56 protein-coding genes and 1 pseudogene (2 of these 57 cut by a window edge) are annotated in these 55,081 nt (G+C 65.1%); 22 read left to right on the forward strand and 35 right to left on the reverse strand.

Annotated elements, in window-relative coordinates; translation table 11 throughout:
• Positions 1-353: the 5' portion of a muconate/chloromuconate family cycloisomerase gene (locus tag HBH1_RS08005; RefSeq protein ID WP_102662358.1), read on the reverse strand. Its footprint begins 808 nt before the window's first position; the window shows 353 of its 1,161 coding nt (coding positions 1-353); it begins with the start codon at positions 351-353; its stop codon lies off the left edge, out of view.
• Between the two features lie 253 nt (positions 354-606).
• On the opposite strand from HBH1_RS08005, the gene andAc reads away from it, so the two are divergent.
• The 9 genes from andAc (at position 607) to HBH1_RS08050 (ending at position 9,040) form a co-directional block, all read left to right on the forward strand.
• A complete protein-coding gene (gene andAc, locus HBH1_RS08010; protein ID WP_102662279.1) occupies positions 607-1,887 on the forward strand; it encodes an anthranilate 1,2-dioxygenase large subunit AndAc in 1,281 nt (426 codons plus the stop codon).
• On the forward strand, positions 1,884-2,384 hold the full coding sequence (gene andAd / locus HBH1_RS08015) for an anthranilate 1,2-dioxygenase small subunit AndAd (protein ID WP_102662280.1): 501 nt from the start codon (positions 1,884-1,886) through the stop codon (positions 2,382-2,384). The genes andAc and andAd overlap by 4 nt, the downstream gene beginning before the upstream one ends.
• Positions 2,385-2,391: 7 nt before the next feature.
• Positions 2,392-3,471, forward strand: coding sequence for an anthranilate 1,2-dioxygenase ferredoxin subunit AndAb (gene andAb / locus HBH1_RS08020; RefSeq protein WP_102662281.1), 1,080 nt, complete (start codon positions 2,392-2,394; stop codon positions 3,469-3,471).
• 120 nt (positions 3,472-3,591) lie between these two features.
• Positions 3,592-4,770 (forward strand): ABC transporter substrate-binding protein, encoded by a 1,179-nt coding sequence (locus tag HBH1_RS08025; protein WP_102662282.1) that lies wholly within the window; start codon positions 3,592-3,594, stop codon positions 4,768-4,770.
• A 12-nt stretch (positions 4,771-4,782) separates the two neighbouring features.
• Positions 4,783-5,697: a branched-chain amino acid ABC transporter permease gene (locus tag HBH1_RS08030; RefSeq protein WP_102662283.1), complete on the forward strand. Its 915-nt coding sequence runs from the start codon at positions 4,783-4,785 to the stop codon at positions 5,695-5,697.
• An 8-nt stretch (positions 5,698-5,705) separates the two neighbouring features.
• Positions 5,706-6,659: a branched-chain amino acid ABC transporter permease gene (locus HBH1_RS08035; protein WP_006464265.1), complete on the forward strand. Its 954-nt coding sequence runs from the start codon at positions 5,706-5,708 to the stop codon at positions 6,657-6,659.
• Positions 6,649-7,428 (forward strand): ABC transporter ATP-binding protein, encoded by a 780-nt coding sequence (locus HBH1_RS08040; RefSeq protein ID WP_102662284.1) that lies wholly within the window; start codon positions 6,649-6,651, stop codon positions 7,426-7,428. Before HBH1_RS08035 ends, HBH1_RS08040 begins: the two co-directional genes overlap by 11 nt.
• A complete protein-coding gene (locus HBH1_RS08045) occupies positions 7,425-8,135 on the forward strand; it encodes an ABC transporter ATP-binding protein (RefSeq protein WP_102662285.1) in 711 nt (236 codons plus the stop codon). The genes HBH1_RS08040 and HBH1_RS08045 overlap by 4 nt, the downstream gene beginning before the upstream one ends.
• Positions 8,136-8,176: 41 nt before the next feature.
• Positions 8,177-9,040, forward strand: coding sequence for an alpha/beta hydrolase (locus HBH1_RS08050; protein WP_199181545.1), 864 nt, complete (start codon positions 8,177-8,179; stop codon positions 9,038-9,040).
• Positions 9,041-9,085: 45 nt separating this feature from the next.
• Here the strand turns inward: HBH1_RS08050 and HBH1_RS08055 are convergent, their stop codons facing one another.
• Positions 9,086-10,543: an efflux transporter outer membrane subunit gene (locus tag HBH1_RS08055; RefSeq protein WP_102662286.1), complete on the reverse strand. Its 1,458-nt coding sequence runs from the start codon at positions 10,541-10,543 to the stop codon at positions 9,086-9,088.
• Between the two features lie 188 nt (positions 10,544-10,731).
• Between HBH1_RS08055 and HBH1_RS08060 the strand changes: the two genes are divergently transcribed.
• The 3 genes from HBH1_RS08060 (at position 10,732) to HBH1_RS08070 (ending at position 14,029) form a co-directional block, all read left to right on the forward strand.
• On the forward strand, positions 10,732-11,820 hold the full coding sequence (locus HBH1_RS08060) for an HlyD family secretion protein (RefSeq protein WP_102662287.1): 1,089 nt from the start codon (positions 10,732-10,734) through the stop codon (positions 11,818-11,820).
• Positions 11,817-13,409, forward strand: a complete 1,593-nt coding sequence (locus HBH1_RS08065) for a DHA2 family efflux MFS transporter permease subunit (RefSeq protein ID WP_102662288.1) — start codon at positions 11,817-11,819, stop codon at positions 13,407-13,409. Before HBH1_RS08060 ends, HBH1_RS08065 begins: the two co-directional genes overlap by 4 nt.
• A gap of 113 nt (positions 13,410-13,522) precedes the next feature.
• Complete coding sequence (locus tag HBH1_RS08070) at positions 13,523-14,029, forward strand: winged helix-turn-helix transcriptional regulator (protein ID WP_102662289.1); 507 nt, start codon at positions 13,523-13,525, stop codon at positions 14,027-14,029.
• A gap of 21 nt (positions 14,030-14,050) precedes the next feature.
• Here HBH1_RS08070 and HBH1_RS08075 read toward each other — a convergent pair whose 3' ends face one another.
• The gene (locus tag HBH1_RS08075) at positions 14,051-15,319 is read right to left on the reverse strand and encodes a YbfB/YjiJ family MFS transporter (protein WP_102662360.1); all 1,269 of its coding nucleotides are present in this window, start codon (positions 15,317-15,319) and stop codon (positions 14,051-14,053) included.
• A 173-nt stretch (positions 15,320-15,492) separates the two neighbouring features.
• Here HBH1_RS08075 and HBH1_RS08080 point away from each other — a divergent pair, with 173 nt between their 5' ends.
• The gene (locus HBH1_RS08080; protein WP_102662290.1) at positions 15,493-16,086 is read left to right on the forward strand and encodes a TetR/AcrR family transcriptional regulator; all 594 of its coding nucleotides are present in this window, start codon (positions 15,493-15,495) and stop codon (positions 16,084-16,086) included.
• A gap of 23 nt (positions 16,087-16,109) precedes the next feature.
• Here HBH1_RS08080 and HBH1_RS08085 read toward each other — a convergent pair whose 3' ends face one another.
• From HBH1_RS08085 to HBH1_RS08190, 22 genes and pseudogenes are all read right to left on the reverse strand, one after another.
• Positions 16,110-16,727 carry a riboflavin synthase gene (locus HBH1_RS08085; protein ID WP_102662291.1) on the reverse strand — a complete coding sequence of 206 codons (618 nt, stop codon included), beginning with the start codon at positions 16,725-16,727 and terminating at the stop codon, positions 16,110-16,112.
• Positions 16,728-16,762: 35 nt separating this feature from the next.
• Positions 16,763-17,884 (reverse strand): bifunctional diaminohydroxyphosphoribosylaminopyrimidine deaminase/5-amino-6-(5-phosphoribosylamino)uracil reductase RibD, encoded by a 1,122-nt coding sequence (gene ribD, locus HBH1_RS08090; RefSeq protein ID WP_102662292.1) that lies wholly within the window; start codon positions 17,882-17,884, stop codon positions 16,763-16,765.
• A 93-nt stretch (positions 17,885-17,977) separates the two neighbouring features.
• Positions 17,978-18,472: a GspH/FimT family pseudopilin gene (locus HBH1_RS08095; RefSeq protein ID WP_158243283.1), complete on the reverse strand. Its 495-nt coding sequence runs from the start codon at positions 18,470-18,472 to the stop codon at positions 17,978-17,980.
• Positions 18,469-18,924 carry a type IV pilin protein gene (locus tag HBH1_RS08100; protein WP_102662293.1) on the reverse strand — a complete coding sequence of 152 codons (456 nt, stop codon included), beginning with the start codon at positions 18,922-18,924 and terminating at the stop codon, positions 18,469-18,471. Before HBH1_RS08100 ends, HBH1_RS08095 begins: the two co-directional genes overlap by 4 nt.
• A gap of 1 nt (position 18,925) precedes the next feature.
• On the reverse strand, positions 18,926-19,591 hold the full coding sequence (locus HBH1_RS08105) for a pilus assembly PilX family protein (RefSeq protein WP_102662294.1): 666 nt from the start codon (positions 19,589-19,591) through the stop codon (positions 18,926-18,928).
• Positions 19,588-20,484 carry a PilW family protein gene (locus HBH1_RS08110; RefSeq protein ID WP_102662295.1) on the reverse strand — a complete coding sequence of 299 codons (897 nt, stop codon included), beginning with the start codon at positions 20,482-20,484 and terminating at the stop codon, positions 19,588-19,590. Before HBH1_RS08110 ends, HBH1_RS08105 begins: the two co-directional genes overlap by 4 nt.
• Before the next feature lie 2 nt (positions 20,485-20,486).
• Positions 20,487-21,020, reverse strand: coding sequence for a type IV pilus modification protein PilV (pilV, locus tag HBH1_RS08115; protein WP_146012830.1), 534 nt, complete (start codon positions 21,018-21,020; stop codon positions 20,487-20,489).
• Between the two features lie 90 nt (positions 21,021-21,110).
• A pseudogene (locus HBH1_RS08120) lies at positions 21,111-21,728 on the reverse strand (DUF924 family protein).
• Positions 21,725-21,946 carry an RNA-binding S4 domain-containing protein gene (locus tag HBH1_RS08125; protein WP_006464284.1) on the reverse strand — a complete coding sequence of 74 codons (222 nt, stop codon included), beginning with the start codon at positions 21,944-21,946 and terminating at the stop codon, positions 21,725-21,727. Before HBH1_RS08125 ends, HBH1_RS08120 begins: the two are co-directional and overlap by 4 nt.
• A 121-nt stretch (positions 21,947-22,067) precedes the next feature.
• Positions 22,068-22,730, reverse strand: a complete 663-nt coding sequence (locus HBH1_RS08130; protein ID WP_102662297.1) for a response regulator — start codon at positions 22,728-22,730, stop codon at positions 22,068-22,070.
• 36 nt (positions 22,731-22,766) lie between these two features.
• Positions 22,767-24,707: a type IV pili methyl-accepting chemotaxis transducer N-terminal domain-containing protein gene (locus HBH1_RS08135; protein WP_102662298.1), complete on the reverse strand. Its 1,941-nt coding sequence runs from the start codon at positions 24,705-24,707 to the stop codon at positions 22,767-22,769.
• A gap of 126 nt (positions 24,708-24,833) precedes the next feature.
• Complete coding sequence (gene moaA / locus HBH1_RS08140; RefSeq protein WP_102662299.1) at positions 24,834-25,853, reverse strand: GTP 3',8-cyclase MoaA; 1,020 nt, start codon at positions 25,851-25,853, stop codon at positions 24,834-24,836.
• Positions 25,854-25,862: 9 nt separating this feature from the next.
• Positions 25,863-26,609, reverse strand: a complete 747-nt coding sequence (locus tag HBH1_RS08145) for a peptidylprolyl isomerase (protein ID WP_102662300.1) — start codon at positions 26,607-26,609, stop codon at positions 25,863-25,865.
• A gap of 15 nt (positions 26,610-26,624) precedes the next feature.
• On the reverse strand, positions 26,625-27,308 hold the full coding sequence (narI, locus tag HBH1_RS08150; RefSeq protein WP_102662301.1) for a respiratory nitrate reductase subunit gamma: 684 nt from the start codon (positions 27,306-27,308) through the stop codon (positions 26,625-26,627).
• Positions 27,305-28,033: a nitrate reductase molybdenum cofactor assembly chaperone gene (gene narJ / locus HBH1_RS08155; RefSeq protein ID WP_102662302.1), complete on the reverse strand. Its 729-nt coding sequence runs from the start codon at positions 28,031-28,033 to the stop codon at positions 27,305-27,307. The genes narI and narJ overlap by 4 nt, the downstream gene beginning before the upstream one ends.
• Positions 28,034-28,047: 14 nt before the next feature.
• The gene (gene narH, locus HBH1_RS08160; protein ID WP_102662303.1) at positions 28,048-29,601 is read right to left on the reverse strand and encodes a nitrate reductase subunit beta; all 1,554 of its coding nucleotides are present in this window, start codon (positions 29,599-29,601) and stop codon (positions 28,048-28,050) included.
• Entirely contained in the window at positions 29,598-33,326 is a 3,729-nt protein-coding gene (locus HBH1_RS08165; RefSeq protein ID WP_102662304.1) for a nitrate reductase subunit alpha, read from the reverse strand. The genes narH and HBH1_RS08165 overlap by 4 nt, the downstream gene beginning before the upstream one ends.
• A 168-nt stretch (positions 33,327-33,494) precedes the next feature.
• Positions 33,495-34,877 (reverse strand): NarK family nitrate/nitrite MFS transporter, encoded by a 1,383-nt coding sequence (locus HBH1_RS08170; RefSeq protein ID WP_102662305.1) that lies wholly within the window; start codon positions 34,875-34,877, stop codon positions 33,495-33,497.
• Between the two features lie 25 nt (positions 34,878-34,902).
• Positions 34,903-36,150: an MFS transporter gene (locus tag HBH1_RS08175; protein ID WP_102662306.1), complete on the reverse strand. Its 1,248-nt coding sequence runs from the start codon at positions 36,148-36,150 to the stop codon at positions 34,903-34,905.
• Between the two features lie 162 nt (positions 36,151-36,312).
• Positions 36,313-36,597 carry a hypothetical protein gene (locus HBH1_RS08180; protein ID WP_102662307.1) on the reverse strand — a complete coding sequence of 95 codons (285 nt, stop codon included), beginning with the start codon at positions 36,595-36,597 and terminating at the stop codon, positions 36,313-36,315.
• Positions 36,598-36,610: 13 nt separating this feature from the next.
• Positions 36,611-36,991: an MAPEG family protein gene (locus HBH1_RS08185; RefSeq protein ID WP_006464296.1), complete on the reverse strand. Its 381-nt coding sequence runs from the start codon at positions 36,989-36,991 to the stop codon at positions 36,611-36,613.
• Between the two features lie 85 nt (positions 36,992-37,076).
• Complete coding sequence (locus tag HBH1_RS08190; RefSeq protein WP_102662308.1) at positions 37,077-37,958, reverse strand: KPN_02809 family neutral zinc metallopeptidase; 882 nt, start codon at positions 37,956-37,958, stop codon at positions 37,077-37,079.
• Between the two features lie 356 nt (positions 37,959-38,314).
• Here HBH1_RS08190 and HBH1_RS08195 point away from each other — a divergent pair, with 356 nt between their 5' ends.
• Together HBH1_RS08195 and HBH1_RS08200 are read left to right on the forward strand one after the other, a co-directional pair.
• Positions 38,315-40,777 (forward strand): acyl-CoA dehydrogenase, encoded by a 2,463-nt coding sequence (locus HBH1_RS08195; protein ID WP_102662309.1) that lies wholly within the window; start codon positions 38,315-38,317, stop codon positions 40,775-40,777.
• Between the two features lie 43 nt (positions 40,778-40,820).
• Positions 40,821-41,321 carry a nucleoside 2-deoxyribosyltransferase gene (locus HBH1_RS08200; RefSeq protein WP_102662310.1) on the forward strand — a complete coding sequence of 167 codons (501 nt, stop codon included), beginning with the start codon at positions 40,821-40,823 and terminating at the stop codon, positions 41,319-41,321.
• Positions 41,322-41,337: 16 nt separating this feature from the next.
• Here HBH1_RS08200 and HBH1_RS08205 read toward each other — a convergent pair whose 3' ends face one another.
• Positions 41,338-41,922: a peroxidase-related enzyme gene (locus tag HBH1_RS08205; protein WP_102662311.1), complete on the reverse strand. Its 585-nt coding sequence runs from the start codon at positions 41,920-41,922 to the stop codon at positions 41,338-41,340.
• Positions 41,923-42,170: 248 nt separating this feature from the next.
• Here HBH1_RS08205 and HBH1_RS08210 point away from each other — a divergent pair, with 248 nt between their 5' ends.
• Positions 42,171-42,797 (forward strand): PadR family transcriptional regulator, encoded by a 627-nt coding sequence (locus HBH1_RS08210; protein WP_102662312.1) that lies wholly within the window; start codon positions 42,171-42,173, stop codon positions 42,795-42,797.
• Positions 42,798-42,826: 29 nt separating this feature from the next.
• A complete protein-coding gene (locus HBH1_RS08215; protein WP_102662313.1) occupies positions 42,827-43,129 on the forward strand; it encodes a DUF3861 domain-containing protein in 303 nt (100 codons plus the stop codon).
• Positions 43,130-43,150: 21 nt separating this feature from the next.
• Here HBH1_RS08215 and sbcB read toward each other — a convergent pair whose 3' ends face one another.
• The 4 genes from sbcB to HBH1_RS08235 form a co-directional block, all read right to left on the reverse strand.
• Positions 43,151-44,587 carry an exodeoxyribonuclease I gene (gene sbcB / locus HBH1_RS08220; protein ID WP_102662314.1) on the reverse strand — a complete coding sequence of 479 codons (1,437 nt, stop codon included), beginning with the start codon at positions 44,585-44,587 and terminating at the stop codon, positions 43,151-43,153.
• A 125-nt stretch (positions 44,588-44,712) separates the two neighbouring features.
• Complete coding sequence (locus HBH1_RS08225; protein ID WP_102662315.1) at positions 44,713-45,291, reverse strand: YqhG/Tai3 family protein; 579 nt, start codon at positions 45,289-45,291, stop codon at positions 44,713-44,715.
• Between the two features lie 286 nt (positions 45,292-45,577).
• Positions 45,578-46,117: a DUF3828 domain-containing protein gene (locus tag HBH1_RS08230; protein ID WP_077235568.1), complete on the reverse strand. Its 540-nt coding sequence runs from the start codon at positions 46,115-46,117 to the stop codon at positions 45,578-45,580.
• A gap of 334 nt (positions 46,118-46,451) precedes the next feature.
• A complete protein-coding gene (locus HBH1_RS08235) occupies positions 46,452-46,754 on the reverse strand; it encodes an antibiotic biosynthesis monooxygenase family protein (protein WP_102662316.1) in 303 nt (100 codons plus the stop codon).
• Between HBH1_RS08235 and HBH1_RS24870 the strand changes: the two genes are divergently transcribed.
• The 4 genes from HBH1_RS24870 to HBH1_RS08250 all read left to right on the forward strand — a co-directional run bounded on the left by HBH1_RS24870 (position 46,753) and on the right by HBH1_RS08250 (position 50,066).
• Complete coding sequence (locus HBH1_RS24870) at positions 46,753-47,028, forward strand: hypothetical protein (RefSeq protein WP_146012831.1); 276 nt, start codon at positions 46,753-46,755, stop codon at positions 47,026-47,028. The genes HBH1_RS08235 and HBH1_RS24870 overlap by 2 nt on opposite strands.
• A 74-nt stretch (positions 47,029-47,102) precedes the next feature.
• Entirely contained in the window at positions 47,103-48,398 is a 1,296-nt protein-coding gene (locus HBH1_RS08240) for a solute carrier family 23 protein (RefSeq protein ID WP_102662317.1), read from the forward strand.
• A 283-nt stretch (positions 48,399-48,681) separates the two neighbouring features.
• Positions 48,682-48,915, forward strand: coding sequence for a hypothetical protein (locus tag HBH1_RS08245; RefSeq protein WP_102662318.1), 234 nt, complete (start codon positions 48,682-48,684; stop codon positions 48,913-48,915).
• Between the two features lie 137 nt (positions 48,916-49,052).
• The gene (locus tag HBH1_RS08250) at positions 49,053-50,066 is read left to right on the forward strand and encodes a transporter (protein WP_102662319.1); all 1,014 of its coding nucleotides are present in this window, start codon (positions 49,053-49,055) and stop codon (positions 50,064-50,066) included.
• 94 nt (positions 50,067-50,160) lie between these two features.
• Here the strand turns inward: HBH1_RS08250 and HBH1_RS08255 are convergent, their stop codons facing one another.
• Together HBH1_RS08255 and HBH1_RS08260 are read right to left on the reverse strand one after the other, a co-directional pair.
• On the reverse strand, positions 50,161-50,523 hold the full coding sequence (locus HBH1_RS08255; protein ID WP_006464310.1) for a hypothetical protein: 363 nt from the start codon (positions 50,521-50,523) through the stop codon (positions 50,161-50,163).
• Positions 50,524-50,644: 121 nt separating this feature from the next.
• Positions 50,645-52,396 (reverse strand): glutamine--tRNA ligase/YqeY domain fusion protein, encoded by a 1,752-nt coding sequence (locus tag HBH1_RS08260; protein ID WP_102662320.1) that lies wholly within the window; start codon positions 52,394-52,396, stop codon positions 50,645-50,647.
• A gap of 302 nt (positions 52,397-52,698) precedes the next feature.
• Here HBH1_RS08260 and HBH1_RS25200 point away from each other — a divergent pair, with 302 nt between their 5' ends.
• Positions 52,699-52,839, forward strand: a complete 141-nt coding sequence (locus HBH1_RS25200; RefSeq protein WP_166758282.1) for a hypothetical protein — start codon at positions 52,699-52,701, stop codon at positions 52,837-52,839.
• A gap of 43 nt (positions 52,840-52,882) precedes the next feature.
• Here the strand turns inward: HBH1_RS25200 and HBH1_RS08265 are convergent, their stop codons facing one another.
• The 3 genes in view from HBH1_RS08265 to HBH1_RS08275 are tightly spaced (at most 48 nt apart) and all read right to left on the reverse strand, a layout consistent with a single transcriptional unit that may run on beyond the window.
• Positions 52,883-53,689, reverse strand: coding sequence for a LytR/AlgR family response regulator transcription factor (locus HBH1_RS08265; protein ID WP_102662321.1), 807 nt, complete (start codon positions 53,687-53,689; stop codon positions 52,883-52,885).
• A 37-nt stretch (positions 53,690-53,726) separates the two neighbouring features.
• Positions 53,727-54,869 (reverse strand): sensor histidine kinase, encoded by a 1,143-nt coding sequence (locus tag HBH1_RS08270; protein WP_102662322.1) that lies wholly within the window; start codon positions 54,867-54,869, stop codon positions 53,727-53,729.
• 48 nt (positions 54,870-54,917) lie between these two features.
• Positions 54,918-55,081 carry the 3' portion of a 2TM domain-containing protein gene (locus HBH1_RS08275; RefSeq protein WP_102662323.1) on the reverse strand. The gene runs 121 nt beyond the window's last position, so the window shows 164 of its 285 coding nt (coding positions 122-285); the start codon falls outside the window, past its right edge — the gene reads right to left on this strand; the stop codon is at positions 54,918-54,920.

The raw sequence follows: 55,081 nt of genomic DNA on the forward strand, positions 1-55,081 counted from the left end.
TCGCACAGCGCGGTCTCGATGGCGCACTTGGCGAAGCGGTTGCCCTGCACGTGCTCGTCCAGCAGGTGCATGCGTGCGGCGACCTGGTTGGCATCGGCGCCGAGCAGCAGTGGCGTCATGTAGGTCTCGATGTTGACCTTGATGCTTTCCGGACTTTCTTCGCCATAGGCCAGTCCACCGATGGTGGTGGCTTCGCCCCAGCCGGCGACGCCGTCGTTGCCGGTGATGCGCACCAGGACCAGGGTCTGGCGATGCATGGTGGTCATCGACAGGCGATGCGGGCGGATGGTGGGAACGTCCAGCAGCAGGACCTCGACGGTCTCGATGGAGGTGGCGGGCAAGGATGAGCTCAAGATGAAATCCGGGTAAGTGGTGATGAGTGCTGGCAAGCGATGACTTGCCGCATCATAGGAAAAAAGCGCGCCGGGTGTCCAAGACCGTTTCGGGCATGCTGCATACCTTTTGGGTATAACGTCCTTGCCGTGCAAAAAACGGATAAGCCAGGCCGGAAAGATTGCAAATGGTGGATATCCGGGCCGGCAGGCACTACCTAAGATGCGTCCTATACCGGGCCAGACCTGGTGTCTAACGATGAGGACACGCCGCATGAACACATCCACCCAGCCTGATCAGCAAGGCTATGCACCGCTGGTGCAGTTTCCCCGCGCCGACGGCGCCCGTACCCCCTACAAGGTATTCAGCTCCAAGGAGGTCTACGACCTGGAGCAGGAGCGCATCTATCGCGGCGAGACCTGGAGCTTCCTGGCCCTGGAAGCGGAGATTCCCAACAATGGCGACTTCACGAGCACGTTCGTCGGCGATACCCCGGTGGTGGTGACCCGTACCGAAGACGGCAGCCTGGCCGCCTGGGTCAACAAGTGTTCGCACCGGGGCGCCGTGGTCTGCCGCACCCCGCGTGGCAATGCCAGTTCCCACAGCTGTGCTTATCACCAGTGGAGCTTCGATTCGCGTGGCAACCTGCTGGGCGTGCCGTTCCGTCGCGGCCAGAAGGGTGCGGCCGGCATGGCCAAGGACTTCGATCCCAAGTGCCATGGCCTGCGCCAGTTGCGCGTGGACAGCTACAAGGGCCTGGTCTTCGCCACCTTCAGCCAGACCGTGGAATCGCTGCCGGACTACATCGGCGCCGAGATGCGGCCCTGGATCGACCGCATCTTCCACAAGCCCATCGTCTACCTGGGCTGCACCCGCCAGTATTCCAAGTCCAACTGGAAGCTCTACCTGGAAAACGTCAAGGACCCGTACCACGCCAGTCTGCTACACCTGTTCCACACCACCTTCAATATCTTCCGCGTGGGCATGAAGGCGCGCTCGCTGGCCGACAAGCATCATGGCCTGCACAGCATCATCACTGCCACCAAGAACGAGGTGGAGACCGCCGATGCCTACAAGCAACAGGAGATCCGTTCCTTCGACGAGGGCTTCTCGCTGCAGGACCCGTCGGTGCTGGGCCAGATCAAGGAATACGAGGAACTGACCACCAACCACATCCAGCCCATCTTCCCGCAGCTGGTGGTGCAACAGATCCACAACACCCTGGTGGCGCGTCAACTGCTGCCCAAGGGACCCAACAACTTCGAGCTGATCTTCCACTTCTTCGGTTACGAGGACGACACTCCGGAACTGCGCGCCCTGCGCATCAAGCAGGCCAACCTGGTGGGGCCGGCCGGCTACATCTCGATGGAAGACACCGAGGCTACCGAACTGGTGCAGCGTGGCACGGCGCGTGACCCGGATCACTGCTCGGTGATCGACATGGCGCGCGACAACCCGGACCAGGAAGACACCCTGATCACCGAAAGCCTGATCCGCAAGTTCTGGATGGGCTACCAGAAACTGATGGGCTTCCCGTCCATCGAAAAGGCATGAGCGAGGCACAGCAGATGGAAAACATGGAACAGATGACATTGTGGTTCGCCCTGCACCAATTGCAGGAGCGTTACGTCCACGCCCTCGACAACGACCGCCTGGAAGAGTGGCCCGAATTCTTCACCGATGACTGCCTCTACGAGATCATCCCGCGTGAAAACGCCGATGCCGGCCTGCCCATCGGCATCATCTACTGCGACAGCAAGAAGATGCTGCATGACCGTGTGCTCTCGCTGCGCCATGCCAACATCTACGAGGCGCACACCTATCGTCACATGACGTCCGGACTGGTGTTCACCCAGAACGCCGACGGCTCGGTCGATGCCCAGTCCAGCTACGTGGTGGTACAGACCCTGCAGAACGGCGAATCCTTCGTCTACCAGGCCGGTCGTTATGAAGACCGCGTGGTCAAGACCGACGCCGGCTGGCGCTATGCCCGTCGCCGCGTGATCTACGACACGCTGCGCGTGGCGACGCTGTTGGCCACTCCCATCTGAGGTCGGTATGAGCGAGTGGTTCGATGTCGGCCATGCCGATGATTTCGCCGAGGGCGAAGTGGCTGCGGCTCGCGCGGGCAGCCAGGCGGTGGCGGTGTTCCGCCTCGGCGAGGAAATCTTTGCACTCAAGGACTTGTGCACCCACGGCAATGCCAAGCTCTCCGATGGCTATGTCGAGGATGGCTGCGTCGAATGTCCGCTGCACCAGGGCCTGTTCGATATCCGTAGCGGTGCACCGCGTTGTGCGCCGGTGACCGAGGCCGTGCGCAGCTTCCCGGTGCGGGTGGTGGCGGGGCGGGTGGAGGTCGGCGTCGGCGATGCCGCGCAGACCGGAGAAGGCGCGGCAGCTGCGCAGGACGCCGCACCGCAGTTGGTGCAGGCCAGCGTGGAGAGTATGGAGCGCGCTGCGCCGGACGTGGCGATCCTGCGCCTGCGTTGCGCCGCGCCCCTGTCCTGGCGTGCCGGACAATACATCGACCTGCTGCTGGAAGATGGTCAGCGCCGCAGCTACTCCATGGCCACCCATGCCGGTGCCGGCAGCGATTTGCTGGAGCTGCATGTGCGTCACCTGCCCGGTGGCGTGTTCACCGATCGCGTCTTCGGCGGCATGCAGCCGGGCCAGGCGCTCACGCTGGAAGGGCCGACCGGCAGCTTCTATCTGCGTGAAGGCGCGCAGCCGGTGATCCTGCTGGCCAGTGGCACAGGATTTGCTCCGGTCAAGGCATTGGTGGAAGAGGCGATCGCCGTCGGCAATACCCGGCCCATGCGCCTGTACTGGGGTGGCCGTCGCACCGCCGATCTCTACCTCGATGCGCTGTGCCGCGACTGGGCGGCGACGCTGCCCTGGTTCGAGTATGTGCCGGTGCTGTCGGAGGCGGATTCCGCTTCCGGCTGGCAGGGGCGCACCGGCTTCGTCCACCAGGCCGTGATGCAGGATGTTCCTGCGATGCAGCAATATCAGGTCTATGCCTGTGGCGCACCGGTCGTGGTAGAGTCAGCGCGGCGCGATTTCACGGCCGCCTGCGGCCTGCCCGAGACAGCCTTTTTCGCGGACTCCTTTCTCTCGAAGGCGGACCTGCGGACCTAGGGATGGCAGGCCAGCGCATGTGTTGAACCTGGCTTTCAACGACGCAGGGCGTGCCGTCTCCACAGCATTGCAGCATCACGACGATTTCAAACCATCAAGAACCTAGAGGGGAATCCAGGCATGAACCGACTGACTAAAGTGGCAGGTGCAGTAATGATGGCAATGGCCGCAGGCGCGAGCCTGTCGGCCCAGGCGGCCGACGTAGTGAAGATCGGCTTCCTGACCACCCTGAGCGGCCCGGCCAGCGCACCCGGCGTGGACGAGCGCGAAGGCTTCATGCTGGCCCTAAAGACCCTGGGCAACAAGCTCGGTGGCGTGCGCGCCGAAGTCATCGTGGTGGATGACCAGTTCAGCCCGGATGCCGCCAAGCAGGGCGCAGACCGCCTGATCAAGCGCGAGAAGGTCGACATCCTGAGCGGCTTCGTCTATTCCAACATCCTGCTGGCGGTGGCGCCGGCCGCCTTTGCCAGCAAGACCGTGGTGGTCAGCGCCAATGCCGGTCCGGCCCAGCTGGCCGGTGCCGGCTGTAATCCCTATTTCTTCAGCGCCAGCTACCAGAACGATGCGACCCACGAAGCCGCCGGCAAGCTGATGGCCGACAAGGGTTATCAGCGCGTGGCCATCATCGCCCCCAACTACCCGGCGGGCAAGGACGCCTCGGCCGGCTTCAAGCGCTTCCTGAAGAAGGAACCGGCGGTGGAGCTGTTCCCCAAGCTGGGCCAGCTTGATTTCGCCACCGAGATCGCCCAGCTGCGCGCAGCCAACATCGACGCGGTGTACTTCTTCCTGCCGGGCGGCATGGGCGTGAACTTCGTCAAGCAATATGCCGCCGCCGGCATGGACCCCAAGATCGTGCGCGTGATGCCGGCCTATGACGCCGACCAGCAGATGCTGTCCAACGGCGACCTGATCGCCGGCGTGGCCAATACCGGCCAGTGGTCGGCCGACCTGCCCAATGAGCAGAACCGCGCCTTCGTCTCCGCCTACGTCAAGGAATACGGTCGCCAGCCCTCGATGTATGCCTCCCAGGCCTATGACGCGGCCATGCTCATCGACAGCGCCGTCAAGGCCGTCGGCGGCAAGGTGGACAACCGTGAGGCCCTGATCGCCGCCATGAAGGCTGCCAATTTCAAGTCGGTGCGCGGTGGCTTCAAGTTCGCGGCCAACCACTTCCCGATCCAGAACCAGTATGCGCGGGTGGTGACCAAGGGCGCCGACGGCAAGTACGTCAACAACATGACGCAGACGCTGTTGACCGACCACGTCGACGCCTACGTCGGCGAATGCAAGATGCAATAAGGGCGGATCATCTTGGGTAATCTGATCTTCGAGCAGGTGCTCAACAGCCTGCAGTTCGGCGTCATGCTGTTCCTGATCGCTTCGGGATTGACGCTGATCTTCGGTGTGATGAACTTCGTGAACCTGGCGCACGGCAGCTTCTTCATGATCGGCGCCTACGTGGCGGCGGTGGTGGCCGGCGCCAGCGGATCGTTCTGGCTGGGCCTGCTGGTGGCCCTGCCGGTCACGGCCGCGCTGGGCTTCCTGCTGGAGTGGCTGGTGTTTCGCCGGCTCTACAAGAAGGACCACATGGTGCACGTGCTGGCCACCTTCGCCTTCATCCTGATCTTCAACGATGGCGTGCGCATGATCTGGGGGCCGCAACCGCTGCCGCTGAACATGCCGGCCGCCTTCGCCGGACCGGTCAATCTGCTGGGCCTGCCTTACTCCAGCTATCGCCTGCTGGTGATGGCGGTGGGTGTGGTGGTGGCCATCGGCCTGTACTTCCTGATCAACCGTACCCGCATCGGCATGTGGGTGCGCGCCGGGGCCAACAACCTGGAGATGGTCACGGCCATGGGCATCAACATCCGCCTGCTGTTCCGGCTGGTGTTCAGCTTCGGCCTGTTGCTGGCGGCACTGGCCGGCATCATGCTGGGACCGTTGGTGGCGGTGCAGGCCGGCATGGGTGACGATGTGCTGATCCTGGCCTTCGTGGTAGTGGTCATCGGCGGCATCGGCTCGGTGCCGGGCGCGGCCGTCGGCGCGCTCATCGTGGGCGTGGTCGATACCCTGGGGCGTGGCCTGCTGCCGTCCCTGTTCGCGCTGTTCCTGAGCGCCGACGCCGCCGCTTCGGTGGGTCCGGCGCTGGGCTCGATGATGATCTACCTGGTGATGATCGCGGTGCTGTTCTGGCGCCCCAGCGGTCTGTTCCCGGCACGTACCTGAGGAGTCTCATGCAACGTCTGTTCGTTCCCCTGCTGCTGGTCCTGGCAGTGCTGCTGCCGATACTGGCGCAGGCCACCGGGATGGAGTACTACATCGGCGTGGTCACGCGCATCCTGATCTTTTCGATGGTGGCGGCCAGCCTGAACTTCATCCTCGGCTATGGCGGCATGGTCAGCTTCGGCCATGCGGTGTTCTTCGGCCTGGGCGCCTACGTGACCGCCATTGCCAGTTTCCATGGCGTCACCAGCGCCTGGCTGATCTGGTTGCTGGCGGCGCTGGTGACGGCGCTGGTGGGCCTGGGCATCGGTGCCATCGCGCTGCGTACACGGGCGGTCTATTTCATCATGATCACCATGGCGCTGGCGCAACTGTTCTACTACTTCTTCGTCGGCCTGCGCTTCTACGGCGGCGATGACGGCCTGCAGGTCAATGCCCGCCCGGTGCTGGGCCTGGGTCTGGATATCAGTGGCGACAATGGTTTCTACTGGGTGGTGCTGGCCTGGCTGGCGCTGTCCTACCTGTTGCTGGGGCGCCTGCTGGCCTCGCGCTTCGGCCTGGCCCTCAATGCAATCCGTCAGAACGAGCGGCGCGCCCAGGCCATCGGCTACCCGGCCATGCGCTACAAGCTGGCCGCCTTCGTGATTGCGGCCGTCATCGCCGGCATCGCCGGCAGCCTGATCGGGATGAGCAACCTGTTCGCCAGCCCCAAGCTCTTGCACTGGTCGCAGTCCGGCATCCTGCTGGTGATGGTGGCCCTGGGCGGGGTGGGATATTTCTACGGCGGCCTGCTGGGGGCGGCGGCCTTCCTGCTGCTGGAAGAAGTGCTGTCCACCCATTTCGAATACTGGCAGATCTATGTCGGCCTGATCCTGTTGCTGGTGGTGATGGTGGCGCCGCGCGGCGTGAGTTCGCTGGCCACCATCGGCAAGACCTTGAAGCAGGGAGAGCAACATGGCGCATGAGCACGCCGCCGCATCGGGCGCGCAGGCGCTGTCGGTCCGGGGCCTGAAGAAGAGCTATGGCGGACTGGCCGCCACCCGCGATGTCCATCTGGAGATCGCGGCCGGCCAGGTGCACGCCATCATCGGCCCCAACGGTGCCGGCAAGACCACGCTGCTGTCGCTGCTCTCGGGCGCGCTGGCGGCCGATGCCGGCGAGATCTACCTGTTCGGCCAGGCCATGCACGGCCATGCCGAGCAGGCCAGGGTGGCGGCCGGGCTGGTGCGCTCCTTCCAGATCACCAGCGTCTTCGATGAACTGAGCGTGCTGGAAAACCTGCAGGTGGCCGTACAGCGCGGCCAGCATCGCAGCTATGGCTTCTTCCACGCCAGCGCCAGCGACCGCCTGGCACGGGAAGCCGCGCTGGAGGTGGCACGCCGGGTCGGGCTGGAGAAGGTGGCGCACCAGCTGTCGTCGCAGTTGTCGCACGCGGCGCGACGGCGCCTGGATGTCGGCCTGGCCATTGCTTGCCGACCGCGCGTGCTGTTGATGGATGAACCCATGGCCGGCATGGGCCATGAGGAATCGGGCGACATGATCGCCCTGATCCAGTCGCTCAAGCAGGAACTCACCGTCGTGCTGGTCGAGCATGACATGGACGCCGTCTTCGCCCTGGCTGACCGCATCACGGTGCTGGTACAGGGCGCGGTGCTGGCCACCGGCAGCGTGGACGAGATTCGCGCCAATGCCGAGGTCAAGCTGGCTTACCTGGGCGAGGAGGAAACACAATGAGTGCATTGCTGGAGGTGGAAGGCCTCACCGGCGGTTACGGGGCCAGCCAGGTGCTGTTCGGGATCGACCTGCGTGTCAACGAGGGCGAAGTGGTCACCCTGCTGGGCCGCAATGGCATGGGCAAGACCACCACGCTGCGCACCATCCTGGGCCTGAACCGGCCTACCGGCGGCCAGGTGCGTTTCCGTGGCGAAGCCATCCATGCCGCCAGCGCCGACGCCATTGCGCGACGCGGGATCGCCATCGTTCCCGAAGGGCGGCAGATCTTCAAGAACCTGAGCGTGGAAGAAAACCTGTCCGCCTTCGCCGCCCATCGCAACGGACGCGACAATCCGTGGACGCTGGAGAAGATCTATCAGCAGTTCCCGCGCCTGAAGGAGCGTCGCGGCAACGGGGGCGGCCAGCTCTCGGGCGGCGAGCAGCAGATGCTGGCCATCGGTCGCGCGCTGATGACCAACCCGCATCTGCTGATCCTGGATGAGGCCACCGAAGGCCTGGCGCCGCTGGTGCGCGAGGAAATCTGGTCCTGCCTGAAAGCCCTGCGCGAATACGGCCTGACCATCATCGTCATCGACAAGTACATCAAGCGCCTGATCGGCTTTGCCGACCAGCACACCATCCTGGAAAAGGGCAAGGTGGTCTGGCAGGGCGATTCTGCGCAACTGTCGGTGCAGACCGAACTGTGGGACCAGTATCTCAGCGTTTAAGCGCATTGAATGGTCTTGCGAACTGCCTTAAGGAAAAGATAATGCCCGCGCCCCAATCCTTGACCACCACCCGTCGCGTCCTCTGCCCTGAAGCCGACTGCGAAGCAGGTTACAACCTCAAGGCGGCCTTCCCGGACTTTCCGCAGGTCCTGCAGCAATGGCAGCAGGCCACCGCCGCCATTGCCGGCACGTTGCTGACCGAGGCCGATATCGCCTATGGCAGCGGGCCGCTGCAGCGTTTCGATTTCTACCGCGCCGATGGTGGCGAGCGTCCCTTGCTGGTGTTCATCCACGGTGGCTACTGGCAGGGTGGCGACAAGCAGGACATCGGCTTCATCGCCGCGCCCTATGTGCAGGCCGGCATCAGCGTGGCGGTGATCAACTATTCGCTGGCCCCGCAGGCGCGCATCGAGGACATGGTGGACGAGGTGCATGCCTGCCTGGCCTCGATCAGGGGCATGGCGCACAAGCTGCAGATCGATCCGGCGCGCATCTCGCTGATGGGGCATTCGGCCGGCGGGCATCTGGCGGCCTTAGTGGCGGCGCAACTGGCGGCACAGGTCGGCGCACAAGCGGTGCAGGCGGTGTTTGCGATCAGTGGCGTATTCGATCTGGTACCGCTGATCCCCACTTCGCTGAACCGCGCCCTGACGCTGGATGTCGCCCGTGCCGACGCATTGAGTCCGGTGCTGCAGGCTGGCCCTGCCAGTACCCGCGTGCACACCATCATCGGTGAGCAGGAGACGGTGCAATTCCATCTGCAGGCCGCGGTGATGGCCAACTGCTGGTCGCAGGTGGTGGCCCATCATGTGGTATCGCAGACCCATCACTACACGGTGCTGTTCCCGCTGGCCGATGCGGCCAGTCCGGTGTGCCAGGCGGTGATCAGGGAGATGCTCGGCTGAGGCCGACGGCTCCCTGTCACTGACTGCGACCCACCGCTCGTCACGCTACCAACCACCGCCCAGGGCCCGATACAGGCCCACGCTGGCGCGTGCCGAGTCTGCCTCGGCCACGATCAGCTGGTCCTGTGCGGCCAGCAGCTGGCGCGTCTGTTCCAGCACTTCCACGCGACTCTCGGCACCATGGTCGAAGGCCTCGGTGACCGCTCTCAAGGCTTCCTCGCTGGCCGCCTTCTGCTGTTGCAGGGCCAGGCGCCGCTGGTCGACTTCGCTCTCGTTGACCAGCGCGTTTTCCACATCCTCGGTGGCCTTCAGCATGGCCTGGCGAAAGCGCGACAGGTCTTCCGCATGGGCGCCTTTGGCCGCCGCCACTTCCGCATCCACCCGACCGAAATCAAACAGGCGCCAGCGCAGGCCCGCTACCGCTGTGGGCTGCAGGGTGCGCTCGGAGAGTTCGAAGCGCGACAGGCTCTCGAAACCCAGCAAGCCCGATAAGGATAGCTTGGGGTAGTACTCCGACATGGCCACGCCGATACGGGCGTTCGATGCCGCCAGCCGGCGCTCGGCGGCCATCACATCGGGACGCCGGCGCAGCAGTTGGGCCGGTGCCGGCAGGGCGTCCAGGGACGGTGCGGCGGCCATGGTCGGCGCATCGCTGGTCCACTGGGTCGCCAGGCTGCCGGGTGCCGCCCCCATCAGGACATCGAGCCGATTGCGCTGGACCTCGATTTCGGCGCGCACCGGCGTGACCGCGGCGCGCGCGCCGGCCAGCCGGGCCTGCGCCTGGGCCAGTTCACGACGATTGGAAAACCCGTCCTGCAGCCGCAGCGCCACCAGTTCACTCAACTGGCGCTCGGCGGCGATCTGCTGTTCCAGCACCTGGAGCCGCGCTTGCGCCCCACGCAGCCGGAAATAGGCATCGGCCGCTTCGGCGGCCAGCGATATCCGCACGCCGAGGCCATCGGCGGCGGCGGCCTCGGCGCTGGCGAGATCGGCTTCGCGCTGGCGATGCAGGCCACCGAAGAGATCGATTTCCCAACTGGCGCCGACGCCCAGGTCGTATTGCGTGTGGTTGCGCTCGTAACCCGGGAAGTTGCTGGCGATCTGGCCCAGTGGACTGCGCAGCGACTGCCGCTGCTGCTGCACCTGCAGGTTGGCGTCAGCGCTGGGCAGCAGGGCGGCATCGGCCAGTTGTGCCACCGCACGGGCCTGCTCGACGCGGGACAGGGCGGCCTGCAGATCCAGATTCTGGGCCAGCACGCAGTCGATGATGCGATCCAGCACCGGGTCGTGGAAACCGGACCACCACTGGCGCAGCGCCTCGCTGGAGGCCTGCTGATTGGTGGAGGCCTGCGCCGCCGCGCCGGCATGGGCATAGCGGGCCGGCAGCACCGCGCCCGGGGCATCGCCGCTGGCGTAATCGGGACCGACGGCGCAGGCGCTCAGCGTGGTGGCGACCAGGAGAGCGAGCAGGCTCAGGGGGAGGGAGCGGGGGCGGGATTGCATGCGCTTGCCTTTCGTGGGGTTCGATGAGTTACTTGCAAATTGATAGTTGTCAGTGTAAAGTCACTTTCATTGTGAAAGCAACTGGTTTGTTCCCGATGTGGTGATCCCGCTCCCGTCTTTCGCCTGTTGCTGATGTGTCACTCCCCGTTTTCTTTTTCCATCCACCGATCCTTGCAAGGAGTTGATCCATGGCCCATCCCCTCTCACCCGACAGCAATCCACCGGCTGTGCGCAAACGGATGACGGGCAAGGCCCATCTGGGGCTGGCGGTGGGCGGCGTAGCCGCGTTGGCGCTGGCCTTCTATGGCTGGCACTGGTGGCAGCATGGGCGTTACCAGCAAGACACGGACGATGCCTATGTCGGCGGCGACATCACCGTCATCAGTGCCAAGGTGCCGGGCTACATCGCTACCGTGGCGGTGAGCGACAACCAGGTGGTGCATGCCGGCGACCTGCTGGCCAGGCTGGATGACCGCGACTACCGCGCCGCGCTGGCCCGCGCCGATGGCGCCGTGGCCGCCCGCAAGGCCGAACTCGCCAACCTGGAGGCCACCCGTGCCGTGCAGGCGGCGCTGATCGCGCAGGCCAAGGCTACGGTGGACGCCAGCCAGGCCGAGATCGTGCGCAGCCAGGACGATGACCGCCGCTTCGAGCGGCTGGTGGACAAGGCGGCGGTGTCGGTGCAGGCGGCCCAGAAGGCTGCGGCCGATTACCGCCAGGCCGCTGCCAACGGTCAAAAGGCCCAGGCCGGACTGGCCGTGGCCACGCGCCAGCTGGCAGTGATCGATACCCAGCAGCAGCAGGCCGCAGCCGGCCTGGCCCAGGCCATGGCCGAGCGTGAAGCAGCCAGCCTCAACCTGGGCTATACCGAATTGCGTGCGCCCATCGACGGCGTGGTCGGCAACCGCCGCGCCCGTGCCGGCGCCTATGCGGCCACGGCCAGCCAGCTGATGGTGATCGTGCCGGCCCACGGCCTGTGGGTCGACGCCAATTTCAAGGAAAGCCAACTGGCCGGCATCCAGCCCGGTGACCCCGCGACCATTGAGGCCGATGCCGTGCCGGGCCGGGTCTTCCATGGTCGGGTGGCCAGCGTGGCGCCGGCCACCGGCGCCCAGTTCAGCGTGCTGCCGCCGGAAAACGCCACCGGCAACTTCACCAAGATCGTGCAGCGGGTACCGGTGCGCATCGTCCTCGACCAGGCTGATGCGGCCCTGGATGCGCTGCGCCCCGGCCTGTCGGTGGTGGCGCGGGTCGACCACCGGAGCCAGGGATCATGAGCAACGGCGCGGCAGCGGCGGGGCAACTGATCCAGCCGTCGCAGATGACGACTTCCGCCAAGGTCTTCGCCTTTGGCGTGATGTGCATCGGCATGTTCGTGGCACTGCTGGATATCCAGATCGTCTCGGCCTCGCTGCGCGACATCGGCGGCGGCCTGTCGGCCGGCAATGATGAAACCACCTGGGTACAGACCAGCTACCTGATCGCCGAGATCATCGTCATCCCGCTCTCGGGCTGGCTCACGCGCACCATGTCCACGCGCTGGCTGTTCGCCTTCTCGGCCGCCGGCTTCACCCTGACCAGCCTGCTGTGCGGGCTGGCCTGGAACATCCAGAGCATGATCGTGTTCCGCGCCATGCAGGGTTTCCTGGGCGGGTCGATGATCCCTACCGTCTTCACCACCGCCTTCGCCTTCTTCGACAACAAGCAGCGCGTCATCGCCGCCTCCACCATCGGTGCCATCGCCTCGCTGGCGCCCACGCTGGGCCCCACCGTGGGCGGCTGGATCACCGATCACTACAGCTGGCACTGGCTGTTCTTCATCAACCTGCTGCCGGGTATCTTCATCACCCTGACCGTGCCGCGCCTGGTGCGCATCGACCTGCCGGACTGGTCGCTGCTGCGGCGGGCCGACTATCCGGGGATCATCCTGATGTCGCTGTTTCTCGGCTGTCTCGAATACACCCTGGAAGAAGGCCCGCGCTGGGACTGGATGGGCGACCCGGTCATCGCCACCACCGCCTGGGTGGCGGGCATTGCCGGCGTGCTCTTCGTCTGGCGCAGCCTGACGGCCGCCGAACCGGTGGTGGACCTGCGGGCGCTGAAGGATCGCAATTTCGCGCTGGGCTGCTTCTTTTCCTTCGTCACCGGCATCGGCATCTTCGCCACGATCTACCTGACCCCGCTGTTCCTGGGCCGGGTGCGCGGTTTCAGCGCCTTGCAGATCGGGCTGGCGGTGTTTTCCACCGGGGTGTTCCAGATCATGTCCATCCCGCTATATGCCTGGCTGACCAAACGCATGGACCTGCGCTGGATCATGATGCTCGGGCTGGGTCTGTTTGCGCTGTCGATGTGGCAGTTCCTGCCGATCACGCATGACTGGGGCTGGGCGCAACTGCTGCTGCCGCAGGCACTGCGCGGCGTGGCCCAGCAACTGGCGGTGCCGCCTACAGTGACGCTGACTCTCGGCGGCCTGGCGCCGGCACGACTGAAGTTCGCCTCGGGCTTGTTCAACCTGATGCGCAACCTGGGTGGCGCCATTGGCATTGCGCTATGCGCCACCATCCTCAACGATCGTACCAACCTGCACTTCATGCGCCTGGCCGAGCATCTCAACGGCGCCAGCGAATCCATGCTGCAGTGGCAGGGCGCGGTGGGCGATGCCCTGAGCACGCAACTGGGCGACGCGCTGGCAGGGCAGGCCGCCGCCCTGCGGCAATTGTGGCAACTGACCTATCGCGAGGCGCAGACGATGACCTTCTCGGACGCCTTCCTGGCCGTGATGGTGTGCTTCATCATCGCCACCCTGATGGTGCCGCTGATGCGCAGGGTGGTACCGCCCAAGGCGCCCTCGGCAGATGCGCATTGAGGGCAGGGCGGCCCGGCGTGTCACAATGCGGCACAATGCGGGTCGCACGCAGGAATGCCCTGCTGCGGCCACCCTGAGAACCTGAAAACCTGAGTACAGCTGGAGAACCCCACATGCAGCGCAAGCGCTTTGATGACATGCAATGCCCGATCGCCCGTTCGCTGGACCGCGTGGGTGAGTGGTGGAGCATCCTGATCCTGCGCGATGCCTTCTATGGTCTGTCGCGCTTCGATGAATTCCAGAAGCACCTGGAGATCGCCCCCAACATCCTGACCCGCCGCCTGGCCGGGCTGGTGGAGCAGGGCTTGCTGGAGAAGGTGCAATATTCCGAACGCCCGCCGCGCTACGAATATCACCTGACCCCGCGTGGACGCGATTTCCGCCCGGTGCTGCTGGCCCTGCTGCAATGGGGCAATACCCATTTCGCCCCGGAAGGTCCGGCCGTGATCCTGACCGATATCGAGACCGGCAAACAGGCCATCCCCATGATGGTGGATGCCAACACCGGCAAGCCCATCACGCCCCAGACCCACATCATCGCCGAAGGCCCGGCGGCCAGCGACAAGGTCAAGCGCAGCATTGCCGAGCTGCTGGAACGACGCGCCGCCGCTGCTTCCTGAGCGGCGCGTCGTGGGGGGCGGCTAGGCCGCCTGGCGGGTGCCGGCAGGATCGGCCAGCCGGGCGAACTCGGCCAACAGCGCGATGACCACCATGACCGCCGCGCCCAGGAACATCAGGCGATGCTGGCCATGCACCAGGTTGAAGAGCGCCGAGAAGCCATAGGCCGCCAGCGCCATCAGGGCCGCCGAAAACACCGTGGCGCGGCTCCACACCAGATTCTGCTGCACCGGATGGTGCGGCAACAGCTCATGCACCCGGGCCACTGCCAGCGGCACCATGCCCGGCGCGAACATCCCGATCACCAGCGTGTACAGGCCCAGCAGCAGATGATTGTCGCTCTGGTACACGCCCACCAGCATCGCCACCTGCACCACGCTGAACAGGGCCATGCCATTCTGCGCACCAGCCTTGTCCGCCACCCAGCCATACAGCGGCGGACCGACGATAGCGCCGACACCGTACAGCACCCAGAACAGCGCGCCATATTCGGTCCCCATGCCCAGCCCGCGTGAGATGTAATCCACCAGGAACACCATCGGTGCCACCGCCGAGGCCGCCATCAGCGCGTATTGCCCGAACAGCAGCTTGATGCGCCAGTTGGCCGTGGTCACGTGTCGTGGCGCCGGGTGCGCTGTAGCAGCTGCAGTCTTGTGGCCCTGTACCGGCGGCCAGGCAAACCAGCTCGCCGCGCTCAGCACGGCCGACAGTACCGCCAGCCCGATCCAGGTGACGCGCAGCCCCATGCCCAGCAGCAGCGGAATGAGCGTACCGGTCGCGGCGATGCCCAGTCCCAGCCCGAGGAAGATCGCACCGCTGGCGCGCCCCCGGCTGGCCGGCGGTACGTGCGGCAGGATGGTCCCGGCCACCAGCACCATCACCACCCCGCCGGCCACACCCGAGAGCAGGCGCCAGACGAAGTACCAGGCCAGCGACAAGGGGAAGGCACAGGCCAGGAAGGTCAGCGTGATGAGCAGCATCATCAGCCGCAGCGCGCGCTGGTTGCCGATCCGCCCGCCGATGGGACGGGCGATGAGCGCGCCGATCAGATAGCCGGCCAGATTGGCAGCGCCCAGGTAGATCACGCTGGAGGTGGAAAACCAGTGCTGATGGATCAGCTCGGGAATGAGCGGCGTAAAGCCGAACCTGGCCAGCCCGATGCTGACCAGGCTGGCGGACAGCCCGGCGAAGATATAGCGCCAGACCTCGGCGCGGGTAGCGGAGGGCGCGTGGGTGGCATGTGTGGCGTGGGTGGCGTGGGAGGGGTCACCCACAGGGTTTTGTGAACGCATGATGGCCTGCCTGTTCAAGTAGATTCAACGTGGATTGCAAGTTGACCGATGGGCACCGTGGTCGGGTGCGATGTTTGACATTAACGTCAATATTGACACTCTAGTCAAAATTGACATGAGCGTCAAGAATGGGTTTAATGTGTGCATCGTATCGACAACAACAGGAGACCGGGATGGCAGGCGTAAGGCAGTTTGACGAGGACGAGGTATTCGAGGAAGCGCTGGCCGTGTTCTGGCAGAAGGGTTATGCCGCCACCACCATGCAGGACCTGGCGGCGGCCACCGGCGTGCAGCGCGGTTCCCTATACAACGCCTATGGCGACAAGGAAACCTTGTTCCTGCACGTCTTCGGACGTTACCGCGACAGTTACCTGACGCAGTTGCGCCAGGCGCTGGCGCAGGAAGACCCGCGCCTGGCCCTGCGCCAGTTCCTGCATTACATCTTCCGCTCGATGCGCACCGGCAAGCCCTCGCGGGGCTGCCTGAGCACCAAGACAGCCCTGAGCGAGGAAGGCAAGGAAGAACAGATCCGCGCCGTGATCCGGGGTTTGCTGGATGACATGGAAGCGGTCCTGCTGGAGCGCTTTGTTCGGCCGGACACCCGCAGCCAGTTGAGCATGACCCCGCGTGAAGCGGCCCGCATGGTGGTCTGCATGACACGGGGACTGGTGGTGCTGGAGCGCGTCTATCAGGACGAGAAACGGCTCAAGGAAATGGCGGAGATATTGATTGGGACGCTGCTGCCCGGGGAGGGCAGCAGGAAATAAAGGCTTCGGACAGAAGCCGGAACTCAGGCCTTGCCGCTGGAGAGCATGCGCTCCACATACCGCGCAATCAGGTCAATCTCCAGATTGACCTTGCTCCCCGCCTTCAGATGCTTGAGGGTGGTCACTTCCACCGTATGCGGGATCAGGTTGATCGAGAAACGGCAGGCATCGGTCAGGTCCTCGACCCGGTTCACCGTCAGCGACACGCCGTTGACCACGATCGATCCCTTGTAGGCCAGGTACTTGCCCAGCGCCTTGGGGGCATCGACGATCAATTCGCGGGATTCGCCCACCGGTTCGAAGGAGTGCACCTGGCCCAGGCCGTCGACATGGCCGGAAACCAGGTGGCCGCCCAGGCGCTCGGCCAGGGTCAGGGCCTTTTCCAGGTTGACTTCGCCGGGGGCGTCCAGGCCGGCGGTCAGGCGCAGGCTTTCACGCGAGACATCCACGGTGAAGCCGGTGGTGGTCTTTTCGACCACGGTCATGCAGGCGCCGTTGAGGGCGATGGAATCGCCCAGGCCGACGTCGCCCATGGGTAGCGGGCCAGCATCGATGGTGAGGCGCACACCGGCATCGGAGCCTGCGGCCAGGGGGGTGACGGAAGTGATGGTGCCGACGGCGGCGACGATACCTGTGAACATGGTGCGGTCCTGATGCAGAAAAAGTGGGAAGTCGATTATTCGAAACGAGCAAGGATACGCAAATCCGGCCCGACCTGCTTGACCTCATGGAAGCGGATGCCGATCTTGCCCGACAGGTCTTCCAGCGGTGGCAGCTCGAACATGTTGCGGCCTTCGCCGATCAGCGCGGGGGCCAGGTAGACCAGCAATTCATCCACGCAGCCTGCGCGGATCAGGGCGCCGTTGAGCTTGGCGCCGGCTTCCACGTGCAGTTCGTTGATCTGGCGCTGGCCCAGTTCGCGCAGCAGGCCGTCGAGGTCGACCTTGCCTTCGGCATTGGCCAGCAGGATCACTTCGGCGCCTTCGGCTTCCAGCGCAGCGCGCTTTTCGCGGTCGTCGGTGGCGGTGAAGACCCAGGTGTTGCCGCCCTGGATCACGCGTGCCTCGGGCGAGACGACCAGCTTGCTGTCCACCACGATGCGGCGCGGCTGGCGCGGGGTGTCGATGGCGCGCACGTTCAGTTGCGCATCGTCCTTCTGGATGGTGCCGATGCCGGCCATGATGGCGCAGGCGCGGGCGCGCCAGATGTGGCCGTCGTCGCGGGCGGCCTGGCTGGTGATCCACTGGCTCACGCCATTGTGCAGGGCGGTCTTGCCGTCCAGGCTGGCAGCGCTCTTCATGCGGACCCAGGGGCGGCCGGTGCGCATGCGGTGCAGGAAGCCGATGTTGATGTCGCGGGCATCTTCTTCCAGCATGCCGCAGGCCACCTCGATGCCGGCCGCCTGCAGGCGTGCCAGGCCCTGGCCGGCCACCAGCGGGTTGGGGTCGGCGATGGCGGCCACCACGCGGCCCACGCCGGCACGGATCAGGGCGTCGGCGCAGGGAGGGGTGCGGCCGAAGTGGCTGCAGGGTTCCAGGGTGACGTAGACGGTCGCACCGCGTATATCGGCCCCGCGTGTGGCGGCGTCGGCCATGGCCTGGATTTCGGCGTGATTGCCGCCAGGCGGCTGGGTGAAGCCGGCGCCGATGACGCGGCGGTCCTTGACGATGACGCAACCCACACGGGGGTTGGGGGTGGTGTCCAGCATGCCGAAGCCGGCCTGGATCAGGGCCAGGGCCATGGCTTGCTGGTCATTCTCGATATCGAACTGGTAGAGCGGGTCTTCTGTAGGCGTCATGGCTTGGGCAAACGGAGGAGGCCGCCGTGCGGCGGGCCGGATGCCCGTCAATATACACGGCTTTGTGCAGCCGTCCTTGCGCCGGCGCAGGCCTCACTCATTGCCGGCCTTGCTGCATTGGGCATCCCGCCCGGGGCTGCAGACGCGTACTCTTCCCAGGAAATTGATCACTACCACCCGCTCCTGCCCGTCATGGCTGAAATACCAGCTGCCCCGCGTCACCGGCTGGCCGCCAGGCTGGTAGGCCACCAGTTCGCCGCCCGTGGTGTAGGCCACCGAGATGGTGCTGGCCAGGGCCTGCCGGCGCGAGACGACGTGCTCGCCGACCATGATTTCCCAGCCGCTGTGCCAGTCGTCGCCGGCGACCGGTCGCATCTCGGCGCGGCGGCCATGGCGCAGGGCTTCGGAGCGGGTCAGCTGGACGCTGTGGAAGAACTCGTTGGCGGCCGTCACCAGTTGCTGTTCATTGGACAGGTTCTGCAACGCCGGTACGCCGGCGGCCAATACCAGCCCGGCGATCAGCAGGACCACCATCAGTTCGATGAGCGTGAACCCTCGGTGACGCCCATGTGGATGCGCGGGTCTCACCAGCAATCCTTGCCATCGGCGCGGCGACCGCCCCGGCTGTCCAGATAGAGGGCACCGCACTCGGTGTCGCCATAGTTGCGATTGACGCCTTCCGCGCCCGGGCTGGCCTTGAGCAGCACGCAGGTGGACAGCGTTTCGCCGTCGCAGGCGCGGGCCGACAGGGCATAGGCGCTGGTCTCGGGCGTGGCGCCGGAATACCACTTGAAACCGCCCGTGCCGCTACCCGCCGTGAAGCCCTGGTAACGGTGCTGGTGGGAAAAGTGGCGCTCCTCTTGCAGCAGCAACTGCAGCAGGGCGGCACGCCCTTCGGAGCGGCCTGCCTTCTGGATGATGTGGCGATAGCCGTTCCAGCCCATGCCACCCAGTATCACCACGATGGCGAGCACGATCATGATTTCCAGCAGGGTGAAGCCGTACGACGGCGTTTTGAGGTGGCGAGTCCGAAGTTTCATGTCATTCATGTGAAGGTAGATAGAGGGTGCGCCAGGCCAGCCAGCGGCAGCCTGTGGCTGCAGATGCTGCAGATGCCTCGCCATCCGACAGGCGCACCACGGCCTGCAGCGCGACCATGGCACCGTTGCGGCCGTAACCCGCGGCGCTGAGGCGATAGATCGGCGCCGGTGCCGTTGCCGGCATCCCCGGGGCAGGGCTGCCGGCGGTCCCGGGCAGGCGTTCGATCAGATAGCGAGGGGAGGTGCTGCCCTGGCTGTTGGGCAAGCGGCGTCCGGTGAACTGGCCATAGGCCGCCGCCGTGGCACGGGCGCCCACCAGTTGTGCCGGCAGCCAGCCACTGCGTTCGGGGCGGCCCAGGCACAGCCCCAGCCCGCCTGCATCGATGCGGCACTCCAGCGGGGATGCGAACGTGGCGGGATCGATGCGCCGGACCCGGGCGATGTCGTCGCAGGCGTCTTCCAGCGTGGCCTCTGCCGCCAGCCGCGCCTGGGCGTGATCGCGGTGATTGCGGGCGGCGCGTTCGTCCAGCAACAGCAGCGAGGTGGTGGCCGCACCCAGCAGCAGGAGCAGGCTCAACAGCATGAGCGCGATCATCAGCGTGGCGCCGCGCTGGTGGTGGTGTGGATGCCGGGTCTGCAGGCGCATCAGGGGCCAGTGGATATTCATCGCATTGCTCCGGCGCTCAGGTTGCGCAGCATCACGGTGGTGCGGAAGACGGTTCGTCGCCGCTGCTCGCCGTCCTCTTCGGTGACGCGCCAGCCAGGGTCGGTATGGCGACCGGGTGGGAACAGGTCGAAGCTGCGCGCCGGCGCATCATCGGCCGCCGGTCGACGCTGGGTGCCACGCACCAGCAGGGCGATGCGGACCAGCACGACCCGTTGCCAGCCATCGGCGGGCATGGCCGAGGCATCCAGCCAGCGGTCCGGTGCACCGTCGTCATCGCTGTCGATGGCGTAGCGCAGTTGCATGGCCTCCACGCCGCGTGCGATGGCGTCCGAGGTCCAGTTGCCGTTCTTGCCCTGGTAGCGACAGCGCAATTCCGCCTCACCACCGGTGCCGGGCGCGATGTAGTAGATGACCCAGCTGCGGGCCGATTCTTGTAGCGGCCCGACCGGGGCCTCGGCGCCACTGCAGTTGACCACCTCGCTGCGGCTGCCACGCGGCGCGCCGAAGAAGCCCAGCATCAGCAGGTCGCTGTGGTTGACGCCGTCACCGCTGCTGCTGCCGAACCTGCCGGTGGCCGGGTCCAGCAGCTCGGCCTGGCGGCTGTCGTCCAGGCCGCGCAGTCCTTGGCGGGTGGGCATGGCGTCGTCGGCGAGGTCTTCCCAGGGCAGGTGGCCGGCCTGTTGCAGGGCCTGCTGCAGGTGTTCCAGCGCCAGCCGGCCGGTTTCCTGCACACGGCCGTGGTCGTCGATGTCCTGGTAGACGCTGCGTGCCTGCTGCAACATCACACCGGCTGCCAGCACCACCAGCAGGCCCACGGCCAGGGAGATCATCAGTTCGATCAGGGTCAGGCCATCTTGCCGATGACGCTGCCGGCGAACCTGCCTGGTCATCATGGTCAGCGCCCCAGCACCAGCGTCAGCAAGGGGGCGCGTGCCGCTGTGGCAGTGGCCGCCACCGCGCTGCGGCGCCAGCCCAGCTTGAGTACCACAGGCGCAGTGGTGGCCTCTTCACAGGACCATTGGTCCTGCGGCGTCGGGTGGGCATCGCGGCAGACCGTGGCCCGGGCTTCCGGGAGTTCGCGCGTCAGCCGCGCGGCCCAGTCGGCGATGGCGGCGTTGGCGAAGGCGGCAGGGGAACAGGGGGCGAGGTCGCAATCGGCGCGGGCTGGCGGGGCCCGGCCGGCGGTGAAGGAAAACAGGTAGGGATCGGTCGCGCCCGGGGTGGACGATGTGAAGGAAGTAGGCAGGGTGGCGGCCCGCAGTTCGGCCAACTCATGCGCCAGCAGCGTGGCGCTGGCATGCTGGGCGCTCTCGGCGCTGCTGCGCAGGGCATGCATTTGCAGCATCACCAGGGCCAGCGCGCCGGTGCCGATGACCAGCATGGCCACCAGCACTTCCATCATCGAGAAACCTGCGCAACGGGTTTGCATGCGGCCATCCGAAAAGAAAGCCGCGAGTGTAGGGAAAACGCCTGGGTGCTTCCACCGGGAAGCGTTTTCAGTGGCCCGCTATCGAAAACTTCAGAAGGATGAGCCGGGTTGCGTCAGGAATTGCGCTTCCTCGGCGGTGGAATCCCGCCCGAGGATGCGGTTGCGATGCGGGAAGCGGCCGAAGCGCTCGATCACCGCAAGATGGCGTCACGCATAGTCGGCATAGCCTTCGAAGGCCGCCTTGTCCTCGCCGCTGGCGGATTTGGCCAGGGCCGTCATCAGTTGCACCACGTATTGCTGGTCATCCAGGTCTTCCGCATGTTCCAGCGGCAGGTAGAGAAATACCCGTGCCAGCGGCGGCAGTTCCTCGTCCAGCCCGATGGCCAGCGCCAGATGCGTGCACTGGCGTGCCAGTTCATCGAAGGCGAAGGCCTGTGGGGTGTCGCGGTAGATATTGCGCGGCATCTGGTCCAGCAACAGGATCAGCGCCAGCATGGAATGCGCATCCTCGGTCCAGTCATCCAGCGCATTGGCTGCAGCCTGCTGCACCAGTGCCTCGAAGCGGCTGCGGCACTGGGCGTCGATGTCCGGGTTCTTGCTCCACCAGAGTTTCTTCTGGCGTTCGGCCACCTGATGTGCCGGCATGGCCTCCCAGCCTTCGCCGAACCAGAAGTCCAGCACTTCCCCGACCTGCGTGGCGCTCTTCATTCGGCGATCACGGTGATCTGCACATCACCCAGGCTGACTTTCTGGCCGACCGTGATCTTGCAGGTCTTGCGGCTTTCGGGCTTGCCATCGACCCGCACGTGGCCTTCGGCTACCAGTTGCTTGCCGGCGCCGCCACTGTCGCACAGGCCGCAGAGCTTGAGCAGCTGGTTCAGTTCGACATGGGGATGGCCCTGCAGCGGGAAGGTGATCTTTTGCATATGCTTTCTTTCGGGAGCGCAGCCCCGGGCGGAGCGGACGTGCGGCCAGGGGCGTAGAACAGGGGCATGAAACAGGGACATGAAACAGGGACATGAAACAGGGAGCGGTAAGGTACGCCGCTCAGGGCGTTTTGTCCAGACCGTGTTCCACAGCATACACCGCAATCTGTACCCGGCTGGAAAGCTTCAGTTTCTTGAGGATGTTCTGGACATGGATCTTCACCGTGCTCTCGGCCACGTCCAGGGTGCGGGCGATTTCCTTGTTGCTCTCGCCACGGGCCACGCAGGCCATGGTCTCGCGTTCGCGGGCGGTCAGCCTGTCGCGGGCGGCCGTCACCGGGGCCGGTGTCTGGTGGGCGGCGCGGAACTGCATCACCAGCTTGGCCGTCATCGCCTCCGAGATCACCGGTTCGCCGGCTGCGGCGCGCTTGATGGCCTGCACCAGAGACTCGGCTTCGATATTCTTGAGCAGGTAGCCGGCGGCGCCATTGTGCAGGGCGGTGCTGAGGTCGTCGGCCTCTTCCGAGACGGAGAGCATCAGCACGGCCGTGTCGGGCAGGTCTTCCACGATCAGCTGCATCGCTTCCAGACCCGACAGGCCGGGCATGTTGAGGTCCATCAGCACCACATCGGGCTGCAGCTGGCGGGCCCGCTTGACGCCGTCCAGACCATCGACGGCTTCGCCGACGACCTCGAATTCGGGATGGCGTTGCAGCAGCAGGCGTACGCCGCTGCGAAACAGGGTGTGATCATCGACGAGCAGGATGCGGATGGGCGTGGGCATGGTGGGGCGGTTCCTTGCAAAGATTCTGGGATGGCTTCAGGCCACGAGACGTTCCTGGCGCATCAGACGGATGGTGACGCAGGTACCTTCATCGGGCCGGCTGTCGATCTGCAGTTGCGCGCCGAGGCGGTCGGCGCGTTCCTGCATGATGCGCAGACCCACATGGTCGGCGCCCTTGGCGCTGGCCTTGTCGAGCTGGAAGCCGTGACCGTCGTCGCGCACCGTCAGGCAGAAGTCGCGGCCGTTGGTAACGGCGATGTCCACCCGCTTGGCCTGGGCATGCTTGCGGATATTCGACAGTGCCTCCTGCAGGATGAACAGCACCTGCAACTGCTGTTCCGGCGCCAGCGGCGGACCGTCGCCGCTGATGGTGATGGCGCCTTGCAGGCCGGTCTGGCGCTGCAGCTTGTCGAGCGATTTGCGCATTTCGGAGTCGAGGCTGCTGTCTTGCAGGCGGCTGCGGAAATTGAGCAGCAGTTCGCGCACGTCTTCATAGTTTTCCTGCACGCCGGTGCGCAGCATGGGCGCGATCTCGTGGATTTCGGCCAGGTTCTCGCGCGCCAGCGAATCCTCCAGCATCTGCACCTGCAGGTTGAGGAAGTTCAGTCCCTGGGCAATGCTGTCATGCAGTCCCTGGGCCATCAGGTTGCGTTCGTGGGCGATGGCGAATTCCTTTTCGCGGGCGATCAGGCGCTGGTTCTCGATGGCCGCGCCGAGGTGGCGGCCCAGGGTTTCCAGGAGGCGGCGCTCGTCGCCGTCGATGCTGCGCTCCTGCAGGAAATGCAGGGAGAAACTGCCGATGGCCTGTTCCCGCACCAGGATCTGGAAGATGCCCAGCGACAGCGCGCCTTCTTCCTGGCAGCGGTAGCGCCGCTGTGCATCGAGCTCGCGGAAATCGCGTACCAGGATCACCCCCTGCCGGGTAGCTGCGCCGCACAGGCAGTCATCGACCTTGATGCAACGTTCCTCATCGATGATCTTGTCCGAGATGCCGTCCTGCACCGTGAGATAGAGATTGCCGCGCTCGTCGAGGATGCGTACCGTGCCGCCATCGGCCTGCATGCGCTGCATGATGCGTTTGAGGAAACCATCGCACAGGGCTTCGATGGTATGCGCTCCCGAGAGGAAGTCGGTGATCTCGTAGAGCGTGCCGACTTCTTCGTTCTGCTCGCGCAGGCGGGCGGTCTTTTCTGCCACGCGCTCTGCCAGCGTGCGGTGCACGCCTTGCACATGGTCGGCCATCTGGTTGAAGGCCTGGGCCAGCTGGCCGAACTCGTCTTCACTCTCCACCGCCAGCCGCACGTCCAGGTCGTTTTGCGACATGCGCGCAATGCCCGCCTGCATGCGCCGCACCGGGCCGACGATCCACAGGTAGAGCAGATACAGCACCGCGATACTCGCCGCCAGCGCCAGGAAGATCAGCGCTGTCTGGCACAGCCGCAGCCAGGTGGTCTTGCCGGTGAGGTCTGCTTCCACATAGGCCACCAGCAGGTTGATGTCGCCCACGAAGTCGGGCAGGTCCTGCAGGTAGCGATCCAGCGCCTGCTGGCGCAGTAGCGGGTCGTCCGCTTCCAGCACGGTGCGGGCATGGACCTGCATGCGCTGCTGCCATTGATCTTGCACGTGCAGCAGCTGTTCGTGAATGGGACCGGTGGCCGGCACGAAGCTGGGTTCACCCGCCTGCCCGGTCTGTACCAGCGCCAGGATCTGGCTGAAGCGTTCGATGTGGTGCTGGAGGTCGGAACGCTCGTGGCCGGTTTCCATCGCCAGGCCCAGCTCGTAGGAGCGCATGCGCAGGCTGCCGGCCTCGTTGATGACGGTGCCGCCGCCCTCCAGTTGCCAGGACAGCAGCAGGGTATAGCCGATGGCCGTCATCGTCAGGCCTAGTCCTACCAGGGTCATCAGCAGGATGCGGAAGGTCAGGCGCTTGTGGGGCGGCAGCGGGTTGGGGAGCAGGGCCAGGGTGGGAGAGGGCATGATGGAAGGTTCCAGGGCTAGCCAGGGAAGCGGCAGTCTAGGCCGTTGGCGGGACCAAAACACCGGGTCCAGGTCAATCTTTGTGCAGATCGTGCAGATCGTGCAGGATCTGCCGGTCCTGGCGCCCTAGCCGCCGGTCTGCGACATGAAGCGGATGATCTTGTGCGGTGCCTGACTGAATTCATGGCGCTCCGGCTTGAGTTCGATGGCCAGGCGGATGGCCTCCTCCAGCCCGCCATCATCGATGCCGGCGCGCAGCAGCGGACGCAATTCCAGGCGCGCTTCCTGTCCCAGGCAGAGGTAGAGCGTGCCGTCCACCGAGAGCCGCACGCGGTTGCAGGTGGCGCAGAAGTGCTGGCTCATGGGTGTGATGAAACCCAGCGTGCAGCGGCCGTCGGCGCTGCCCCAGTAGCGCGCCGGGCCACCGCCCAGCTCGGTGGCCAGGGGCTGCAGGTCGAAGCGGGCCACCAGTGCATCGCGCAGCGGACCAAGCGCGACGACGCCGCTGTTGCGACCGGTCTCGCCCATGGGCATGGCTTCGATCAGGCGCAGGATGAAACCCTGCGCGAAACAGAACTCCGCCATGCGTGGCACTTCATGTTCATTGACGCCGCGCAGTACCACCATGTTGACCTTGATGGGCGCAAATCCGGCTTCCCTGGCCGCTGCCAGGCCTGCCATGACGCTCTGCAGGCTGTCGCGCCCGGTGATCTGTGCCACGCAGGCGCGATCCAGGCTATCCAGGCTGACGTTGATGCGCTGTACGCCGGCCGCCCGTAGCGCCCTTGCGTGCTTGTGCATCTGCGTGGCGTTGGTGGACAGCGACAGTTCCTCCACCCCCGGCAGGGCCGACAATTGCGCGGCCAGCGTGGGCAGCCTGCGGCGCATCAGCGGTTCGCCGCCGGTGAGCCGTATGCGCCCCACGCCGAGTCGGGCGAAGGCGGCGATCACGCGCGTGATCTCGTCGAAGTTGAGCCAGTTGGCCGGCTCCTCGAAACCGGAAAAGCCCTTGGGCATGCAATAGCTGCAACGCAGGTCGCAGCGGTCGGTGACCGACAGCCGCAGGTAGTCGATGCGTCGTCCGAAGCGGTCCAGCAGGGCCGGGCGGCCGGGAGGTGGGACGGACGAGGGGACGGGCGAGGACATGCAGGCTCCTTATTGCAGCAGCGGCGATGTCATGCCGGGAAGTTGCACGCCAGTGATGCGGGCAGCGCCCACCAGTTGCTGCAGGTAGTGACGCAGGGCCTGGTCATGGGCGGCGCGCTGCAGGGCCTGGGCGATGTTCTCGCGTACCGACTCGAAGGGCAGGCGCGTGCCGTCCAGCTTGCGGCCCACCTGGACGATGTGCAGGCCGAAGCGGGTCTCCACCAGGCGCGGGATGATGCCCTGTGGTGCGGCGGCAAAGACGGCCCGTTCGAATTCCGGCACGCAGGCGCCCCGGGCGATCTGCCCCAGGCTGCCGCCTTGTGCGCCGGAGGGGCAGTTGGAGAGCGCGGTGGCCTGCGTGGCGAAGTCCTCCGGTTGCGCCAGCAAGTGCTCCAGCACCGACTCTGCGCGCTGGCGCAGGGCCGCCAGATCGACCTCCGGGGTGACCTGGAACAGGATATGGTTCACTTCCGCCAGCGCCCCGATGATGAAACGTTCCGGCGTGGCCTGGTACTGGCGTCGGCATTCTTCTTCGCCGGCCTGCGGGACGCTGACCTGGCGCTGCAGCAGGAGGGCGATACGCGCGTCGTCGTCCTCGCCCGGTAACTGCAGGCGCTGCGCTTCTTCCAGCAGCAGCCGGCGCAGTACCAGGGTGGTCATGGCCGACTGCAGGTCCTGGTCATCGGCATCGCGGGCGGCCAGTTCCTCGGCCATCTCGGCGTCGCTCAGTTCGTATTCATTGACGATGACAGGCATCCTGGTTCTCCTTGCTCAACGCGGGCGGACCAGTTGCCAGGCCCGGCTCAGATAGGTGATGGACGCAAAGCCGCTCCACACATGCACCAGCCGCGTGAAGGGGAAGATCACGAACAGGGTCAGCCCCATGAACAGGTGCGCCTTGAATAGCAGCGGCGCGCCTTCGATGAAGCCAGCGGCGTCGCCCCGGAAGGTGACGATGTGCTGCGCCCAGGTCATCAGCAACACCATCATGTGGCCGTCGCGGTGCTGGGCCGACTCGGCGATGGTGGACAGGCCCAGGCACAGCGTGACCAGCAGCCACAGCAGCAGGAGCTTGTCGGAGCGGCGGGTGACGGCGGCGATGCGCGCGTCCGTCAGGCGGCGATGGATCAGGATCGCCAGCCCCAGCAGGCAGAGCGTGCCGAACACGCCACCGGCACCCATGGCGACCAGTTGCTTGAAACCGTGGCTCACGCCCACGGCATCCCATACCGCCACCGGTGTGAGCAAGCCCACCAGATGGCCGAAGAAGAGTCCCAGTACGCCGACGTGGAACAGGATATTGCCCAGTCGCAGGCGACCGGCATGCAGCAGTTGCGAGGAGTCACTCTTCCAGGTGTACTGCTCGCGCTCGAAGCGCACCAGGCTGCCCAGCAGGAACACCGCCAGGGCGATGTAGGGGTAGATGCCGTAGAGGAATTGGTGCAGGTAGCTCATGCTGGTCTCCCGGGGGCGGACTGGGTGGTGGACGGTGCGGCGGGGCGGGCATGCTGCCGGGGATGGAAATGCAGCGGCTGCACGCCGCCCGGCGCAGGTTTGAGCAGGGGTTCCACGCCATCGGTACCGGGACCGAAGACTTCCATGGCCTCGTCCATGTCGCGGACAGGTGGATCATCCTGCTCGCGCGGCACGACCTCGGTGAGCCGGGTCAGCAACAGCAAGGGCGCGGCATAGGGGCTCTCACGACGCTGCAGGCGCTGGCCGATGGCGGCCAGCACATGGATCGCCTCGCCCAGCAGCAGGGCGGCCCTGTCCTGCGACAGCAGGCTCAGGAATTCCAGGAACAGCGGCATATAGTCCGGCAACTCGCTGGTAGCCGGCTCCAGGCCCTGGCTACGGTATTCCTCCAGTAGATCGACCATGGCCTGGCCGCGGTCGCGGCTTTCGCCGTGGATGTGTTCGAACAGGTGCAGCGACAGCGCGGCACTGCGGTCGAAGGTATCGACGTAGTTTTCCTGCAGGGTGAGCAGCGGGACGGATTGCAGGTGGTGCAGCAACGGTTGCAGCGCCGGCAAGGCCTCCGCTAGCGCCGCCTCGCCCTGCAGGGCCTGTTCGATCTCGGGCAGTGCCGCGATCAGTTCCGGCTGGGGATAACTCATCAGCGCCGAGACGACGCGATAGATCGCGCCGCTGCCGGCCGCGTGACTGACTTGGGAAGACATGACAGGGGCTCCATTCATTCGGTGACAGGGGACTTCTTGCGCGACTTGGGCATGTCCACGAAGATCACGCTGCCTTGCGGCTTCTTGCCGAACAGGCTGCCGTCGGAGACGCCACCGGAACAACCATTGCCGAAGCTGAAGCCGCAACTGCCCTTGTCGTTGAAGCTGTCTTCGACCATTTCCTTGTGCGAGGACGGCACCACGAAACGGTCTTCGTAGTTGGCGATGGCCAGGGTCTGGTACATGTCCTCGACCTCATCCGCCTGCAGGCCGACCTGCTGCAACAGCGCTTCTTCCTGCCGGCCGTGCACCGTCTGGGCGCGCTTGTAGGCGCGCATGGCCAAGAGGCGTTGCAGGGCGTTGAGGATGGGCGCTTCCTGGCCGGCGGTCAGCAGGTTGGCGAGATAGCGCAGCGGGATGCGCAGCGATTTCACGTCGGGGATGATGCCGTCCATGCCCATGTGGCCGGCTTCGGCGGCCTTCTGGATCGGCGACAGCGGCGGGATGTACCAGACCATGGGCAGGGTGCGATATTCCGGATGCAGGGGGAAGGCGATCTTCCATTGCATGGCCATCTTGTACACCGGCGAGCGGCGTGCCGATTCCAGCCAGCTCTCGGCAATGCCCTGGCGGCGCGCCTCGGCGATCACGGCCGGGTCGTGCGGGTCGAGGAAGCAGTCCAGCTGGGCCTGGTAGAGCGCCTGCTCGTCGGCCACCGAGGCCGCCGCTTCGATGCGGTCGGCGTCATACAGCAGCACGCCCAGGTAGCGGATGCGCCCGACGCAGGTTTCCGAGCAGACGGTGGGCTGGCCGGCCTCGATGCGGGGATAGCAGAAGGTGCATTTCTCGGCCTTGCCCGAGCTCCAGTTGTAGTAGATCTTCTTGTACGGGCAACCAGAGATGCACATGCGCCAGCCACGGCACTTGTCCTGGTCCACCAGCACGATGCCGTCATCCTCGCGCTTGTAGATCGAGCCTGACGGGCAGGACGCCACGCAGGCCGGGTTCAGGCAGTGTTCGCACAGGCGCGGCAGGTACATCATGAAGGTCGATTCGAAGCTGCTGTGCATCTCCTTCTGCACGCCCTCGAACAGCGCATCCTGGCTGCGGGCGCTGAATTCTCCGCCGAGATCGTCTTCCCAGTTAGGCCCCCAGGTGATCTTGTCCATCTTCTTGCCGGTCAGCACCGAGATCGGCCGTGCCGTGGGCGGGGTCTGCATCAGGGGCGCCTTCTGCAGGTGTTCGTAATCGTAGGTGAAGGGCTCGTAGTAGTCGTCGATGGCCGGCAGGTTGGGATTGGCGAACAGGTTGGCCAGGATGCGCAGGCGGCCGCCCTGGCGCGGCTCCAGCTGGCCGGCGGCGGTGCGGGTCCAGCCGCCTTGCCACTGTTGCTGGTTTTCCCATTGCTTCGGATAGCCGATGCCGGGCTTGGTCTCGACATTGTTGAACCAGGCGTATTCCACGCCGTCGCGGCTGGTCCAGACGTTCTTGCAGGTCACCGAGCAGGTGTGGCAGCCGATGCACTTGTCCAGGTTGAGCACCATGCCCACTTGTGCGCGAATTCTCATGATGCCGTCCTTTCTTGCAGGCCACCGTCGAGCCAGTCGATCTTGTTCATCTTGCGCAGGATGATGAACTCGTCGCGATTGCTGCCGACGGTGCCGTAGTAGTTGAAGCCATAGGCCAGTTGCGCATAGCCGCCGATCATGTGGGTTGGCTTGAGCACCGCCCGGGTGACCGAGTTGTGGATGCCGCCGCGCTTGCCGCTCAGCTGCGCGCCGGGGGTGTTCACGATCTTTTCCTGGGCGTGGTACATCAGGCAGATGCCGCCCGGGATGCGCTGGCTCACCACCACGCGCGCGGTCAGGGTGCCGTTGCTGTTGAAGACTTCGACCCAGTCGTTGTCCACCAGTCCTGCGGCCTTGGCGTCGTCTTCCGAAATCCAGACATGCGGCCCGCCGCGACTCAAGGTGAGCATGCGCAGGTTGTCCGAGTAGGTGGAGTGGATGCCCCACTTCTGGTGCGGCGTGAGGAAGTTGAGCACGATCTCCTTCTCGCCATTGGGGTGCCGCCCGAGCATGGGCGCGACCGTCTTGGTATCGACCGCCGGTTTGTAGACGCACAGGCCTTCACCGAAATCCAGCATCCAGCGGTGGTCCTGGTAGAACTGCTGGCGGCCGCTCAGGGTGCGCCAGGGAATGAGTTCATGCACATTGGTATAGCCGGCGTTATAGCTGACCTCTTCTGACTCAAGACCCGACCAGGTCGGGGCCGAGATGATCTTGCGCGGCTGCGCCTGGACGTCGCGGAAACGGATCTTGTCGTGCTCGCGGTCCCGCGCCAGGTGGGTGTGGTCGCGCCCGGTGATCTTGCCCAGTGCTTCCCAGGCCTTGACCGAGACATGGCCGTTGGTTTCGGGAGCGAAGCAGAGGATCATCTCGCAGGCATCGATGGCGCTGTCCAGGCGCGGGCGGCCCTGGCTGATGCCGGGCTCGGTGACGCGCCTGTTCAGTGCGCCCAGTTCGCCCACCTCATGTTCGGTGTTCCAGTTAATGCCCTTGCCGCCGTTGCCCAGCTTGTCCAGCAGCGGGCCGACCGAGGTGAACTTCTTGTAGATGTCGCGGTAGTTGCGTTCCACCACCATGAAATTGGGGGCGGTCTTGCCGGGGATGAGGTCGCATTCGCCCTTCTTCCAGTCCTTCGGTTCGAAGGGCTGGCCCAGTTCGGCCGGGGTGTCGTGCATCAGCGGCTGCAGCACGATGTCGCTGCGGGTGCCGAGGTATTCGCCACCGATCTGGCTGAACTTGCTGGCGATGCCCTTGTAGATTTCCCAGTCGGTCTTGCTCTCCCACAGCGGTTGCACCGCTTCCGAAAGCGGATGGATGAAGGGATGCATGTCCGAGGTGTTGAGGTCATCCTTTTCGTACCAGGTGGCGGTGGGCAGCACGATGTCGGCATACAGGCAGGTGGTGCTCATGCGGAAGTCCAGCGTCACCAGCAGGTCCAGCTTGCCCTCGGCGGCCTCTTCCCGGTACTTGACCTCGGCCGGGCGGATGGCCTGCCCGGCGTCGTCGAACAGCGCATGCTGGGTCCCCAGCAGGTATTTCAGGAAATACTCGTGGCCCTTGCCGGAACTGCCCAGGATGTTGGAGCGCCAGACGAACATGTTGCGCGGGAAGTTCTTCGGGTTGTCGGGGTCGTCGCAGCTCATGTTGACGGCGCCGGACTTCAGGGCTGCCTTCAGGTAGTCCTGCGGGGTCTGGCCCAGTGCCTGGGCGGCGTCGCACACGTCCAGCGGATTGGTTTCCAGCTGCGGGGCCGAGGGCAGCCAGCCCATGCGTTCGGAGCGTGCGTTCATGTCGATCATGCTCATGCCGGCCAGCTTGTCCTTGTCGGCGGTGGGGGCGACGATCTCGTCCAGGCCCAGCTTTTCGTGACGCCACTGGCTGGTGTGGGCATAGAAGAAGCTGGTGCCGTTCATCTGCCGGGGCGGGCGCACCCAGTCGGTGGCGAAGGCCAGCGGCGCCCAGCCGAACTGCGGGCGCAGCTTTTCCTGTCCCACGTAGTGCGCCCAGCCACCGCCGGACTTGCCCACGCAACCGCACATCATCAGCAGGTTGATGATGCCGCGATAGATCATGTCGTTGTGGTACCAGTGATTGAGCGCGGCGCCGACGATGACCATGCTCTTGCCCTCGGTGTCGTGGGCGTTCTGCGCGAACTCGCGCGCCACCTGGATCACCAGCTCGCGCTTGACGCCGGTGTGCTTCTCCTGCCACGCCGGCGTGTAGGGAATGTCGTCGTCATAGGACTGCGCAATCTGGCCGCCCAGCCCCTGGTCCACGCCATAGTTGGCCATCATCAGGTCGTGCACGGTGGCCACCAGTGCGGTGCTGCCGTTGGCCAGGCGCACGTGGCGCACCGGCACGCGGCGTGTCTGCAATTGCTCGGCATCGTCCCCGCCGAAGTAGTTGAAGGCGACCGGGACCACCTCGTCGTGCTGGTCCACCAGCGAGAGCAGCGGCTCGATCTCGCGACCGGAATGACCGTCCCGGCTTTCCAGGTTCCAGCGGCCCAGCTTGGCGCCGTCGTTGACCTGGCCTTCGCCCCAGCGGTAACCGATGGAACCGTTGGGCGCGACGATCTGGCCGGTGGTGGCATCGATGGCCAGGGTCTTCCAGTCGGCGTTGTTGGCTTCTTCCAGCTGGCCGGGCATCTGCGAGGCGCGCAGCAGCTGCTCCGGCAGGTAGCGGCCGTCGCGTTCCACCAGCCGTACCAGCATGGGCAAGTCGGTGTATTGCCGGACGTAGTGGCGGAAGTAGGGTGAGGGGCGCTGCAGGTGGAATTCCTTGAGGATCACATGGCCCATGGCCATGGCCAGCGCGGCGTCGGTACCCTGGCGCGGGGCCAGCCAGATGTCGCCGAACTTGACCATCTCGCCGAAGTCCGAGGACACCGCCACGGTCTTGGTCCCCTTGTAGCGCACCTCGGTGTAGAAGTGGGCGTCGGGGGTGCGGGTCTGCGGCACGTTGGAGCCCCATACCATCAGGTAGGTGGCGTTGTACCAGTCGGCCGATTCCGGCACGTCCGTCTGCTCGCCCCAGATCTGCGGGCTGGCGGGCGGCAGGTCGCAGTACCAGTCGTAGAAGGACAGGGCCACGCCGCCGATGAGGCTCAGGTAACGGGCGCCGGCCGCGTACGACACCATCGACATGGCCGGGATGGGCGAGAAGCCGATCACCCGGTCCGGGCCGTACTGCTTGATGGTGTAGGCATTGGCGGCGGCGATGATTTCGTTGGCGGTATCCCAGTCGGCCCGCACGAAGCCACCCTGGCCGCGCACCGACTTGTAGCTTTTTGCACGGGCGGGGTCACTGGTGATGGCGGCCCAGGCCTCGACCGGGCCCAGGGTGCGGCGCGCCTCCTGCCACAGTTGCATGAGACGGCCGCGGATCATCGGGTACTTCACCCGCTGGGCGGAGTAGACGTACCAGCTATAGGAGGCGCCACGCGGGCAGCCGCGCGGCTCGTGGTTGGGCAGGTCGGGACGGGTACGGGGGTAGTCGGTCTGCTGGGTTTCCCAGGTGATCAGGCCGTTCTTGACGTAGACCTTCCAGGAGCAGGACCCGGTGCAGTTGACCCCGTGCGTGGAACGTACCACCTTGTCGTGCTGCCAGCGGCTGCGGTAGGCGTTTTCCCATTGGCGGTCTTCATCGACCACGGCGCCATGGCCATCGGCGAAGGTGGACTTCACCCGCGACATGAACTTCAATCGGTCCAGAAAATGACTCATCGTGAATCCTCGGTTGCGTGGGTGCATACCCCACCTGCGTTTTCGATATGGGCAGTCTTGATGGTTGGAAAGTGTAGGCAGGCGCCCCGTCCCTGCCTATTCACCGGCTTGGTCAGGGCAGCCATCCAGGTGGCGGAGACGGGCTAGTTCGAAAGAACTAGGGCCATTTCAACAGGGCATGGGCGCGCCCTTGCGGGCGTAGTACCACCAGGTGATGAGCATGCAGCTGGCATAGAAGCCGACGAAGACGAACATCGCCATGTCCGGCGCGCCGGTCATCCTGATCGAGGTGCCGAAGCTCTGCGGGATGAAGAAGCCGCCGTAGGCGCCGATGGCTCCGGAGAAACCCAGTACGGCCGCCGATTCCTTGCCCGCATCCAGGCGGGCTTGCTGCAGCGCCGCCTCGCCTTGTCCCGCGGCAGCACGCTCGCGCTCGGTCTGGAAGATGATGGGAATCATGCAGAAGGTCGAGCCATTGCCCAGTCCGGTGAGGATGAACATGCCGATGAAGGAGGCCAGGAACAGCGTGAACTGGTGCGTATGCAGGGCCGGCAGGATGCCCAGCAGGATGGTCAGCCCCATGGCCAGGAACACCCACAGCGTGACGCGCGCGCCGCCGATGCGGTCCGAGATCATGCCGCCCAGCGGCCGCGCCAGGGCACCGGCCAGCGGGCCGAGGAAGGCGAAGCGGGCGACTTCCACCTCCGGGAACTGGGCCTTGATCAGCATGGCGAACGCCGCCGAGAAGCCGATGAAGGAGCCGAAGGTGCCGACATACAACCAGCACATCAGCCAGTTGTGCTTGCGCTTGAAGATCACCGCCTGGTCGGCCAGCGATGCCTGGGCAGAGGCGATGTCGTTCATGCCGAACCAGGCTGCCAGGGTGGCGGCGACGATGAAGGGGACCCAGATGAAGCCGGCATTGGCCAGCCAGTAGCTGCTGTCCAGGCCGCTCTTGGGATCATGGAAGAGCACCCCCTGGCCGGCGATGGAGGTGGCGAACACGGCCGAGGAAATCACCAGCGGCGTGACCAGTTGCACCACCGAGACGCCCAGGTTGCCGATGCCGGCATTCATGCCGGTGGCGTAGCCTTTGCGCGCCTTGGGGAAGAAGAAGCTGATGTTGGCCATGCTGGAACTGAAATTGCCGCCGCCCAGCCCGCACAGCAAGGCCAGGCCCAGCAGGGTGGAGTAGCTGGTGCCGGGGTCGCGCAGGGCCAGGCCCATGCCGATGGCGGGGATCAGCAGGCTGGCGGTGGAAATGGCGGTCCAGCGACGCCCGCCGAACACCGGCACCAGGAAGGAATAGAAGATGCGCAGCGTGGCACCCGAGAGAGCGGGCAAGGCCGTCAGGAAGAACAACTGGTCCTTGCTGAAGTGAAAGCCGGCCTTGTCCAGGTTGGCGGCCACCACGCTCCACAGCATCCAGACTGCGAAGGCCAGCATCAGGCAGGGGATGGAGATCCAGAGATTGCGGTTGGCGACCGGCTCGCCTTGCTTGCGCCAGAAGTCCGGGTTTTCCGGCTCCCAGCGCGTGAGTACGTGGTTCATGAGGTGTCCTTGAAATGGGAAGGGATCAGTCGGCCGCCAGGGCCTTGCGTGGCGCTTGCAGGCCTTCGCGGCGGAACTGGAAGTGCATCCACACCAGCGAAATGCAGACCGTGCCGTAGAGCAGCATGAAACAGGAGCTGCGTACGCCGGTGAGGTCCAGCACCACGCCGAACAGGATCGGCAGGATGAAGCCGCCCAGCCCGCCGGCCAGGCCGACGATGCCGGAGACCGCGCCGATGTTGCCGCTGTAGTCGTCGGAGATGAACTTGAAGACCGAGGCCTTGCCCACCGCCATGGCCACGCCGACCACCATCAGCAGCGCCGTGAAGAGCACCGGGTTCAGGCCGATGTGGAAGGTCCTTGTGCCGCCCACGGTCTGGATGGCGAAATCGGTCTGTGGATAAGACAGCAGGAAGAAGGCCACCCAGCACACCCACATCACCCACCAGGTGACCTGGTAGGCACCGTACTTGTCGGAGAGCCAGCCGCCCACGGCGCGCAGCACGCCGCCCGGCAGCGAGAAGCAGGCCGCCAGCAGGGCGGCGGTCTTGATGTCGAATCCGTATTCGGTGACGTAGTACTTGACCATCCACAGGCTCAGGCCGACATAGCCGCCGAAGACCACCGAGTAGTACTGGCAATAGCGCCAGACCCTGGGGTCCTTGAGCATGCGCACCTGGTCCATGAAGCCGGTGTCGGACTTGACCTGGTGCGCCGGGTCGGTGGACGAGCCCAGCCAGAACAGCAGGGCTGCGGCCAGCATCAGGGCGGCATAGACCTTGGGTACCAGCATCCAGCCACCGGCGGCGATGAGCACCGGCGCCACGAACTTGTTGACCGCCGCGCCCGAGTTGCCGGCGCCGAACACGCCCATGGCCAGGCCCTGGCGTTCCTTCTTGAACCAGCGCGCCACATAGGGCGTGCCGACCGAGAAGGAGCCACCGGCCAGGCCCACGAACAGGCCCAGCACCAGGAAGTGCCAGAAGGCGGTGGCGTAGGAAATCAGCCAGATCGGGACCACCGTGCACAGCATCAGGATGAAGAACACGCTGCGCCCGCCGTAGCGGTCGGTCCAGATGCCCAGCGGCACCCGGATCAGGGAGCCGGTCAGCACCGGCGTGGCGGTGAGCAGGCCGAATTCGGTTTCGTTCAGGTGCAGGGCATTCTTGATGGGGATGCCGATGACCCCGAACATCATCCAGATGGTGAAGCAGACGGTAAACGCGAGCGTGCTGGAACCCAGCACGCCATAGGCCTTGCGCTGGTCGGACATGGAGCCTCCTGCGGATGTTGATCGATGGGTCCAGCTTAGCGATCGGTGCAGGCCGGCAACATCGGTCCGACGGAGAGGCGGGGGAAGGGAGAAGACGGAGGCAGTAGGGGCAGGCTGCCCACCGGAAGAACTAGTTCTTCCGGTGGAGCAGGTCAGGCCGGGTCAGTTTGCTGACAGGGTCTGCTCGGCTTTGTCCAGCCAGGTGGCGAGGCTGTCGGTGAGGTCCTTCTGGCTGAAGGAACAGCTTTCCTCGGTGAAGAGGCTGCCGGCTTCGAGGCGGCCCAGCAGGTCTTCGGCAACCTGCTGGTAACGGGGTGGCAGGGCCTGCATCACGTCGTCGCGGGCGCGCCAGGTGGCGCACAGGGTGGCGATGCTGGCGCGTTGCTCGCACAGGGCGGTGAGGGCCTCGCGCATGGGGGCCAGTTGCTGGGCGGCGGGGTGGCTCATGGTGGGCTCCCGGTCAGGCGCGGGCGGCGATGACGAACAGGGCGATCACGCTCAGGTAGCCGACCGCCCAGACCGCCGAGCGGGCCGAGGGTTTGTCGTTCAGGTAGAACAGGGTATAGAGCAGGCGGGCGGCGATGAAGACCACGCTGGCGATGTCGATCTGGCCCTGGGCGGCACCGGCCTGCTGCGCCACCAGCACGGCGGCGGCGAAGAAGGGGAAGGCCTCGAAGTGGTTGCGGTGGGCGTAGTCGGCGCGGCGACGCACTCCGGTCTGCTGGTCCAGCCAGGCACGCGGTTCGGCGTTGTCGAAGTCCTTGCGACCGCGCTTGGCCACCGCGATGGTGAACACCGGCATCAGGCCGGCGATCAGGATGCACCAGTTGGACAGGGTCATGGATTCAGTCTCCTCGTTGTGTTGTCGTGTTCGATGTTGCGTTCGATGTCGGGTATGGCGCGCCCAATGTGCGCTCAGGATGGGTTCACAGCTCCTTGGCCGCAAAGGTATTGCAGGCGCTGACCTTGCCTTCGTTGATGCCGCGCTTGAACCAGGTCACGCGCTGGGCGGAGGTGCCGTGGGTGAAGGAGTCCGGCACCACCACGCCGCGCGCCTGACGCTGCAGGGCGTCGTCGCCGATGGCGGAGGCGGCGTGCAGGGCGTCTTCGATGTCCCCTTCTTCCAGGATGTGACGCGCCTGGTTGGCGTGGAAGGCCCAGACCCCGGCGAAGCAGTCGGCCTGCAGTTCCAGTCGCACCGACATGGCATTGGCCTGCTTTTCGCTGGCATTGCGGCGGGCCGCATCGACCTTGTCGGAGATGCCCATCAGGTGTTGCACGTGGTGGCCGACTTCATGGGCGATCACATAGGCCTGGGCGAAGTTGCCGGAGACCTTGAAACGCTGCTTCATCAGTTCATAGAAGGACAGGTCGATGTAGACCTTCTGGTCGCCCGGGCAATAGAAGGGACCGGTGGCGGTCTGGCCGGTGCCGCAGGCGGTCGGCGTGCTGCCGGAAAACAGCACCAGCTTGGGCCGCGCATACTGCTTGCCGTTGGCGGCGAAGATCTGGCCCCAGGTGTCTTCGGTGTCGGCCAGGACGGTGGAAACGAAGCGCGCCATCTGGTCGTTGGGCGAGGGTTTGTGCGCCGGCGCCTGTTGCTGCACCGGTACCGGGCCGCCTCCGCCGGAGAGCAGGTTGAGCATGGTCAGCGGGTTGATGCCCAGGAAGTAGGACGCCACCAGTGCCACGGCCACGGTGCCCAGGCCGATGGAGCGGCCGCCGAAGCCAAAGCCGCTCCCTCCGCCGCCACCTTCACCACGACGGTCTTCCACGTTGTCGCTTTCGCGATTGCCTTCCCATTTCATGATTCGTTCCTCTGCGGGCCTGTCTGCAATGCCCGGATTGTAATGGATGACATGGGGCGCCGGCTTGTCGGGCGTTGTCTGACGGGCCTGGGAGGGTTCCGTCCGATTCCGCCCGATGAGCTGGCAAGGTATCGTGCAAAAAGGGGCAGGCTGGATGTCGGATGACTGGATGCAGGGACACCCGCTTGGCGCGCTCGGCATTCGGTGCCACACTGGCTGTCTTGATCGCTGCATCGTCAGCGGCATTTCTGGCTGCACCCATCGCTCCACGCAACGCTGCATTGCCCGCTGTACTGCTGGCTGCACTGCTGGCAGCACCCCGTCCGCAACAAGCACAACAACACTGGAGGCGACACATGATCATCTGGCTCATTGTTTTCATTGCAAGCGCATTGGCGCTGATGATGGCGCGTGCCAGCGCCTGGGTCTGGCTGGCAGCCGAGGCGGCCCTGATCGTCCTGGGCGGCGCCGCGCTCGACATCGACTGGCCGATACGGGTGCTGCTGGCGATCCTGTTGTTTACGCCGACCCTGGTGGTGGCGATCCGCTCGGTGCGGCAGTCGTTGATCACGCGGCCCGCGCTGGACACGTTCGCCATGATGGCGCCGCGCATGTCCGACACCGAACGCGATGCCATCGAGGCCGGCACCACCTGGTGGGATGCCGAGCTGTTCTCCGGCAAGCCGGACTGGGAGCGCCTGTTCGCGCTGCCGGCGCCGCGCCTGACACCGGAGGAGCAGGCTTTCCTCGATCACGAGGTCGAGCAGCTGTGCGCCATGGTCAGCGACTGGGACACCAGCGTGAAGACCCAGGACCTGCCGCAGCAGGCCTGGAAGTTCATCAAGGAGCGCGGCTTCCTGGGCATGATCATTCCGCGCCAGTACGGCGGCAAGGAGTTCTCGGCCTACATGCATTCGCAGGTGGTGATGAAGCTGGCCTCGCGCAGTTCGGCTGCGGCCATCGCAGTGATGGTGCCCAATTCGCTGGGGCCGGCCGAATTGCTGCTGCATTACGGCACCGAGGCGCAGAAGGACCACTACCTGCCGCGCCTGGCACGGGGGCAGGAGATTCCCTGCTTCGCACTCACCAGCCCCTATGCGGGTTCGGATGCGGCGGCCATTCCGGATATCGGCATCGTCTGCAAGGGTCGGTATGAGGGACGCGAGACGCTGGGCTTCCGGGTCACCTGGAGCAAGCGCTACATCACCCTGGCGCCGGTGGCCACCGTGCTGGGCCTGGCCTTCCGGGCGCGCGATCCGCATGGCCTGCTGGGCTATGCGATGGAGCCCGGCATCACCTGCGCGCTGATCCCCACCGACCATCCAGGGGTGGTCACCGGTCGTCGACACTGGCCGCTCAATGCGGTGTTCCAGAATGGTCCGACCGAGGGCACCGATGTCTTCATCCCGATGGAGTGGGTGATCGGCGGCGTGGCCCAGGTCGGACGCGGCTGGCGCATGCTGATGGAATGCCTGGCGGCGGGGCGGGCGATTTCGCTGCCGTCGTCCAGCGTCGGTTTTTCCAAGATGGCGGTGCGCGGTACCAGTGCCTATGCCGCCATGCGGCGCCAGTTCAAGATCGAGATCGGCAAGTTCGAGGGCGTGCAGGAAGCGCTGGCACGCATGGGCGGGCATCTCTACATGATGGATGCCACGCGCCGCCTGTCGGCACTGGCGGTGGATGCGGGCGAGAAGCCATCGGTGATCTCGGCCATCTCCAAGTACCACGTCACCGAGCGCGGGCGCATGGTGGTCAACGACGGCATGGACGTCATCGGTGGCAAGGGCATCTGCATGGGACCGGGCAATTTCCTGGCGCGGGTGTACCAGCAGATTCCGATCGCCATCACGGTAGAGGGCGCCAATATCCTGACGCGCTGCCTGATCATCTTCGGCCAGGGGGCGATCCGTTGCCATCCCTATGTGCTGCAGGAGCTGGCTGCGGCCTCGGAGGAGGACCGCGAGCGCGCGGTGCAGGCCTTCGACCGCGTGCTGTTCGCGCACCTGTCCTTCGCGGCGGCCAATGCGGCGCGCAGCCTGGTGGGTGGCATCAGCGGCGGCTGGCTGTTGCCGGCACCCTCCCAGGCGGCGCATGCCACACGCCGCTACTACCGCGCCGTGGTCCACCTGTCCTCGGCCTTCGCCTTGCTCACCGATGTCAGCATGGCCGTGCTGGGCGGTACGCTCAAGTTCCGTGAACGTATCTCGGCGCGGCTGGGGGATGTGCTCTCGCAGTTGTACCTGGTGTCGGCGGTGTTGAAACGCTTCGAGGACGAAGGTCGTCAGGAAGCTGACCAGGCCTACGTGGACTGGTCGGTGCAGGATGCCCTGAACCGGGCGCAGGAAGCCATCGTCGAGACCTTGCACAACTTCCCCAACCGGCCGGTGGCGCTGCTGCTGCGGGTGCTGATCTTCCCGCTGGGACTGCCTTATCGCAAGCCGTCGGACCTGCTCGGCACGCTGGTGGCCAAGGCCATGCAGACCCCGGGCGCAAGCCGCGACCGGCTGGTGGCCGATACCTATGTGCCCGGCGAAGGTGATCCGCTGGCCTGCGGTGAACTGGCCTTTGCACTGGCGCCGGTGGTGCAGCAACTGGAGCAGCGGCTCAAGCCGGAGATCAAGGAAGAGCGGCTGCCGCCGATGCCGCAGAGCCTGCGCGAACTGCCGGCCTGGAGTGCACTGGTCTTGCAGCGCGGACTGATCTCGCAGCAGGAGAAGGAAGTGCTGGATGCCTTCGCCCACTATGGGGACCTCAGCGTGCAGGTGGACGATTTTGCGGCCGACTTCGACCGGGCCGAGAACATGGCAGAGGTTTCCTAGTTCGCGTAAGCTGCCGGCTCCGGATACAGCCACAGGATGAACCATGACCCGACAGCCCCGCATCTACCTCGCCGGTCCCGATGTCTTCGCGCGCGACTATGCCGCGCACAAGACGCGCATCAAGCAATGGTGCGGCGAGCTGGGCTTGCTGGCCTTGTGCCCGGGCGATGACGAGGTGCAGGGCGAGAGCAAGTCCGAGATCGCCCGGCGCATCTACGAAATCAACGTAGCCCTGATCGAGTCGGCCGATGCCGTGGTGGCCAACGTGCGCGACTTTCGCGGCCATGAGCCGGATTCGGGCACGGTCTTCGAGATCGGCTACGCGGTCGGGCGTGGCAAGAAGGTGTGGTGCTACAACACGCCGGTGCAGGATCTGCTGGCGCAGGTGCCGCAGGGTGAGCCCGGTTACTGCCGCGAGGGCATGCAGATCGAGGACTTCGGCCTGCCGCGCAACCTCATGCTGGCGCATGCCGCCGAACTGGTGCAGGGTGACCTGCGCGCCTGCCTGGAGCAGGTGGCGCGCTGGCATGCGGGACGGCGCTGAGCCCGTCTGCGCGACATCATTGCAGGGGTACGCGCCCCATCAGATAGAACTCTTCATTGGGACGCATGCTGGTCACGTTGGCCAGCCGGTTGGACATGCCGAAGAAGGCCGCGATGGCCGCGATGTCCCAGGCTTCCTCCTCTCCCCAGCCCTGCTCCCTGAGCTGGGCGAAATCCTCCTCGTTGACGGCCCAGGCGCTGGTCGAGACCTTCATGGCGAAATCCAGCATGGCCGTTTGCCGCGGGCTGATGTCGGCCTTGCGGTAATTGATCGCGACCTGGTCGGCCAGCAAGGGGTCCTTGGCGCGGATGCGCAGGATCGCACCATGCGCCACCACGCAGTACTGGCATTGGTTGGCATTGCTGGTGGCGACCACGATCATCTCGCGCTCGGCCTTGGTGAGCTTGCCGGGCTTGTCCATCAAGGCATCGTGATAGGCGAAGAAGGCGCGGAATTCGTCCGGGCGGTGCGCCAGGACCAGGCAGACGTTGGGGATGAATCCTGACTTCTCCTGCACTGTCAGGATGCGCTGGCGGATGTCCTCGGGAAGCTCGTCGAGTTCGGGGATGGGAAAGCGGCCGATGGGGGCGGTCGGGGTCATGGGGTCTCCTGTTGTCGTGGTGTGCAGGGCAGTGGCTGCCCCGCAGAGAACATAGCACTTCTTCCGGTCGTTCAATGTCGCCAGCCTGACGGTGAAGCCTTTTGCTTCATGTGTTGATCAAATGCAATGAAAAATATGATTAAGATATATCTTGAAATATTCAAAATAAAGATATATCTTGGCTATATCGATCGACACGCAGCGTGCGTCAGTCGCTGCCTTTAGCAAACCGACAAGAAGGAAACACCATGTTCAAGCATCTATTCGGCCACCATGGCCAGCCGGGCCACGGCCCCATGCACCAGCGCCACGACCGTCCGCACCATGGCGGCGGCCTGTTCGATGAAGAAGGCCATCGCGGCCACCACGGGCCGCGTGGCCGCGAGGGTGGCGGTGGGGGCGGTCGCGGTGCGCGCATGTTCGAGCAGGGCGCATTGCGCATCGTGATGCTGCACCTGTTGCAGGAAAAGCCGCGCCACGGCTACGACATGATCAAGGCCATCGAGCAGCTGGTGGGCGGTGGCTACAGCCCCAGCCCGGGCGTGATCTACCCGACCCTGACGCTGCTGGAAGAAATGGGCCATGCCTCGGTACAGGGCGAAGAGGGCGGCAAGAAGCTCTACACCATCAGCGCCGAGGGCCGTGCGCATCTGGAAGAGAAGGAAAACGCAGAAGTGCTGCAGCAGGTGCTGCACAAGTTCGAACTGCGCCGCCAGGAACGGCCGGATGCCGATTCGCCGGAGCTGCGCCGGGCGGTCCAGAACTTCCGCATGGCGCTGCATACGCGCCTGGCCAAGGGCAAGCTGGAGCAGGAAGAGCTGCATGCCATCATCGACATCATCGATCGCGCCGCCGTGGCGGTGGAGCGGGCCTGAGCCCCAAAGAAGCAAGCAAGGAGAGCAACATGAAGGAACATCGCTACCGCATCACCCTGGAACACCTGGCCACGGCGTCGGAAGGACAGACGCTGCATGAGCCCATCAGCTTCGAGGCCGGCAATCATGACGATATCTTCAGTATCGTCGAGCGTCTGCGCGGCAATGCTCAGTTCGACAGCGATACCAGCGCGCAGCTGGCGCTGGGGCTGAAACTGTTTTCGGAGGTGATGCTGAAGAACCGCAAGCATCCCCTGTTCGAAGAGATACAACCGGCCCTGCGCGACTTCATCATGAAGCTCAAGGCGCAGGGCAAGGCCGCCGCAGAATAAAGCGGCCAGCCGGCGGCGCCCTTACTGGTTGGCCGGCGCGATCATTTCGGCGTAGTCGTAGAGCGCACCCAGGATGTCCTGGGTGCGCTCGTCGTCTGCCTGCTCCTGCAACTGGTCGATCTGTTCGAACAACTGGGCGATGGTGCGCGCGCCACCGGCGCCTTCGAACAGGCGGGCAGCGCGATGCTCTTCCCAGTGCTGGGTTTCGTCGGGACGCAGGGTCTCGGGGAAGTTGCGAGCGCGATAGCGGAACAGGATTTCGTTGAGGCGCATATCGTCGAAGGACATGCTGGCCCCGGCCAGGGCGGCTGGTGCCAGGGCGCGCAGCTGCGTCAGCTGGCGCCGGTCGCCGTTGCCGATGAAGCCGCCGTAGAGGTCTTCGTCGACGTCGGGTCGTTCTTCGCCCTCGCGCTGGTAGACCTGGCGCCACAGTGACGATAGGTCGGGCAGGGCGGCCGCGTGTTCTGCATGGCGCAGGGCGGTGTCGACGTCGATGCCCAGGGCGGTGGCGCGCTCGGCGCTGAGGGTCTTGAGGCTGCCCACCACGATGGGCGACTTGTTCAGGTGGATGCTCTTGACCGGCAGGCGCTCTACGCCCTCCGGCAGCTCATCGCGCCGGGTGAACATGCGTGTGCGCACGGTGGCCGCGTCCAGGCCGGCCAGTTCGGCGGGGTCGTAGCCCAGGTCCCAGGCGATCACTTCGTTCTTGTTGGTGGGGTGCATGCCCAGCGGCCACATCAGCGCCAGGCAGCCCTGCGCCACCGGGAACATGCCGGAGACATGCAGGAAGGGCTTGGCCGCCGGCAGGCCGATTTCGGCGGCGGCCTTTTCCTTCTTGTGCAGGGCCAGGGCGAAGTCGAACAGGCGCGGGTTGTGCTGGCGGATCAGGCGCGCCAGCGCGATGGTGGCGCGCACGTCGGAGAGGGCATCGTGGGCGGCTTCGTGCAGCAGGCCATTGGCCTTGGAGAGATGTTCCAGCTTGAAGCTGACGCTGCCGTCTTCCTTGGTCGGCCACTGGATGCCGTCGGGGCGCAGGGCATAGGTCAGCCGCACCACATCCAGCAGGTCCCAGCGGCCGCAGCCGTTGGCCCATTCGCGGGCATAGGGATCGATCAGGTTGCGCCAGAACATGAAGCGGGTGACTTCGTCGTCGAAGCGGATGGTGTTGTAGCCCACGCCGATGGTGCCGGGCTCGCCCAGGGCCTCTTCGATCTGCGCGGCGAATGCGTGTTCGGGGATGCCGTGTTCCAGGCAGTGCTGCGGCGTGATGCCGGTGATCAGGCAGGACACCGGGTCGGGCAGGTAGTCCGGCGCCGGCTTGCAATAGATCATGAGGGGTTCGCCGATCTCGTTGAGTTCGGCATCGGTGCGCACGGCGGCGAACTGCGCGGGACGGTCACGGCGCGGCACGGCGCCAAAGGTTTCGTAGTCGTGCCAGAGGAAGGTGTGATTGGACATCGCGGCGGGCTTCTATGGGAATCGCGCGATTATAGAGCCTTGTGGCCTGCGCGCCGTGATCAGTGCGCAGGCCGGCGGGATTGCGGAGGGTTTCTCGATCGATGCCGAGGGCCAGGATGGCGGCGTTACTGCAAGGCCGGGGTATCGCGCTTGAGCACCTTGCGCAGCAGGTCCTGCAGGGTGCCGCTGCGCAGGGGCGGGTTGCCGCCGGCGTACTGGATGTTGTCGATCACCCAGCCGCGGGCGTCGCGGGTTAGGCTCAGGCGGTCGGTCCATTTGGCCGGGGATTGCAGCTTGGCATCGCTGAAGATCAGTTCCACGGTGCAGGTCGCTTCACGTTCCTGGGCTTCGCACTGAACCACTCGGAAGGTCGAGGCGCCATTCGGGTTGCCGGTGAACAGGTCGCCCTGTACCAGGGGCGGCAGCGGCTCGGCATCGGGATCGGCGGCCAGGTCCGCGGCCGCCTGGGTGGTGCGGGCTTCCTGGGCGACCGAGACATCCTTGAGCAGGTCGAACAGCGACACCGACAGGAAGCTGCGGAAGGTGATCAGTTCCTTCAGCGTCAGCGCGCCGGAGGGCCTGGCCGAGGCGTGGGCCTGGTAGAACTCCGTGACCAATTCCTTGGCTTTGCCGTCTTCATTGGCCGTGCACGCTGCCAGCAAGAGGCTGGCGGCGGCGAAGAGTGTCGTACCGATCCGCTTCAATCTGATTCTCCCTGTGCCGTGGTCGCGTGCATGGTGGAGGGGCATGCGGCCGACGGCCTGTTGATCTGTTATTTCGTTATTACCTTGTCATCAGTGGAATGTGAACGATTGCGTGAGCAGATCGACAAGCATTCCCGGTGGCAAGCTTACGCCTCCCGGCTCGGCAGGAAGGCCCGAAATACATCGCCAAAAGGCCGCCAATTCGCTGCAAATGCTGCGTCAAAGCGGGCTGGCGAGGCGTGCCGGCTCGCTCTGGAGCGGGTGCCATGTTTGTTGCCGCGACGCCTTATTCGGTCTGCTGGATGGCGTCGCTGAGGTTGTCGGTGAGGTATTCGCGCTGGGAAGACTGGTCGTTGCCGATGAATTCGATGTCATCGATGCGCCACTGGCGGTTTTCGCGGACCAGCAGGATCTTGTCGTTCCAGGATTCGTCGCTGCCCGATTGCTGGTAGCGGAAGGCCACCTGGCAGGCGGCGCGATCCGCTTCGCTGTCGCAGGACTGGACGGCGAAGGAAGTGGCGCCCTCGAAGAGCGAGGTGAACAGATCGCCCTCGACGATGGGGGCCGCCTGTGGGCCGGCGGCGGCCTGGTAGCGGGCGTCGGCCGCTTCGGCCCGGGTCAGCAGGTTGTAGAGGGAGCGGCTGACCAGCGGTTCGAACTGCTTGAGTTCATCGGCCGAGGGCAGGCCGGGGGCGTTGTGCTTGAGGTGGATGCGGTAGAAGTCGCCGACCACTTCGGCCTGCTGCTGCTCCTCGCCGCTGAAATTGTTGCAACCCGACAGGGTCAGCAGCATGCCCAGGGCGACGGCGCCGGCACCGGTACGCAATGCATGGGCGGAAGAGGGGGCGGCCGCGGGTGAGGCTGAAGGTGAGGCTGAAGGTGAGGCTGGGCGGGGAGGAGGGGCGGGACGGTGCAAAGTGGTCATCCTGGTGTTCCTGGCGCCGGGTCTTGCCCGGTGCTCGTGTCATGGCGGCACATGCCGCGAAGAGGGCGCTGTGCCCGGTTACGGCCTGATGCAGGGTTGATGCTGGGTTGATGCTCTTGGGTCTGCCCGGTTAGTCCGGGACGAGTCGCAAACGTTCCGCAGCGCCCCGGTTGGAGGCGCTGCAGAGGGTGGCAATGCGGTGGTGCTGGTGCTGCCGACGATCAGGGGGGCGGGCTTAGACCGATTCGGTCAGCAGCGAGAAATGCTCCACCTGCGGGGCGCCGGCGAAGAAGGGGCCGACGATGCCGCGCCATTCGGTAAAGGCGGGCGATTCGCGGAAGTCCACGGTATGGTTTTCCAGGGTGGCCCAGTACACCATGAGCAGGTAGCGCTCTGGCGATTCGACGCCCTTTTGCACCTTGTGGCCGAGATAGCCGGTGGCCTTGCTGATGGTCTGCGCCAGGCCGCGCTGGATGGCGTCGTCGAATTCGGCTTGCTTGCCGGGTTGGATGCGGATGTCCGCCAGTTCCAGGATCATGTGGTTCTCCATTGTGCAGTGCGTAGTCGAGGGTGAGCGCCGGCGCCGTGGTGCGTCGGCGGGCCGCACGATTATCACATTTTCCCCGGAGGCCGGCGTTCAATGGAATTTGTGGTCGGCTGAAAAGCTTTCACGCGCGGCCTGCGGCGGCCTGTTTTGGGGCGTCGTCATGGTGCGCGCAGGTTTTTTGCACCGTCTGGCGGCAAGCCATGTGGATGCCGAAATCTTTTACGGATTTATTTTGCGTCCACGCGCCGCAGCAATTGTTATTTGAGGCCGCGCTCAATACACTACCTCCCGTTCTATCCACCTAAAAATCAAAACAAATCTACAACGAAAGGGATCTCCATGTCGGGTTCGTATTTCCCCCAATGGCGGCTGCGCCAAAGCACCACTGACGGCCAGGGTGCCGTGATCGCCGCCGACGAGCGGCTGCCTGCGCCACAGACCCTGGCCATGGGGGTGCAGCACGTGGTGGCCATGTTCGGTTCGACCGTGCTGGCGCCGCTGCTCATGGGCTTCGATCCCAACCTGGCGATCCTGATGTCCGGCGTCGGTACGCTGCTGTTCTTCCTGCTGGTGGGCGGCCGCGTGCCGAGCTACCTGGGGTCCAGCTTTTCCTTCATCGGCCTGGTCATTGCGGTGACCGGTTATGCCGGTTCCGGTGCCAATGCCAACCTGGGCGTGGCGCTCGGCGGCATCATCGCCTGCGGTGCGGTGTATGCGGTGATCGGCCTGATCGTGGCCGGCGTCGGTACCCGCTGGATCGAGTCGCTGATGCCGCCGGTGGTGACCGGTGCGGTGGTGGCGGTGATCGGTCTGAACCTGGCGCCGATCGCGGTCAAGGGCGTCTCGGGCAGCAATTTCGACAGCTGGATGGCACTGGCCACCGTGCTGTGCGTGGGCTTCGTCGCCGTGTTTACGCGTGGCATGCTGCAGCGCCTGCTGATTTTGGTCGGGCTGCTGCTGGCCTATGTGCTGTATGCAGTGCTGGCCAATGGCCTGGGCCTGGGCAAGCCGATCGACTTTGCCAGCGTGGCCAATGCCGCCTGGTTCGGCGTGCCGCACTTTGCCACTCCGGTGTTCCAGGCCGGCGCGATGGCCTTGCTGGCTCCGGTAGCGATCATCCTGGTGGCCGAGAACCTGGGTCACATCAAGGCCGTCTCGGCCATGACCGGCCAGAACCTGGACCGCTACATCGGTCGCGCCTTCATCGGTGACGGCCTGGCGACCATGCTTTCGGGTAGCGTCGGCGGCACCGGCGTGACCACCTATGCCGAGAACATCGGCGTGATGGCCGTGACCAAGATCTACTCCACCCTGGTGTTCGTGGTGGCGGCGGTGATCGCCATCCTGCTGGGCTTCTCGCCCAAGTTCGGCGCGGTGATCCTGACCATCCCCGGGGCGGTGCTGGGCGGTGTGTCGATCGTGGTGTTCGGTCTCATTACCGTGTCCGGCGCCCGTATCTGGGTCGAGAACAAGGTCGATTTCTCCAACAATACCAACCTGATCGTGGCGGCCGTGACCCTGGTGCTGGGCGCGGGCGACTTCACCCTCAAGCTGGGCGGCTTCGCGCTGGGTGGCATCGGTACCGCCACCTTCGGGGCGATCATCCTGCATGCGCTGCTCAAGCGTCGGGGTTGATTCCATCCTGACAATGCGTGTGGGCGGGAAGGAAGAGGCCGGTTCGGACCAGGCCGGTCGCGGGGATCGGCCTTGATGTTCTGTTCGTACTGAATGTTCGGATATGGCGGAGATTTTGTGAAAATTTCCGTTGAGCAATCTCCGTTTGCTGTCTATACTTTGGCGCGTTGCAGCGCAGCGTCGCCGCCATGGCCCCGGGGGGCCGGGCAGGAGGCCGGGACAGGCTGCTGCACATCGTCGGGCCAGGTCTCTTGCCAGGCTCGCTTATCAGGGGAATCACCGCATGAACTCCGCCATCCGCCTGCCAGCCTTGCTGTGCATCGCCCTTCCTTTGCTGTCGGCCTGTGACGCCTTGGCCGGCAAGAAGGACTACGCCTATTTCCGCCAGCATATGGACGAGGCCAAGTCGGTGTCCGACCAATGCCAGCTCAACGGCACATCGGGCATGAACCAGGCCCAGATCAAGGTCTGCGAAGCCGCCCGCGAAGCCTGGGCCAATCGCAACTTCAACTATTGATCGGCTGAGGATCGGCTGAGGCGGCCCGGATGCGGCCGGGACGCGCCCTGGCATCGTCACGGCGCTGTCACAAATCTGTCAAAGACGGTCGTTAGAATGCGGGGTTTTCGATTGCCCTCTTTCCTGACTGGCCGCTCATGCACAATCCGCCGGATACGCCGCAAGCCTTGCACCTGCTCTACGAGCCGGCCGGATTCATCTGCTCCTTCCGTTTCGAGGAGGGCCGTGCCCGGCAGATGAACTGGAACGAGGTGGTCGATGATCATCCGGTCGCGCCGGCCTTTAGCTGGCTGCACGTGAAGACGGCCGACGTGAAGATCCAGCAATGGCTGGCCCACCACAGCGGCATCCCCGAATACATCACCGAATTCCTGCTCAGCAGCGACACCCATCCGGGCCTGCATGCCACGCCCGACGGCGTCTACGGCACCTTGACCGACATGAAGATGGAGATCGGCGACACCGGTACCGAGAAGGGGGCGCTGCATTTCTACCTGGACCGCACGCGCCTCCTGACGCTGCGTACCCAGCCGCTGATTTCCACCAACATGCTGCGCCAGAAGGTGTTGGACGGCGGCGATTTCGACAATCCCATGGACCTCTTCGCCGAGCTGCTGCGCTGCCTGGCCGACGGATTCAATGCGCGCCTGGACAAGCTCAACGACAAGGTGGACGACATCGAGTTTTCGGTGCTCTCGGATCGCCGGGCCGAAGACCGGGCCGAGCTCTCCGGGATTCGCCGACAGCTGGCCGAGCTGCGGCGCTTCATCGCGCCGGAGCGCCGCATCCTGGCGCAGTTCCAGCGCTTGCGGCCGTCCTGGGTGCCGCGCGAGGCGCTGGAAGACCTGACCCATGCACTGGACGAACTCAACGAACTGCATGCCACCGTGGAAGCGGTCTATGAGCGTGCCAAGCTGCTGCAGGAAGAGATTGCGTCGCAGATGTCGGAGCAGATGAACCGCAACCTGATGGCGCTCTCGATCCTGACCGCATTGTTGATGCCGGCCACGCTGGTGTCGGGGATTTTCGGGATGAACGTGGCAGGTCTGCCGGGTCTGCATGACGAGACCTCGTTCTGGATCGTGATGGGGCTCATGGGTGGCCTGGGGGTGGCGACCGTGGCCTTCCTGCGGTGGATGAAGATCTTCTGAGGAAGATCTTCCAGATGGCGCTTGAGGTGCTCGAGGTGCCTTGTGCGCTTGAGGCGCTTTGGGCGCTTCAGCTGCGGCCGGCGCCTGCAGCGTTTCAGTCGCGTGCTGCCATGGCTTCCTCGCTCTCGCGGATCAGCTTGTCGATGTCCAGGTTGTCCACTGCTTCCACCCGCAACGACAGCGGGCGCCACAGCGAGTACAGCCACAGGCCGATGGTGCAGAGCGTGCCCAGGAACAGGGTGATGAAGCCCGAGAGGAACAGCCCGATGAAGGGTGAGGCGATCAGGCCGTCATAACCGATCAGGTGCTTGCCGTCCCAGGTGATGGTCTGGGCGCCGAATAACGACAAGACCCCCATCAGGGTCGAAAACGGTACCAGCGAAAACGTGGTGCCGATGGCCAGCAGCTTGTAGATGGACGCCATCGACATGCGCTGGATCTTGATCTGCTCGAACATGAGCCTTCCCCTTGCTCGTCCGCGTGGAGTTGTCCACGCCGCTGCGCCTTCCCGTGCACGGACGGCGTAGCGCATGGCGCCGCCCGCGTGGCCTTGCGGCCGGTTCCCCGGAATACCGGGATTACTTGCCCCAGCTGTCCTTGAGCGTGACCGCGCGGTTGAAGATCGGCTGGCCTTCGGTCGAGTCGACGCGGTCGGCCACGAAGTAGCCGTGGCGTTCGAACTGGTAGATCTCGCCCGGCTTGGCGTTCTTCAGGGTCGGCTCCAGGTAGGCGGTGATGACTTCCTTGGAGTTCGGATTCAAGGCTGCCAGGAAGTCCTTGCCGCCGGCATCCGGATGCGGGTCCGAGAAGAGGCGGTCGTACAGGCGCACTTCGGTGGCCAGGGCGTGGTCCGCGCTGACCCAGTGCAGGTTGCCCTTGACCTTGTAGTTGGAGCTGCCTTCGGTGCCGCTCTTGCTGTCTTCGAAGTAGTTGCAGTGGACGGCGATGACGTTGCCGTGCTCGTCCTTGTCGCAGCCGGTGCATTCGACCACGTAACCGTAGCGCAGGCGCACCTTGTTGCCGGGGAAGAGGCGGAAGTAGCCCTTGGTCGGCACTTCCATGAAGTCTTCGCGTTCGATCCACAGTTCCCGGGTGATGGGGAAGTGACGGTGGGCGGTGTCGTGTTCCGGGTGCGCCGGCGGATAGACCGGGGCGCTGCAATCGATGGACACGCCTTCGGGGAAGTTGTCGATGATCAGCTTCAACGGACGCAGCACGGCCACCGCGCGCGGGGCCTTGGGGTCGAGGTCTTCGCGCAGTGCGCCTTCGAGCACGCTGAAGTCGATCCAGCTGTTGTTCTTGGAGGCGCCGGTGCGGTCGCACATCAGGCGGATCGCTTCCGGGGTATAGCCGCGACGACGCAGGCCGACGATGGTGGGCATGCGCGGGTCGTCCCAGCCGGAGACGATCTTTTCATCCACCAGCTGGCGCAGCTTGCGCTTGCTGGTGATGATGTAGGTCAGGTTCAGGCGGGCGAATTCGTACTGGTGCGGCAGCGGCTTCTTGAAGAAACCTTCCTCGGCCAGTTGCTCCAGCAGCCAGTCGTAGAAGGGGCGCTGGTCTTCGAACTCCAGGGTGCAGATGGAGTGGGAGATGTTTTCCAGCGCGTCCTCGATCGGATGCGCGAAGGTGTACATCGGGTAGACGCGCCACTTGTCGCCGGTATTGTGGTGGGTGGCATGGCGGATGCGGTAGATGGCCGGATCGCGCAGGTTCATGTTGGGGCTGGCCATGTCGATCTTGGCGCGCAGGATCAGCGAGCCGTCGGGATGCTTGCCGTCGCGCATTTCATCGAACAGGCGCAGCGATTCCTCGGCCGGGCGGTCCCGCCAGGGCGAGTTCTTGCCGGGTTCGGTGAGGGTGCCGCGGTTCTCGCGCATCTGCTCGGCGTTCTGCTCGTCCACATAGGCCAGGCCCTTGCGGATCAGCGCCTGGGCGCAGGCGTACATGACGTCGAAGTAGTTGCTGGCGTAGTACAGGTGCGACTTGCCGTCGTGCTCCCAGGAAAAGCCCAGCCACTTGACCGAGTCGAGGATGGTGTCGACGTACTCCTGCTCTTCCTTTTCCGGGTTGGTGTCGTCGAAACGCATGTGGCAGCGGCCGGCGTAGTCGGCGGCCAGGCCGAAGTTCAGGCAGATCGACTTGGCGTGGCCGATGTGCAGGTAGCCGTTGGGCTCGGGCGGAAAACGGGTCACCACCTGCGGCAGGGCCTCGCCCTGACCGTTGCTGCGCTCGGCGTAGGTGCCGGAAACCAGATCGGATTCGATGATGCCGCGCAGGAAATTGGTGGAGGGGGCAGGGGTGTGACCGTTTTTCAGTTCGTTGCTCATGAGATGAATCGGAGGAATGCCTGTTTATTCAGATGGCAAGCATTTTACCGCACGTGCCCGATTTCAACGGGCTTTGCGGCTGCCAGGGCCAGATTTTTTGCCGGGAGACAACGCATGGTCCAGCTTGGTGATCAGGCTGATTGCCTTGGGAGACACTTTTCTTGTTACACAAGATACGGGTGGGAATTACCTGTCAGGAGGGGCGGCTGGCAATCTGCGCCCATGACTTGGCAGCGTGCCGGGTCAAGTGAACATTCCGGACCCCTTGCAGGCAGGGGCGGACAAGAAAAAGGAGCGCAATCATGAATCGACTGATCAAACTGGTCGTCGCCGCCAGCGTGGCGGCAGCAACCCTCTCGGCCTGCGTGGTGGTGCCGGCCGGACCGCCGCAACCACACTATTACCGTCCTTACTACGGCCCGGGTTATTACTACGGGCGCTGATCGGCCGCCGATCGGTCGTTGATATTCCCCGTACTGGCCGGGATTACATCTGCCTGAACAGATGGGCGAAGAGGCGACTCACCGGCAGCCGCTGGCCGTCAGATCGGCCATGCAGGGTGAGCCACAGCTTGCCCGCTTCGTCGCGCTGCGCGGCCTGTATCTGACGGGCCTGGACCACGATGCCGCGATGGACCTGCCAGAACTGCTGCGGGTCCAGTTGCGGGATCAGTTCCCGCAGGCTGGTACGGATCAGGGCCTCGCCCTCGGCGGTGACCACGTTGACGTATTTGTCGGTGGCTTCGAAGTACAACACGTCCTGTACCGGGATCATCCTCACCCGGCTGCCCACGGCGGCGCGGATGAAGTCCAGCCGGGGTGGCTGGTCGCCGGGAGCGGGCAGGGCCAGCGCGCGCAACTGCGCCAGGGCGTGCTCCAGGTGGGCCTCCTGACTGCTGGCGGCGCGCTGGGCCAGCAGGGTTTGCAGGCGCCCGACCGTCACCGCCAGGCGTTCGCGGGTGACCGGTTTGAGCAGGTAGTCGACGGCGGCGCGTTCAAAGGCCTGCACTGCATAGTCGTCATAGGCCGTCACGAACACCAGCAGCGGGAAGGGCCGCTGCGCCGGCCATTCCTCCCCCAGTTGCGCCGCCACTTCCAGTCCGCTCAGTCCGGGCATCCGGATATCCAGAAACAGCACATCGGGCAGGGTCGCCAGCGTCAGCTCCAGCGCCTCGATGCCATTGGCCGCCAGTTGCGGCGGTGCCAGTGCCGGCCAGGCCTGGGCCAGTGCCTGCCGGAGCGCCTGGGCCAGCAGGGGTTCGTCTTCGGCGATCAGCGCTGTAGGGACGGCCATGATGGCTCCGGAGTGAAGGATTCTTCAGACAAGGTTTTTAGGCATCAAGGGCGCGGTTGTGGCGCGTGGTGCGGTGGGCGCTCTTGAGTGCCTTCAGCGGGATGGTGATCTGCGCCATGGCGCCGGCCGGGACGTTGTGGGTGATGATCAGTTCGGCCAGCGGGCCATAGAGCGTGACCAGACGTTCGCGGATATTGTCCAGGCCGAAATGCATGCCGATCACCGGTTCTTTCTGCGGTGGTGGCTGGTTCAGGCTGATGCTGGTGGGCAGGCCGGCACCGGTATCGAGCACGCTCAGGACCAGCATGTCGTTATGCACGGCGGCGCGCACGGTGCAGTTGCCGCCGTCGACCTTGGGTTCGAGGCCGTGCTTGATGGCGTTTTCGACCAGGGGCTGCAGCAGCATCGGTGCCAGCCTGAGGCGGCCCAGGTGTTCCGGCAATTGCAGGGTGTAGGACAGGCGCATGCCCATGCGCAGCGACATCAATCCCAGATAGGCCTTGATCAGGTCGAATTCCTTTTGCAGCGAGGTGCTGTCGGCGCGCGAGGCCGACAGGGTGGTGCGCAGGTATTGCACCAGCTGGTTGAGCATCAGCTCGGCCTGCAGCGGATCGGTGCTGATCAGCGACTGCAGCGTGGCCAGGGTATTGAACAGCATGTGCGGTTCGATCTGGGCTTGCAGCATCTGCAGCTGGGCCTGCACGGCCTGCTTCTCGACCTGGGTGGCGTGGGCTTCCAGGGCGGCCATCTTCTGGCGGTTCCAGAAGAACAGGGTGGCGCCGAAACAGACCAGGAAGGTCAGCACGATGACCGCGATGATGTTGTCGCTGTGCTCCGGCACCAGGCTCAGGATGGGCTGGCCCATCAAGAGGCTGGCCAGTACCCGGCCCAGCAGCACCGCCAGCGGTGCCATCACCACGATCACCAGCAGCATGCCCAGCTTGTTGGGCGCCTCATTGCCCCACAGCAGCAGGCGGCTGCCGTTGATGAACAGCATGGCGAGCAGGCCGATGCACATCGATACCTGCAGGTTTTCATAGAAGCTGCCGCCGATGCGCAGCAGGTAGGTGACGGCCAGCGCGCACAGCAGGTTGATCACCAGCGTGGGCAGCAGGGCCAGCGCCAGTTCGCGCAGCAGCAGGAGCAGGCGGGGCGGGACGGAAGTATCGTGTGGGGTCATGCGGTCCTGGGAGAGTGCAAACAAGCGGCCGAGGGGCGCGCTGCCCGCTCAGCGGCGACGCAGTTCGCGCGCGATCATCGCCTTTTTCCAGTCGGCGGGAAAGCACCCGAATACGCTCAAGGCGTGGAATAGTACCCCGATTCCCCAGCCAAGGAGAGGCCCGATGCTCCACCAGTGAGGATGCGGGGTGAGCAGGTTGGCCAGCATCAGCC

Origin of the sequence: Herbaspirillum sp. BH-1 (assembly GCF_002870055.1) — a bacterium.
Classification (GTDB): domain Bacteria; phylum Pseudomonadota; class Gammaproteobacteria; order Burkholderiales; family Burkholderiaceae_D; genus Herbaspirillum; species Herbaspirillum frisingense.

Bases quoted from the DNA above. Each gene is read 5' to 3' on its own strand.
- andAc (WP_102662279.1), top strand. From the start codon at position 607: ATGAACACATCCACCCAGCCTGATCAGCAAGGCTATGCACCGCTGGTG.
- andAd (WP_102662280.1), top strand. From the start codon at position 1,884: ATGAGCGAGGCACAGCAGATGGAAAACATGGAACAGATGACATTGTGG.
- andAb (WP_102662281.1), top strand. From the start codon at position 2,392: ATGAGCGAGTGGTTCGATGTCGGCCATGCCGATGATTTCGCCGAGGGC.
- HBH1_RS08025 (WP_102662282.1), top strand. From the start codon at position 3,592: ATGAACCGACTGACTAAAGTGGCAGGTGCAGTAATGATGGCAATGGCC.
- HBH1_RS08035 (WP_006464265.1), top strand. From the start codon at position 5,706: ATGCAACGTCTGTTCGTTCCCCTGCTGCTGGTCCTGGCAGTGCTGCTG.
- HBH1_RS08040 (WP_102662284.1), top strand. From the start codon at position 6,649: ATGGCGCATGAGCACGCCGCCGCATCGGGCGCGCAGGCGCTGTCGGTC.
- HBH1_RS08045 (WP_102662285.1), top strand. From the start codon at position 7,425: ATGAGTGCATTGCTGGAGGTGGAAGGCCTCACCGGCGGTTACGGGGCC.
- HBH1_RS08050 (WP_199181545.1), top strand. From the start codon at position 8,177: ATGCCCGCGCCCCAATCCTTGACCACCACCCGTCGCGTCCTCTGCCCT.
- HBH1_RS08055 (WP_102662286.1), bottom strand. From the start codon at position 10,543: ATGCAATCCCGCCCCCGCTCCCTCCCCCTGAGCCTGCTCGCTCTCCTG.
- HBH1_RS08060 (WP_102662287.1), top strand. From the start codon at position 10,732: ATGGCCCATCCCCTCTCACCCGACAGCAATCCACCGGCTGTGCGCAAA.
- HBH1_RS08065 (WP_102662288.1), top strand. From the start codon at position 11,817: ATGAGCAACGGCGCGGCAGCGGCGGGGCAACTGATCCAGCCGTCGCAG.
- HBH1_RS08070 (WP_102662289.1), top strand. From the start codon at position 13,523: ATGCAGCGCAAGCGCTTTGATGACATGCAATGCCCGATCGCCCGTTCG.
- HBH1_RS08075 (WP_102662360.1), bottom strand. From the start codon at position 15,319: ATGCGTTCACAAAACCCTGTGGGTGACCCCTCCCACGCCACCCACGCC.
- HBH1_RS08080 (WP_102662290.1), top strand. From the start codon at position 15,493: ATGGCAGGCGTAAGGCAGTTTGACGAGGACGAGGTATTCGAGGAAGCG.
- HBH1_RS08085 (WP_102662291.1), bottom strand. From the start codon at position 16,727: ATGTTCACAGGTATCGTCGCCGCCGTCGGCACCATCACTTCCGTCACC.
- ribD (WP_102662292.1), bottom strand. From the start codon at position 17,884: ATGACGCCTACAGAAGACCCGCTCTACCAGTTCGATATCGAGAATGAC.
- HBH1_RS08100 (WP_102662293.1), bottom strand. From the start codon at position 18,924: ATGAAACTTCGGACTCGCCACCTCAAAACGCCGTCGTACGGCTTCACC.
- HBH1_RS08105 (WP_102662294.1), bottom strand. From the start codon at position 19,591: ATGAATATCCACTGGCCCCTGATGCGCCTGCAGACCCGGCATCCACAC.
- HBH1_RS08110 (WP_102662295.1), bottom strand. From the start codon at position 20,484: ATGATGACCAGGCAGGTTCGCCGGCAGCGTCATCGGCAAGATGGCCTG.
- pilV (WP_146012830.1), bottom strand. From the start codon at position 21,020: ATGCAAACCCGTTGCGCAGGTTTCTCGATGATGGAAGTGCTGGTGGCC.
- HBH1_RS08125 (WP_006464284.1), bottom strand. From the start codon at position 21,946: ATGCAAAAGATCACCTTCCCGCTGCAGGGCCATCCCCATGTCGAACTG.
- HBH1_RS08130 (WP_102662297.1), bottom strand. From the start codon at position 22,730: ATGCCCACGCCCATCCGCATCCTGCTCGTCGATGATCACACCCTGTTT.
- HBH1_RS08135 (WP_102662298.1), bottom strand. From the start codon at position 24,707: ATGCCCTCTCCCACCCTGGCCCTGCTCCCCAACCCGCTGCCGCCCCAC.
- moaA (WP_102662299.1), bottom strand. From the start codon at position 25,853: ATGTCCTCGCCCGTCCCCTCGTCCGTCCCACCTCCCGGCCGCCCGGCC.
- HBH1_RS08145 (WP_102662300.1), bottom strand. From the start codon at position 26,609: ATGCCTGTCATCGTCAATGAATACGAACTGAGCGACGCCGAGATGGCC.
- narI (WP_102662301.1), bottom strand. From the start codon at position 27,308: ATGAGCTACCTGCACCAATTCCTCTACGGCATCTACCCCTACATCGCC.
- narJ (WP_102662302.1), bottom strand. From the start codon at position 28,033: ATGTCTTCCCAAGTCAGTCACGCGGCCGGCAGCGGCGCGATCTATCGC.
- narH (WP_102662303.1), bottom strand. From the start codon at position 29,601: ATGAGAATTCGCGCACAAGTGGGCATGGTGCTCAACCTGGACAAGTGC.
- HBH1_RS08165 (WP_102662304.1), bottom strand. From the start codon at position 33,326: ATGAGTCATTTTCTGGACCGATTGAAGTTCATGTCGCGGGTGAAGTCC.
- HBH1_RS08170 (WP_102662305.1), bottom strand. From the start codon at position 34,877: ATGAACCACGTACTCACGCGCTGGGAGCCGGAAAACCCGGACTTCTGG.
- HBH1_RS08175 (WP_102662306.1), bottom strand. From the start codon at position 36,150: ATGTCCGACCAGCGCAAGGCCTATGGCGTGCTGGGTTCCAGCACGCTC.
- HBH1_RS08180 (WP_102662307.1), bottom strand. From the start codon at position 36,597: ATGAGCCACCCCGCCGCCCAGCAACTGGCCCCCATGCGCGAGGCCCTC.
- HBH1_RS08185 (WP_006464296.1), bottom strand. From the start codon at position 36,991: ATGACCCTGTCCAACTGGTGCATCCTGATCGCCGGCCTGATGCCGGTG.
- HBH1_RS08190 (WP_102662308.1), bottom strand. From the start codon at position 37,958: ATGAAATGGGAAGGCAATCGCGAAAGCGACAACGTGGAAGACCGTCGT.
- HBH1_RS08195 (WP_102662309.1), top strand. From the start codon at position 38,315: ATGATCATCTGGCTCATTGTTTTCATTGCAAGCGCATTGGCGCTGATG.
- HBH1_RS08200 (WP_102662310.1), top strand. From the start codon at position 40,821: ATGACCCGACAGCCCCGCATCTACCTCGCCGGTCCCGATGTCTTCGCG.
- HBH1_RS08205 (WP_102662311.1), bottom strand. From the start codon at position 41,922: ATGACCCCGACCGCCCCCATCGGCCGCTTTCCCATCCCCGAACTCGAC.
- HBH1_RS08210 (WP_102662312.1), top strand. From the start codon at position 42,171: ATGTTCAAGCATCTATTCGGCCACCATGGCCAGCCGGGCCACGGCCCC.
- HBH1_RS08215 (WP_102662313.1), top strand. From the start codon at position 42,827: ATGAAGGAACATCGCTACCGCATCACCCTGGAACACCTGGCCACGGCG.
- sbcB (WP_102662314.1), bottom strand. From the start codon at position 44,587: ATGTCCAATCACACCTTCCTCTGGCACGACTACGAAACCTTTGGCGCC.
- HBH1_RS24870 (WP_146012831.1), top strand. From the start codon at position 46,753: ATGTGGTTCTCCATTGTGCAGTGCGTAGTCGAGGGTGAGCGCCGGCGC.
- HBH1_RS08235 (WP_102662316.1), bottom strand. From the start codon at position 46,754: ATGATCCTGGAACTGGCGGACATCCGCATCCAACCCGGCAAGCAAGCC.
- HBH1_RS08240 (WP_102662317.1), top strand. From the start codon at position 47,103: ATGTCGGGTTCGTATTTCCCCCAATGGCGGCTGCGCCAAAGCACCACT.
- HBH1_RS08245 (WP_102662318.1), top strand. From the start codon at position 48,682: ATGAACTCCGCCATCCGCCTGCCAGCCTTGCTGTGCATCGCCCTTCCT.
- HBH1_RS08250 (WP_102662319.1), top strand. From the start codon at position 49,053: ATGCACAATCCGCCGGATACGCCGCAAGCCTTGCACCTGCTCTACGAG.
- HBH1_RS08255 (WP_006464310.1), bottom strand. From the start codon at position 50,523: ATGTTCGAGCAGATCAAGATCCAGCGCATGTCGATGGCGTCCATCTAC.
- HBH1_RS08260 (WP_102662320.1), bottom strand. From the start codon at position 52,396: ATGAGCAACGAACTGAAAAACGGTCACACCCCTGCCCCCTCCACCAAT.
- HBH1_RS25200 (WP_166758282.1), top strand. From the start codon at position 52,699: ATGAATCGACTGATCAAACTGGTCGTCGCCGCCAGCGTGGCGGCAGCA.
- HBH1_RS08265 (WP_102662321.1), bottom strand. From the start codon at position 53,689: ATGGCCGTCCCTACAGCGCTGATCGCCGAAGACGAACCCCTGCTGGCC.
- HBH1_RS08270 (WP_102662322.1), bottom strand. From the start codon at position 54,869: ATGACCCCACACGATACTTCCGTCCCGCCCCGCCTGCTCCTGCTGCTG.